Origin of the sequence: Pseudoalteromonas byunsanensis (assembly GCF_001854475.1) — a bacterium.
GTDB classification, from domain to species: domain Bacteria; phylum Pseudomonadota; class Gammaproteobacteria; order Enterobacterales; family Alteromonadaceae; genus Pseudoalteromonas; species Pseudoalteromonas byunsanensis.
Window position 1 is genome coordinate 373,459 of the sequence record NZ_MNAN01000032.1, and the last position, 50,659, is coordinate 424,117.

At 42.4% G+C, this 50,659-nt stretch carries 47 protein-coding genes (1 of these 47 cut by a window edge); 19 read left to right on the top strand and 28 right to left on the bottom strand.

The window, feature by feature from the left end; translation table 11 throughout:
- The 7 genes from BIW53_RS13685 to murJ all read right to left on the bottom strand — a co-directional run.
- Window positions 1-103 carry the 5' portion of a sensor histidine kinase gene (locus BIW53_RS13685; RefSeq protein ID WP_070992569.1) on the bottom strand. 923 nt of this gene lie to the left of the window's left edge, so 103 of the gene's 1,026 nt are visible here — the first part of the coding sequence; its start codon is at window positions 101-103; the stop codon falls past the left edge of the window.
- 18 nt (window positions 104-121) lie between these two features.
- A complete protein-coding gene (gene ispH / locus BIW53_RS13690; RefSeq protein ID WP_070992570.1) occupies window positions 122-1,051 on the bottom strand; it encodes a 4-hydroxy-3-methylbut-2-enyl diphosphate reductase in 930 nt (309 codons plus the stop codon).
- Window positions 1,051-1,491: an FKBP-type peptidyl-prolyl cis-trans isomerase gene (fkpB, locus tag BIW53_RS13695; RefSeq protein WP_070992571.1), complete on the bottom strand. Its 441-nt coding sequence runs from the start codon at window positions 1,489-1,491 to the stop codon at window positions 1,051-1,053. Before fkpB ends, ispH begins: the two co-directional genes overlap by 1 nt.
- Entirely contained in the window at window positions 1,488-1,988 is a 501-nt protein-coding gene (gene lspA / locus BIW53_RS13700) for a signal peptidase II (RefSeq protein ID WP_070992572.1), read from the bottom strand. The genes fkpB and lspA overlap by 4 nt, the downstream gene beginning before the upstream one ends.
- A 9-nt stretch (window positions 1,989-1,997) precedes the next feature.
- A complete protein-coding gene (ileS, locus tag BIW53_RS13705) occupies window positions 1,998-4,823 on the bottom strand; it encodes an isoleucine--tRNA ligase (RefSeq protein WP_070992573.1) in 2,826 nt (941 codons plus the stop codon).
- A 21-nt stretch (window positions 4,824-4,844) separates the two neighbouring features.
- Window positions 4,845-5,771 carry a bifunctional riboflavin kinase/FAD synthetase gene (ribF, locus tag BIW53_RS13710; protein ID WP_070992574.1) on the bottom strand — a complete coding sequence of 309 codons (927 nt, stop codon included), beginning with the start codon at window positions 5,769-5,771 and terminating at the stop codon, window positions 4,845-4,847.
- Window positions 5,772-5,898: 127 nt separating this feature from the next.
- Window positions 5,899-7,467 carry a murein biosynthesis integral membrane protein MurJ gene (gene murJ, locus BIW53_RS13715; protein ID WP_281179882.1) on the bottom strand — a complete coding sequence of 523 codons (1,569 nt, stop codon included), beginning with the start codon at window positions 7,465-7,467 and terminating at the stop codon, window positions 5,899-5,901.
- Between the two features lie 373 nt (window positions 7,468-7,840).
- Between murJ and rpsT the strand changes: the two genes are divergently transcribed.
- Complete coding sequence (rpsT, locus tag BIW53_RS13720; protein WP_070992575.1) at window positions 7,841-8,101, top strand: 30S ribosomal protein S20; 261 nt, start codon at window positions 7,841-7,843, stop codon at window positions 8,099-8,101.
- A 64-nt stretch (window positions 8,102-8,165) separates the two neighbouring features.
- On the opposite strand, the gene BIW53_RS13725 is transcribed toward rpsT, so the two are convergent.
- The gene (locus BIW53_RS13725) at window positions 8,166-8,549 is read right to left on the bottom strand and encodes a response regulator (RefSeq protein ID WP_070986620.1); all 384 of its coding nucleotides are present in this window, start codon (window positions 8,547-8,549) and stop codon (window positions 8,166-8,168) included.
- Between the two features lie 297 nt (window positions 8,550-8,846).
- On the opposite strand from BIW53_RS13725, the gene BIW53_RS21085 reads away from it, so the two are divergent.
- The 3 genes from BIW53_RS21085 to smrA all read left to right on the top strand — a co-directional run bounded on the left by BIW53_RS21085 (window position 8,847) and on the right by smrA (window position 10,095).
- Window positions 8,847-9,107 (top strand): hypothetical protein, encoded by a 261-nt coding sequence (locus tag BIW53_RS21085; RefSeq protein ID WP_245699417.1) that lies wholly within the window; start codon window positions 8,847-8,849, stop codon window positions 9,105-9,107.
- 100 nt (window positions 9,108-9,207) lie between these two features.
- Window positions 9,208-9,447, top strand: a complete 240-nt coding sequence (locus BIW53_RS21090) for a hypothetical protein (protein ID WP_070992577.1) — start codon at window positions 9,208-9,210, stop codon at window positions 9,445-9,447.
- 66 nt (window positions 9,448-9,513) lie between these two features.
- Window positions 9,514-10,095: a DNA endonuclease SmrA gene (gene smrA / locus BIW53_RS13740; protein ID WP_070992578.1), complete on the top strand. Its 582-nt coding sequence runs from the start codon at window positions 9,514-9,516 to the stop codon at window positions 10,093-10,095.
- Here the strand turns inward: smrA and BIW53_RS20945 are convergent.
- Window positions 10,085-10,225 (bottom strand): hypothetical protein, encoded by a 141-nt coding sequence (locus tag BIW53_RS20945; RefSeq protein WP_175442144.1) that lies wholly within the window; start codon window positions 10,223-10,225, stop codon window positions 10,085-10,087. The two genes, smrA and BIW53_RS20945, sit on opposite strands and share 11 nt — an antisense overlap.
- Before the next feature lie 201 nt (window positions 10,226-10,426).
- Window positions 10,427-11,347: a 2-hydroxyacid dehydrogenase gene (locus tag BIW53_RS13745; RefSeq protein ID WP_070992579.1), complete on the bottom strand. Its 921-nt coding sequence runs from the start codon at window positions 11,345-11,347 to the stop codon at window positions 10,427-10,429.
- A gap of 175 nt (window positions 11,348-11,522) precedes the next feature.
- Here BIW53_RS13745 and olsF point away from each other — a divergent pair, with 175 nt between their 5' ends.
- The 4 genes from olsF (at window position 11,523) to BIW53_RS13765 (ending at window position 16,469) form a co-directional block, all read left to right on the top strand.
- Complete coding sequence (olsF, locus tag BIW53_RS13750; protein WP_070992580.1) at window positions 11,523-13,229, top strand: bifunctional ornithine lipid synthase OlsF; 1,707 nt, start codon at window positions 11,523-11,525, stop codon at window positions 13,227-13,229.
- A 110-nt stretch (window positions 13,230-13,339) separates the two neighbouring features.
- Entirely contained in the window at window positions 13,340-13,822 is a 483-nt protein-coding gene (locus BIW53_RS13755) for a TlpA family protein disulfide reductase (protein WP_070992581.1), read from the top strand.
- A 108-nt stretch (window positions 13,823-13,930) separates the two neighbouring features.
- A complete protein-coding gene (locus BIW53_RS13760) occupies window positions 13,931-16,006 on the top strand; it encodes a TonB-dependent receptor plug domain-containing protein (protein ID WP_070992582.1) in 2,076 nt (691 codons plus the stop codon).
- A gap of 184 nt (window positions 16,007-16,190) precedes the next feature.
- Complete coding sequence (locus BIW53_RS13765; RefSeq protein WP_070992583.1) at window positions 16,191-16,469, top strand: peptidylprolyl isomerase; 279 nt, start codon at window positions 16,191-16,193, stop codon at window positions 16,467-16,469.
- A 43-nt stretch (window positions 16,470-16,512) separates the two neighbouring features.
- On the opposite strand, the gene BIW53_RS13770 is transcribed toward BIW53_RS13765, so the two are convergent.
- Together BIW53_RS13770 and BIW53_RS13775 are read right to left on the bottom strand one after the other, a co-directional pair.
- Complete coding sequence (locus BIW53_RS13770) at window positions 16,513-17,040, bottom strand: hypothetical protein (RefSeq protein WP_070992584.1); 528 nt, start codon at window positions 17,038-17,040, stop codon at window positions 16,513-16,515.
- A gap of 13 nt (window positions 17,041-17,053) precedes the next feature.
- A complete protein-coding gene (locus tag BIW53_RS13775; RefSeq protein ID WP_084228163.1) occupies window positions 17,054-18,247 on the bottom strand; it encodes a S1 family peptidase in 1,194 nt (397 codons plus the stop codon).
- A gap of 266 nt (window positions 18,248-18,513) precedes the next feature.
- On the opposite strand from BIW53_RS13775, the gene BIW53_RS13780 reads away from it, so the two are divergent.
- The 3 genes from BIW53_RS13780 (at window position 18,514) to BIW53_RS13790 (ending at window position 22,231) form a co-directional block, all read left to right on the top strand.
- Complete coding sequence (locus BIW53_RS13780; protein WP_070992585.1) at window positions 18,514-18,777, top strand: GrxA family glutaredoxin; 264 nt, start codon at window positions 18,514-18,516, stop codon at window positions 18,775-18,777.
- Between the two features lie 214 nt (window positions 18,778-18,991).
- Window positions 18,992-20,833, top strand: coding sequence for a DEAD/DEAH box helicase (locus BIW53_RS13785; protein WP_070992586.1), 1,842 nt, complete (start codon window positions 18,992-18,994; stop codon window positions 20,831-20,833).
- A gap of 195 nt (window positions 20,834-21,028) precedes the next feature.
- Complete coding sequence (locus BIW53_RS13790) at window positions 21,029-22,231, top strand: iron-containing alcohol dehydrogenase (protein ID WP_070992587.1); 1,203 nt, start codon at window positions 21,029-21,031, stop codon at window positions 22,229-22,231.
- Here the strand turns inward: BIW53_RS13790 and BIW53_RS13795 are convergent.
- Complete coding sequence (locus BIW53_RS13795; protein WP_070992588.1) at window positions 22,221-24,245, bottom strand: methyl-accepting chemotaxis protein; 2,025 nt, start codon at window positions 24,243-24,245, stop codon at window positions 22,221-22,223. The two genes, BIW53_RS13790 and BIW53_RS13795, sit on opposite strands and share 11 nt — an antisense overlap.
- A gap of 233 nt (window positions 24,246-24,478) precedes the next feature.
- On the opposite strand from BIW53_RS13795, the gene BIW53_RS13800 reads away from it, so the two are divergent.
- Window positions 24,479-24,949, top strand: a complete 471-nt coding sequence (locus BIW53_RS13800) for a HugZ family pyridoxamine 5'-phosphate oxidase (protein WP_070992589.1) — start codon at window positions 24,479-24,481, stop codon at window positions 24,947-24,949.
- A gap of 153 nt (window positions 24,950-25,102) precedes the next feature.
- Window positions 25,103-26,719, top strand: a complete 1,617-nt coding sequence (locus BIW53_RS13805) for a diacylglycerol kinase family protein (RefSeq protein WP_070992626.1) — start codon at window positions 25,103-25,105, stop codon at window positions 26,717-26,719.
- 54 nt (window positions 26,720-26,773) lie between these two features.
- Here BIW53_RS13805 and BIW53_RS13810 read toward each other — a convergent pair whose 3' ends face one another.
- The 3 genes from BIW53_RS13810 to BIW53_RS13820 all read right to left on the bottom strand — a co-directional run bounded on the left by BIW53_RS13810 (window position 26,774) and on the right by BIW53_RS13820 (window position 30,555).
- Window positions 26,774-29,035: a TonB-dependent receptor plug domain-containing protein gene (locus tag BIW53_RS13810; protein ID WP_175442145.1), complete on the bottom strand. Its 2,262-nt coding sequence runs from the start codon at window positions 29,033-29,035 to the stop codon at window positions 26,774-26,776.
- 160 nt (window positions 29,036-29,195) lie between these two features.
- A complete protein-coding gene (locus tag BIW53_RS13815) occupies window positions 29,196-29,888 on the bottom strand; it encodes an aspartate/glutamate racemase family protein (RefSeq protein ID WP_070992591.1) in 693 nt (230 codons plus the stop codon).
- Window positions 29,889-29,898: 10 nt separating this feature from the next.
- The gene (locus tag BIW53_RS13820) at window positions 29,899-30,555 is read right to left on the bottom strand and encodes a glutathione S-transferase family protein (protein ID WP_070992592.1); all 657 of its coding nucleotides are present in this window, start codon (window positions 30,553-30,555) and stop codon (window positions 29,899-29,901) included.
- A 113-nt stretch (window positions 30,556-30,668) separates the two neighbouring features.
- On the opposite strand from BIW53_RS13820, the gene BIW53_RS13825 reads away from it, so the two are divergent.
- Window positions 30,669-31,541, top strand: a complete 873-nt coding sequence (locus BIW53_RS13825; protein ID WP_070992593.1) for a LysR family transcriptional regulator — start codon at window positions 30,669-30,671, stop codon at window positions 31,539-31,541.
- A 55-nt stretch (window positions 31,542-31,596) separates the two neighbouring features.
- On the opposite strand, the gene BIW53_RS13830 is transcribed toward BIW53_RS13825, so the two are convergent.
- From BIW53_RS13830 to BIW53_RS20950, 4 genes are all read right to left on the bottom strand, one after another.
- Entirely contained in the window at window positions 31,597-32,289 is a 693-nt protein-coding gene (locus BIW53_RS13830) for a response regulator (RefSeq protein WP_070992594.1), read from the bottom strand.
- A gap of 13 nt (window positions 32,290-32,302) precedes the next feature.
- On the bottom strand, window positions 32,303-33,850 hold the full coding sequence (locus tag BIW53_RS13835; protein ID WP_070992595.1) for an ATP-binding protein: 1,548 nt from the start codon (window positions 33,848-33,850) through the stop codon (window positions 32,303-32,305).
- A gap of 9 nt (window positions 33,851-33,859) precedes the next feature.
- On the bottom strand, window positions 33,860-35,371 hold the full coding sequence (locus tag BIW53_RS13840; RefSeq protein WP_070992596.1) for a cytochrome-c peroxidase: 1,512 nt from the start codon (window positions 35,369-35,371) through the stop codon (window positions 33,860-33,862).
- A gap of 142 nt (window positions 35,372-35,513) precedes the next feature.
- A complete protein-coding gene (locus BIW53_RS20950; RefSeq protein WP_175442146.1) occupies window positions 35,514-35,657 on the bottom strand; it encodes a hypothetical protein in 144 nt (47 codons plus the stop codon).
- A gap of 99 nt (window positions 35,658-35,756) precedes the next feature.
- On the opposite strand from BIW53_RS20950, the gene BIW53_RS13845 reads away from it, so the two are divergent.
- Complete coding sequence (locus tag BIW53_RS13845; RefSeq protein WP_070992597.1) at window positions 35,757-36,644, top strand: LysR substrate-binding domain-containing protein; 888 nt, start codon at window positions 35,757-35,759, stop codon at window positions 36,642-36,644.
- Between the two features lie 13 nt (window positions 36,645-36,657).
- Here the strand turns inward: BIW53_RS13845 and BIW53_RS13850 are convergent, their stop codons facing one another.
- Entirely contained in the window at window positions 36,658-37,494 is an 837-nt protein-coding gene (locus tag BIW53_RS13850) for an SDR family NAD(P)-dependent oxidoreductase (RefSeq protein ID WP_070992598.1), read from the bottom strand.
- A gap of 48 nt (window positions 37,495-37,542) precedes the next feature.
- Between BIW53_RS13850 and BIW53_RS13855 the strand changes: the two genes are divergently transcribed.
- On the top strand, window positions 37,543-38,037 hold the full coding sequence (locus BIW53_RS13855) for a hypothetical protein (protein ID WP_084228166.1): 495 nt from the start codon (window positions 37,543-37,545) through the stop codon (window positions 38,035-38,037).
- On the opposite strand, the gene BIW53_RS13860 is transcribed toward BIW53_RS13855, so the two are convergent.
- The 4 genes from BIW53_RS13860 to BIW53_RS13875 form a co-directional block, all read right to left on the bottom strand.
- A complete protein-coding gene (locus BIW53_RS13860) occupies window positions 38,008-39,111 on the bottom strand; it encodes a GNAT family N-acetyltransferase/peptidase C39 family protein (protein WP_070992599.1) in 1,104 nt (367 codons plus the stop codon). The genes BIW53_RS13855 and BIW53_RS13860 overlap by 30 nt on opposite strands.
- Complete coding sequence (locus BIW53_RS13865) at window positions 39,104-40,534, bottom strand: RimK family protein (protein WP_070992600.1); 1,431 nt, start codon at window positions 40,532-40,534, stop codon at window positions 39,104-39,106. Before BIW53_RS13865 ends, BIW53_RS13860 begins: the two co-directional genes overlap by 8 nt.
- A 346-nt stretch (window positions 40,535-40,880) precedes the next feature.
- Window positions 40,881-42,125, bottom strand: a complete 1,245-nt coding sequence (locus BIW53_RS13870) for a sensor histidine kinase (protein ID WP_070992601.1) — start codon at window positions 42,123-42,125, stop codon at window positions 40,881-40,883.
- A complete protein-coding gene (locus BIW53_RS13875; RefSeq protein WP_070992602.1) occupies window positions 42,118-44,517 on the bottom strand; it encodes a response regulator in 2,400 nt (799 codons plus the stop codon). The genes BIW53_RS13870 and BIW53_RS13875 overlap by 8 nt, the downstream gene beginning before the upstream one ends.
- A gap of 271 nt (window positions 44,518-44,788) precedes the next feature.
- Between BIW53_RS13875 and BIW53_RS13880 the strand changes: the two genes are divergently transcribed.
- Window positions 44,789-45,484, top strand: a complete 696-nt coding sequence (locus BIW53_RS13880) for a hypothetical protein (protein WP_070992603.1) — start codon at window positions 44,789-44,791, stop codon at window positions 45,482-45,484.
- A 14-nt stretch (window positions 45,485-45,498) separates the two neighbouring features.
- Here the strand turns inward: BIW53_RS13880 and BIW53_RS13885 are convergent, their stop codons facing one another.
- Together BIW53_RS13885 and BIW53_RS13890 are read right to left on the bottom strand one after the other, a co-directional pair.
- Window positions 45,499-46,212, bottom strand: coding sequence for an SIR2 family NAD-dependent protein deacylase (locus BIW53_RS13885; protein ID WP_070992628.1), 714 nt, complete (start codon window positions 46,210-46,212; stop codon window positions 45,499-45,501).
- Window positions 46,213-46,221: 9 nt separating this feature from the next.
- A complete protein-coding gene (locus BIW53_RS13890; protein ID WP_070992604.1) occupies window positions 46,222-47,130 on the bottom strand; it encodes a DMT family transporter in 909 nt (302 codons plus the stop codon).
- Between the two features lie 343 nt (window positions 47,131-47,473).
- Between BIW53_RS13890 and BIW53_RS13895 the strand changes: the two genes are divergently transcribed.
- Both BIW53_RS13895 and BIW53_RS13900 read left to right on the top strand, forming a co-directional pair.
- On the top strand, window positions 47,474-47,770 hold the full coding sequence (locus BIW53_RS13895) for a hypothetical protein (RefSeq protein WP_070992605.1): 297 nt from the start codon (window positions 47,474-47,476) through the stop codon (window positions 47,768-47,770).
- 115 nt (window positions 47,771-47,885) lie between these two features.
- Window positions 47,886-48,482 carry an outer membrane beta-barrel protein gene (locus BIW53_RS13900; protein WP_070992606.1) on the top strand — a complete coding sequence of 199 codons (597 nt, stop codon included), beginning with the start codon at window positions 47,886-47,888 and terminating at the stop codon, window positions 48,480-48,482.
- A 357-nt stretch (window positions 48,483-48,839) separates the two neighbouring features.
- Here the strand turns inward: BIW53_RS13900 and BIW53_RS13905 are convergent.
- A partial coding sequence (locus BIW53_RS13905) for a TonB-dependent receptor domain-containing protein (RefSeq protein WP_139158770.1) occupies window positions 48,840-50,659 on the bottom strand: 1,820 nt, incomplete at its 5' end.

The window sequence follows — 50,659 nt, forward strand, 5'->3', positions numbered from 1 at the left end:
GCACACAGGCGAGGATTTGAGAGGTGATCAGCATCGCCAATACACCTCTGGCGGTAATAATGGTAGGTAGCAGCTGTGAAGTTAAATCGTTCGACTTAAGCATGACACGCCGCTTAGTAAATTATCTAAGCTCAACTGGCACAGCAAAGACCACGTTTTCTTCTTCGCCCGGGTTTTCCACAACCGTCTTTCCACCAAGTTCTTTTAAGCGCGTAATAACTTGCTGTACTAACACCTCCGGTGCCGACGCTCCAGCCGTTACACCGACGCTCTGAACATCTGTAAACCAGTCAGGTTCAACACTGTTTGAATCGTCGATAAGATAAGCACACGTGCCCATCTTATCAGCCAACTCTCGTAAACGGTTTGAGTTAGAACTGTTTTTAGCACCGACCACTAATAGCACGTCAACTTTATCGGCTAAATCCCTTACTGCATCTTGACGGTTTTGTGTGGCATAGCAAATATCATCTTTGCGTGGACCATGGATCTGCGGAAACTTTACGCGTAGGGCATCTATCACGTCAGCCGTATCATCTACTGATAAAGTGGTTTGGCTGCAATAGAACAAGTTAGTATCGTCTTTAACTTGCAACTTAGCGACATCCTCTGGCGTCTCTACCAAATAGATCCCCCCGTTAGGGTTATCATACTGCCCCATTGTGCCTTCAACCTCAGGGTGACCGTGGTGTCCAATCAAAACACACTCAATTCCCTTGCGGCTTGCTCGGGTCACTTCCATATGTACCTTAGTAACCAATGGACAGGTGGCATCAAACACTTTTAGCTCACGGCGTTTAGCTTCTTGGCGCACCTGTTGTGATACACCATGCGCACTAAAAATAACAATGCTATCGTCTGGTACTTGATGCAGTTCTTCAACAAACACCGCACCCCTTTTGCGCAAGCCATCGACCACATACTTGTTGTGTACCACTTCATGGCGCACATAAATGGGCTTTTCGAAGATATCCAGCGCTCTTTCCACAATGCTGATCGCTCGGTCTACGCCTGCACAAAATCCTCTTGGGTTCGCCAGCAAAATGTCCATTAGTTTCTTACCTCTAAAATATCGACTTCAAAGGTCACAGGTTGGCCCGCTAGTGGATGGTTAAAGTCAACCGTCACAGAGTCACCCGCCACTTCGCGAATAAGTCCAGGTAACTCGGTGCCATCAGGCTGAGTAAATGCGATAATATTACCTACCTTTGCAGGCGCATCAGCACCGAATTTGCTACGATCAAGGTAATAAATATTGTCTGGATTTGGTTGCCCAAATGCGTCCTCAGGTTGCAAATCAAACGACTTACTATCTCCCGCTTTTAAGCCTAGTAAACATTTTTCAAAGTTTTCCGTCAGACTTCCATCACCCATAAACAGCTTTGCAGGTTTATTGTGGACCTTAGTAGAGTCCGCCGCAGAACCATCTTCTAGCTTAATAGAAAAGTGAAACACAACTTCAGATTGTGGGCCAATCACTTGCTCACTCATACTTTTTTCTCCTGCGCTTTGTCACCTTTAAAGGCGTCAAAAATTAACAGTGCAGCGCCACCTACAATCGCCATATCTGCGATGTTAAACGCTGGGTAATGCCAGGTTTGGTAATAAAAGTGAAGAAAGTCAATCACATAGCCATGGATTAATCTATCTACCAAATTACCTAATGCGCCCGCTAATACCATTGAGTAAGCACAGCACAACACCCAACTTCGCGCAGGCAGCTTTTTAAGCCAATATAACAATAAGACACTAATACCTATTGCGATAGCACTCAAGAAATAACGTTGCCATCCCCCAGCATCACTCAAAAAACTAAAGGCAGCTCCATAGTTGTGCATATAGGTAAAATTAAAAAATGGTAACAGCTTTATAGACTCATAAAGCTCCATATTAGCAACCACTACAGCCTTGGTTACGTAGTCTACTGCAAAAAGCAGTAGACTCAGCCATAACCAGACTAAACCACTTCTTTGGGTTGTGTTAGTCACTTAATGCTCCTATGCAAATTGACGCTGTTCGCCATCACCTTCTACGTTGCTCACACAACGTCCACATAAGTCGTCATGTTCATCATGTTGACCTACATCATCACAATAATGCCAACAGCGCTCACATTTAGCCGCTTCTGTCGCATTAATCGAGATGTATAAACCATCAATTTCCGTTGAAATAGCATGTTCTGGCTTGCTATTAACCACTTCGACTTTGGCTTTTGAAGTCAATAATACAAAACGTAGCTCATCACCAATTTGCTGTAACGATTGTGCTAAATCACCACCCGTATACAAAGTCACTTCAGCTTGCAATGTCGCGCCTATAAGCTCTTCTTTACGCGCATTTTCAAGCACGCGATTTACTTCATCACGTACCGCAAGCAGATTCTGCCAGTACTCATTGTTCAACGCGCCTTCCGTTACATTCTCAAGGCCTGAGTACCATACATCAGTGAACACAAACTGACCGCGTTCACCAGGTAATACTTCCCAGATTTCTTGAGCTGTGAAACTCATTATAGGTGCCATCCAACGTGTCATAGCTTCAGCGATATGGTAAAGCGCAGACTGACATGAGCGACGAGCATGGCTATCTTTCTTTGCCGTATACTGGCGGTCTTTAATCACATCTAAATAGAATGAACCTAACTCACCGGTACAGAAATTCATCAGCTTCTGTGTAACAACCAACATATGGTAGTGGTCATAAGCATGAATTATTTCTTTCTGTAACGCAGCCGCTCGTGCCACAATCCAACGGTCCAACTCAACCATATCTTCTACTGCAACTAAGTCAGTTGCGGGGTTGAAACCGCTTAAGTTAGCCAACAAGTAACGGCTTGTGTTACGGATGCGGCGGTAACGATCAGCAGAGCGCTTGAAAATCTCATCCGATACCGTCATTTCTGCGGTGTAATCTGTTGAAGCCACCCATAAACGCAGAATATCAGCGCCCAGCTTATTCATTACATTTTGCGGCGATATCACATTACCTAACGACTTTGACATCTTGCGACCGTTTTCATCCACGGTGAAGCCATGAGTGAGCACTTGGCGATAAGGCGCATGGCCATTGATCGCTACTGACGTCATCATAGATGACATAAACCAGCCTCGGTGTTGATCTGAACCTTCTAGGTATAAATCCGCAGGTCCAGTTAGCTCTTCTCGTGCATCAACCACACAAGCGTGTGTCACACCTGAGTCAAACCATACATCTAATGTGTCTTGTACTTTAACAAACTGTTCTGCATCGTCACCCAGTAAACTAGCAGGTTCTAAGTCATACCAAGCTTGAATACCCTTTTGCTCAACCAATTTAGCAACTTGCTCAATCAGTTCATTGGTATTTGGATGTAATGCTCCCGTGTCTTTATCAACGAATAGAGCAATAGGCACGCCCCAAGTACGCTGGCGAGAAATACACCAGTCTGGGCGACCTTCAACCATGTTCGCAATACGGTTTTCGCCCCACTCTGGGATCCACTGCGTCTTTGCAATTTCAGCAAGTGAGTCTTGACGTAAGTTTGCTTGGTCCATGCTAACGAACCATTGAGGTGTCGCTCGGAAAATAATTGGAGTTTTGTGACGCCAACAATGCGGGTAGCTATGCTGCAAAGCATGGTGATGCATTAACGTGCCATTCTCTGCAAGCAATTCTACGATGCTCGCATTGGCTTTAAACACATGTTGACCCGCGAAAATTGGTGTCTCTGGCAAGAACACACCATTTGCACCAACTGGGTTCGCAACTTCTAAGCCATATGCAAGACCCGCTGAGAAGTCTTCCGGGCCGTGACCAGGTGCAGTGTGAACGATACCAGTACCAGAATCAGTGGTAACATGGTCACCTAAAATAACCGGTACATCTATCTCAAGGAAAGGGTGAGCTACACGCAGGTTTTCTAGTGCCTGACCATTTACATATCCCAATACATGAAAATGCTTAAAGCCAAAGCGGTCCATTGCATCCTTGACCAGCTCTGAGCCTAAGATGATACGCTGCTCTTTACCTTCATCTTCAACTTGTACCAATGCATATTCAAGCTTAGCGTGAACAGCAACTGCACGGTTCGCTGGTAATGTCCATGGTGTAGTAGTCCAGATCACTGTGCTTACGGTGCCTTGTCCTTCATGCCCTTCAGCTAGATTAAATGCACTGACTACCGCTTGCTGATCAACAAAATCAAAACGCACATCAATCGCAGGTGACTGCTTGTCTTGATATTCAACTTCTGCCTCAGCTAGTGCTGAACCACAATCTGTACACCAATGAACTGGCTTAGCACCTTTGTGCAAATGTCCATTATTAATAATACGACCAAGCACTCTGATAGCATTCGCTTCGAAATCAAAGTTCATGGTTAGATAAGGCTTATCCCAATCACCAAGTACACCTAGGCGTTTAAAGTCTGTTTTTTGACCTTCTACTTGCTTAGCGGCATATTCACGACACTTCTGACGAAACTCAGCAGCCGTCACTTTTTGACCCGGCTTGCCAACTTTCTTTTCAACTTGTAGCTCAATAGGTAATCCGTGGCAGTCCCAACCAGGAACATACGGCGCATCAAAATCAGATAGCGTCTTGGATTTTACGATGATGTCTTTTAGGATTTTGTTAACTGAGTGACCCAAATGAATATCACCATTGGCGTACGGAGGGCCATCGTGCAAAATAAATGGCTTCTTACCTTTTTTCGCGTTACGAATTTGACCGTATAAGTCTTGTTCATACCAAGCATTAAGCATTTTTGGCTCGCGTTGCGCTAAGTTACCGCGCATTGGAAACTCAGTTTCCGGTAGATTTAAAGTATGTTTGTAGTCGCTCATTTATCCTAGTTTCCGTATCGGCTACTTAAAATTAAAACATTGTTTAGCAGCAGCAACATCTTCGCTGATTTGCGCCGTTAATTGTTCCAATGTATCGAATTTTTGCTCATTGCGAAGCTTCTTGATCAGCTCCACCTGCATAAAATGTCCATAGACATCTTGGTTAAAATCAAATAAATGCACCTCTAAAAGTGCTTTGGTACCATTTAGCGTAGGTTTGTTTCCTACGTTAGCAACACCGTTGTATTGCACTGCGGCAACGGTTGCTCGCACGGCAAATACTCCTCGTACGGGATTTACCTGCCTCTTTAACGCGATATTCGCGGTTCGAAATCCAAGCTCCCGTCCTTTCTTCCAGCCATGTATCACACGCCCGGAAATTGAATAGGTATGTCCCAGCATTTGATGAGCTTTATCGAGCTCACCTTCACTAAGTGCCTGCCTGATTAACGTGCTACTTACTCGGTGATCGTCTCTTCGAAAGCTCTCAGTGCTTTTAACATGCATACCATGCACTTTGCCAAGGCGCTGCAACATCGTAAAGTCACCCTGTCTAGCTCGGCCAAAGCGAAAATCATCACCGACCGTTAACGCTTTAACACCCAACTTATTTATCAGCACCTGTTCAATAAAGCTTTCGGCTTGCTGACTGGCAAACTTAGCATTAAAACTGACACAAATAACGCGGTCTATGCCCAGCTTAGACAGCAAAACAAGTTTATCTCTAAGGCGAGTGAGTCTCGCAGGCGCTTTCTCCTTCGCAAAAAACTCTTGCGGCTGAGGTTCAAACAGCATCACCGTACTAGGTAAGCCATATAGCTGTGCGTCTTGCTTCAGCCCCTTTAGAACCTCAACATGGCCCAGATGCACTCCATCAAAGTTACCAATGGTCAACACACAGCCAAAATGATGTGGCCGGATGTTATGGATACCTCTGATCAGTTGCATAGTTTCAATGCCTTATTTAAGCAATAGTTGAAAGTGAGCGATTATACCCAAGTTACCTAAAAATGCGAACATCTAGATATCTTAAGACAAGCTCAACTTCGAGATAGGCTCAGCTGTACATTCGCAATCAATCACGCAGGTCTTTGATTGTTGTTGGCCTAACACCAAATAACAGCATCAAACCAAAATAAACCACCATCGCCATCACCAACAGCATTGCGAGTAAAGCTATCTGCTCCATCAATAACCAGCTTTGCCATGGATATAATGTAGCCACATATCCAACACTCACAGCCATCACAACAGCTGCAACCATGCATTTAACCGCAAAACCCCATGTAAAACCAGACACGCGATAAACCCCATCACTATTGAGACGGCGATACAGCAACAAAGCATTACATGTAGCAGAAAGAGAGGTTGCTAACGCAAGTCCCAAGTAGCCGATAAACGGCGCCAGTATAATATTAAACACCATGTTTAGTACTAAAGTTACAATACCTATTCGAACCGGTGTTCTCGTATCTTGACGCGCATAAAACCCTGGAGCTAGCACCTTTATCATCATGAAACTAACCAGTCCCACCGAATAGGCGGCTACACCGTAGCTTACTGCTTGAACATGATCTACCTCAGCGGATGAAAAGGCTCCGTGATCAAACAAAACAGTAATGATAAGCGGACTTATTGCCATCAATCCGAACATCGCAGGAAACCCGAGGAACAAAATAAAACGTACTCCCCAGTCCAGAGTTTTTTGAAAGTCTTCTAACTTGTCTCCTGCATGTAGTTTGGATAATGCAGGTAAGATCACGGTGGCAATACCAATACCAAATAATCCGAGTGGAAACTCAATCAATCTATCTGAATAATAAAGCCAAGATATCGACCCCGTTACCAACAAAGATGCTATTACGGTATCGAGTAGCAAGTTAATTTGGCTAATAGATACACCAAACATGGCTGGAAGCATCAGCTTACGCACCTTACTCACTTGAGGCGCATGCCAAGCAAACGTAGGGCGACTTAACACCCCAAGGCGTAACAAAAAAGGTAACTGAAACGCTAGTTGCACCACTCCACCAACAAATACACCCACAGCAAGGGCATAGGCATTTACAGAAAATGCATCATGCAAAAATATGGCACAGCTTATGATGGAAATGTTTAGCAACACAGGTGTAAACGCAGCAACCGCAAATCGGTTATAAACATTCAGTATTGCACCACTGAGCGCCACTAGGCTGATAAAAAATAAATAGGGAAAGGTCAATTTTAGTAAACTGCTAGCTAGTACGAATTTCTCAGCATTTGGTCCACCTTGCCACCAATCAACAAACCAACCCGTACCAAAAAGAGCCGCTATAACTGGAGAGCCAACCACACCTAGAATTGTGACACACATCAAAATCGTGCCCAAAGTACCCACTGCTTGAGCGACAAATAAGCGCACCTCATCATCACCATGCTTCTCTTTGATTTCTGAAAGCACTGGCACAAACGCTTGAGCAAAAGCCCCCTCAGCAAATAGGCGACGTAAAAAGTTGGGGATCCGATTGGCAAATAAAAAAACATCCGCAGCTAATCCCGCACCTAGCAAGTTTGCCACCACGGCATCACGTACTAACCCCATTACACGCGATATCATGGTCATCGCACTGACTATCATGCCAGACCTAAATAACCCTTTGGCCACCCTTTCCCCCAAATTAAAACCACCCGTAAAACCTACCAATTATGCCATAGGATCATGATTCTATGACAATCTAATTGCATGCAAACAGCCGTAGAGTAAAATTTCTTAGCCTAACACTATGTGAACGAAGTAAGGTTTGCTACAATGCGCTCCATTAATCGCAACAGCCGAGGAATTTCTTTGGCATTGATGTGATTCAATGGTCTGAGAGTGCTTGATAGAGAGCTTTTTGCTTGCTGTTTTGCAAGGTCAGGCCACCAATGTGAAAGAAACAAAGGCCGCAGTTGTCAAAATTTATTGACTTTTGCGATTAAAACAGGCATATTCCTCGGCCTTTAAATTAAGCTTATTTTAAGATTGTTAGGAGCAAACCTTGGCTAACATCAAGTCTGCAAAAAAACGCGCTATTACTAGCGAAAAACGCCGCCAGCACAACGCAAGCCGTCGTTCAATGATGCGCACTTACTTCAAAAAAGTAGTAGCTGCTATTGAAGCTGGTGACAAAGAAGCTGCAACTCAAGCATTTGCTGTTGCAACACCTATCCTAGACCGTTACGCAACTAAGGGTCTAATCCACAAAAACAAAGCTGCTCGTCATAAGAGCCGTTTAGCTGCTAAAATCAAAGCACTATAATTTGTTTTTGATTAAAAAAACCGACGAAAGTCGGTTTTTTTATGTCTAAAATACACTCCATGGCCTAACTTATCTCTAACTCCGGATAGAATTTTTTCAACATTGCTGCAATCTTCTTTGGTGAAAACGGTTTTACCACAAATCCCTTAGCACCTAATTCAATTGCATCTTTTACATTTTCTACCGTTGAATGAGCTGACACCATTACTACATTAAGATCTGGATTGATGTCATTAAGCTGTGCGATGATCTCTTTGCCATCTCCATCTGGTAATTCTATATCTAGAAACACGATATCAAAATGTTGCTCCTCACATGCGTTAATGCATTGTCGAACAGTTGATGCTTCTTTAACATGCTCAATTCCTAGGTGCATTAAGGTTTGGTGTAAAAAGCTACGTACCGTTCCCACATCATCGACGATTAATATTGAGATTTGCTGATCCATAATCCTTTCCCATAGGCTGCGACATAAAAATACGCTATTATTAAGATGATAGAACTATTATAGAGTGCTGCAACTAAAAGGCTACATCTAAGCATGGCAAACAATTTAAATAAGCAAAAAAAACAAAAAAAAGCTCAGCTACTTGGACAAGTAAAGGGACAGCACAAGGCCCGCATTAAAAGAACACCTCATAAAGGTAATTTGACGTTTGAAAAGTCACCTTCCGAGTCAGTGCCCCAGATTTCTCAACCAAAAGCGAGAAAAAGCCCAACAAAATGGATTGTGTTAGGGGTAATTATGCTAATCGTACTACTCTTCCCAAAGCCCAAGCTCATAACTTATGAAAAATTAGGACTCGTTTCGCAAAGTGTTTACTGGGGAGGGCTGCCTGGCATTGACCCTGTATTATTTGACTCTCACTTGCACCCTCGCCCAGCCCTAGACAGGGATACACTGTATCTGTGTGCAGATCTTAACAATCCTGATAGCTGTCAAAAATATCAAATAATTGAGCAAAACGGTTTTATTTCAGCTTTGAAAAAACTGCTTTTAGATTAAAAAAACTAATCTGAAAATTACAAAAATACTCGCTTGAAGCATGGTCAAATGATCACCATAATGGCGCTCCTTTAATCAACGACGGAAGACCAAACAGACCATGCTCAACGAGTTCAACTGGCTCATTAATATTGTATTGTTAGCGCTAGGCTTAGGCGCATTTTTTATCAATCAGATCACGCTGTTGCGTGCTGCTGCTATAGCGGCTTGTAGTCTGTTGTTTCTATCGTTCAGTTTGGACTTTGTAAATACCACGGTTGTTTCCAATCTAAGTTTGATTTTAATTAATACTTTTTATTTATTTAAAGTCTACACATTCGGGCAAATCGAACTTAGCTAGTAGTCATCTACGTCTGACTAAGCTAAAATCTCAGCCATACTCTACAGTGGTTTTTACAGGTGCAGTATGGCTATGACAGACGAAGAATTATTTTTAGCATCAATGGGGGATGTCACTCCATTAGCTCAATCCAATCAAGTAGAGCTTAGCCGTCTTAAGCACTCTCCTACCCTAGCACAGCTTGAGAAACGACGAGCTGCACAGCAAGAAATAGATTTTGACGCTAATTTCCTATCCACAGAATATGTTGATTTACTCGACCCTCATGATCTTTTGCATTACAAAAAATCAGGTGTTCAAGAAGGGGTTTATAAAAACTTACGTTTAGGTAAGTATCAAATTGACGCAACGCTGGATCTACACGGTAGAACTTTTCATGAGGCTCGAAGGGCCCTGTTTGACTTCGTTATGGATTGTCAGCAAAGGAACATACGTGTGCAATTGATCAGGCACGGTATTGGACTCAAAAGCAAACCATTCCCAGCGATACTAAAAAGCTACGTCAACAAATGGCTGCAAGAAATGCCACAAGTATTAGCCTTTCATAGCGCGCTAAGTTGCCACGGTGGTAGCGCCGCAACTTATGTTCTACTTAAAAAAAGTGAAGAAAAGAAATTAGAAAATAGAGAGTTACACGCTAGGCGTTAGCATGTACCACGCTTTTATCATGCTTAGGCAATTCATTAGCCTGAGCCTTGGTAAACCAAGCGGACACCCCCAAAATGATGACAGAAAAAAGGATAATTGAGAATTTAACACCACTTTGTTTACTTTTCATCTTAGCCTCCTGTTTTTATTATTTTTTATTAATCTACTGAATAATCCCTTAACGAACAAGATGTTTTTATATACAGCAACATGAACGATAAGTGAACTTTTTGTAACACATGAGGTACAAGGTTCAAATATTTCAGATTGTTAGTTAATACTTATATTTAGATGACTTAGTGATTTTTTTCAAAATTTTATACATATTTAATCAATAACCTAGCTCTCTATCTACCTGATTGCAAATTCGCTCATTGTTTATCAAGGCAATATAATTTGCAGCTATTTGCTCGCAAGCGGTATCAATACTAGTTAACGCTGCACAATGAGGTGTTACTGTGATAGTTGGATGTAACCAAAACGGATGTCCTTCTTCTAAGGGCTCTTGCGCAAACACATCTAAGCACGCTCCAGCCAGTTCACCATTATCCAAAGCCCAAAGTAAGTCCGCCTCATTAATATGCTGGCCTCTGGCTACATTTATCAATACGCAATGATTGGGCAGCTGTGCAAACAAGGTGCGATTTAGTATACCTTTTGTGTGCTCGGTAAGTGGTAACAGACAGACCAGGTAATCCAATTCTGATAAAAATGCTGATAAATGTGCTTCACCCGCATAGCAACTAACGTCTGACAAGCTTTTTTGTGTCGCTGACCAACCGCTTACTTTAAAGTTATTATCAATAAGACGTTTGGCAACTACCTTACCAAGTTCTCCTAGCCCCAAAATACCGACATGTGTTCCTTGATGCGCCCGTTTAGGCTTCCAGATATGTTGTGATTGCTGAGTGAAATATTGTCGCAGTCGTAGTTTGTGAGCAAGGACATGAGTCAAAACATATTCCGCCATATCTGCGGCTAGCTGCTTATCAACAATGCGTGTAACGGCGACGTGCTCAGGCAATAATTGCATTGCAATACCGTCAACTCCCGCGCCATATGATTGAACCACTTCTAGGTTCGGTAACTGAGACCACAGCTCATCTGGAGCCCCCCATGCTAGAACAAAACGAACTTGATGAGGCGCAGAGCAGTGCGGCCACTCATTGATTTCGATATCAGGTAACAAAGACCTTAGCTTCGCAAGTAGCTTTGTGTTATCTCTTCGTGTTACGCATACCAATAAAGACATTCTTCACCTCATCACAATATAGTGTCGCCATGCTAACCAATTCGATGTAAAAAACCCAGCACCACTTTATATTACGCTGCCATCAAGTAATGTCATACAACTGCCAGATATTTGCAACATGGCTGTCACGAGAGATTCCTAATCTAGTGCTAATCGTATCCGATAGGACAGTCATATGATCAGTGTCGATAAAGTGATCGAAGCTAATTTGCCACAGTTAGAACAGTCTCCAAAAGTCAAAGGACTAGTCAAAAAAGGTTTAGGCTATTTATTGCATGAGCAAGAATTTGTTGCGTTTGCTGACACCTACCCACATCTACAAGGCATAGAATTTGTCGAGCAAGTACTTGATGAGCTAGACTTTGATGCACGCTATAAACCAAAACAAATCGAGCATATTCCCAGTGAGGGAGGTTTGGTGATCGTTGCCAATCATCCAATAGGCTCACTGGATGCATTGGCTTTAATCCGCGTGATCACAAAAGTTCGTCCAGATTTAAAAGTTGTGGCGAATAGAATGTTGATGTCAATCACCCCAATGCATTCGCTGCTGTTGCCCGTAGACAACCTATCTGGCACCAGCCAAAAGCAAGAGCTAGCCAACATTCAAGAGCACCTTAAACAAGAAGGTGCTTTACTGATATTTCCGGCCGGCGAAGTATCTCGTCTAAGCCCAACTGGGATAAAGGATTGTAAGTGGAACTCTGGCTTTTTGAGAATGGCCAAAAAAGCAAACTGCCCCATTTTACCTGTCTATATCAAGGCAAAAAACAGTCCGTTGTTTTATGGTACTTCAATGATTTATAAACCTTTGGCAAGTTTGCTGTTAGTCAAAGAGATGTTTAAGCAACGACAAAAGTCACTGGAGTTCGAAATCGGAGCATCAATTCCTCCTGAGTCATATTTAATTGAGAACCTAAAGGACAAAGAAATTGTTGGCCTTATCCGCAAACAGTTATACCGCCTTAGTAGCAAAAAAACGCTACCATTAAAGACTCGAACACCGATCGCCGTTTCTGAATGTCGAAAAGAGCTAAAGAAAGCACTCGAAACTTGCGAACTTCTCGGCCAAACGCACGACGGTATGCAAATTTACCTCTATCAATACCAAGGTAGCTCAGTCATATTCAGAGAACTTGGCAGATTAAGAGAAATCGCCTTTCGCGCTGTTGGAGAAGGCAGTGGTAAACGCCGCGATATAGATAAGTATGACATGCACTATCAGCACTTAGTACTTTGGGACCCTAGTCAATTGGAGTTGGTCGGTGCATATCGCCTTGCAAGCGCAAAACAGGTACTCAAAGACTATGGCCAGCAAGGCCTGTACACTGACAGTCTATTCAACTACAGCGATAAAATGCAGCCATATTTTCAACACGGTCTGGAACTTGGCCGCAGTTTTGTACAACCCAAGTATTGGGGAAGAAAAAGCCTAGATTATCTTTGGTACGGCATTGGTGCATTTATTAAACGCTACCCAGAACACCGCTACTTGTTCGGCGCGGTAAGTTTATCAAACAGTTTGCCCGACGAAGCAAAAGCCATGTTGGTTTATCATTATTCACATTACTTCTCATCGTTACCAAGTCACGCCGAACCAAAAAACGAATACAAACTAACTAGCCAACAAATTAGTCAGTATCAAGAGCTATTTGATGGCGAAGACATGAAGGAAGATTTTGCTGAACTAAAACATGTATTAGCTAATATGGGAGCTCAAGTTCCAACTCTATTTAAGCAGTACACGGAGCTTTGCGAAAACGATGGCGCTAACTTTTTATGCTTTAGCATCGACCCTGATTTTAATAACTGTATTGATGGTTTAGTCCTAGTTGATTTAACTAAAATCAAACCTCAAAAAGCAAAACGCTACCTAGGATAAGGATGTTCAGCGGCGTGTATACCATACTTAATACACGCCTGCTGCATCTTCGTTATCACGCAAAACCATAGTACACTTTGATTTATGTATGATTTAAAAGTTGCTCAGCCATGGTTAAGTTTTTGGCACAGTGTATTGTTGTGGTGTGCGTATTTTTGCTTATCACCGCATATCAAGAAAAAGACATGCTCAGTGAAGACGGTGCTCAACAAGCCCCTTATTTCTCTCTTGCAACTATCACGGACGATCAACGCATAGACCTAGCATCGCTACAGGGACAAAAAACCATACTGTATTTTTTTGCGCCTTGGTGCCATGTTTGCAAACTCAGTATGCCAAATTTGAACAACGTATATAAACAGCAAAATATTAATGTTGTTGCTATTGCTCTAGATTATGAAAATAAAGAACAAGTTCAACACTTTACTGATGAGCTTGAATTATCAATGCCAGTACTTTTAGGTAATCACAATATCAGGGCCAACTACAAAGTAAGTGCCTATCCAAGCTATTATGTACTCGATGAAAAAAGTAACATCATCGAGCGCTCCACTGGCTACTCAAGCGAATTAGGTTTGCGCATGAGAATGTAAATTTATGTGGTAAAGGCCAACAATTCATTACGTAAACCTAAAAGTCTTAAACATTACATATAGATACACTGTCTCCTGTCATTAAGGACTAATTTCAGGAAACGAATCATGCTCAATCTCGCTCAAAGGTTAACTTTTCAACTTAGCCCCATCATGTTGTGTTTAACTATAAATGCACAAGCTCAAGACGCGCCTAAAGAAATGGAACATATAGAAGTACACTATAAGCGCAGCAGTATTACCAGCACCATCACAGAAAACACCGAGAAGCTGGTCGAAATGCCAGGAGCTATGGGTGACCCACTGCGGGCCGTCTATGCTTTACCTGGTGTTGTTGCCGCTGGAGGCTCTATGGGTGAACCTGCGGTTAGAGGTTCATCTCCAAGTGATAATATTTTCGAAGTCGATTTTATGCCCGCAGGCTACATCTTTCATGACTTTGGTAGTTCCATTTTCAACCGTCATATCATCCAAGATTTTCAGTTATATTCGGCAGGCTACGGCGCGGCATATAGCAATGCGACCGGTGCCGTGTTTGATGTCAATTTGCGTAACCCTAAGTATCAACCGCTGACAACCACTCTAGATTTCACTATGTTCAACGCGGGTATATTTTTAGAGGGTCAAACTACTGAAAACACTGCATTCTATGTTTCTGCTCGCAAAAGTACATTGCCCTTGTTTTTCTCAGCAGGCGAAGAGTTGGAAGATGATGAGGGCAACCCTAATGGCGTAGTAATTAATGATGCTCCTGATGATCACGACTATCAAGGAAAGTGGCTATGGGACATAGATAACAACAACACCCTAACCTTTAATTTTACAGGCGCTGAAGATTCGGCTGCCGCCGGATTCAATGAACGCGCAGATCTTGCCAAAAAAACCCCCGAGTTTCAGGGCGACGCAAGGTTTATTCGTGAATTTAACAGTCAAAGCCTGCTTTGGGATCACTACCATAAAGACTTTCACCTAAGAGTGGGTGTCGGTGCGCTCGATCATTCAGGTCGCCTTGAGTATGGTAAACAAACTACCCTCAGTGCAGGTTATTTTGAGCAGGAGAGTGAGCAGCAATATAGCTACAAAGCACAGCTTAATTATCGCATTAATCAAAAGCATAGACTCATTACCGATTTCGCTTATTTTGACAATGAAACCACCTATAGCTACGACACATTCCAATACCTATGTACTGAACTTGACCCTGATTGCGACCTAAAAAAAGGCAGCCCTATTCAAGGGAATCAGCAAGTTGACATCGATTCTGCATTTATTGGCTTTACCCATGTGTGGCAGCTATCAGACAAGTTGCACTCAGAGCTTGGTATTCAACTACAGCATAATGACTACACCAAAGAGCACTTCACTATGCCTCGCTTGGCGTTAAATTATTATGTCACTGATGACAGCACTATCACCGCCAAATTCGGGCGATACAATCGTATGCAGGATATTGACTACATCATTCCAAAAGTGGGTAACCCAGCACTAAAATCTCAAACATCCAATCACTTTACGCTGGGGTTTGAGCAACAGCTTCAGAACGAGTGGTCTTGGTCTATTGAGGGTTATTATAAAACTATGGATAACCTGCCGCTGGCGATTGAACCAAACGCGCCTGATGCACATATGCTCTATAGTAATCAGGTTGAGGGAAAAGCTTATGGTGTCGACTTGTTACTAAGCAAAAATAAGACTGACAACTGGTATGGCTGGGTAGCCCTTAGCTATGCCAAGAGTGAACGCACAGACACAAGACACCAGGTTACCCAAGATTATTTTGCCGACACACCTTTGGTGTTTAATGCGGTTTTCCACTATGAGATCAATGAACTATGGGAAGGAGGTTTCAACTTTACTGCTCGCAGTGGACAAGCCTATACCCCTATTGTTGGTGTACGAGAAAACCCAGGCTACGAGAACCACTTCTTACCCATTTATGGTGAACCTTTCTCAGAGCGTCATGACCTGTACCATAGGCTAGACATACGTTTTGAGAGAAAAACCCAATTATTCGGACTCAACGGCAAGCTTATCCTTGAATTAATGAATGCCTATGGACAAAAAAATGTGAGCTATATCGACCTAGACTATAAAAAAATGAACACTGTCGATGACTTACATATAAAAGAGGAAGAAGACGACTTCGAAATGCGTCCTTCTATTGGTTTCAGTGTCACCTTCTAAGGAAACTTTGGGTGCCTCTAAGGGCTTGCGTTTAACAGCCAAGTCCTTATTTCAATACAGCGATGATTGCCCACGCCCTTTCTCTAAGGGTAACTGACAATGCCCGCATAGCTCCTTGCAAAAGGCTTGTGTTTTATTCCCTAGCCCTGCATGATCTCAGCGTTATTTGAATTTAGGAGCTATCATGCCAAAAGCCTGTGCCTACCATATCCTGGTAAAAACCGAAAAAGAATGTCTAGCAATCAAAGACAAGCTCGCCAAAGGTGGAGATTTCAACAAACTAGCCAAACAATATTCGATTTGCCCGTCAAAAAAGCGCGGAGGCGACTTAGGTGAATTTAACAAAGGTGACATGGTTAAAGCATTTGATGATGTGGTGTTTAAAAAACCTCTTTTCGAAGTACACGGTCCGGTAAAAACCAAATTTGGCTATCACTTAATCAAAACAGTTTATAGAACATAAAATGGGGCCCTAAGGCCCCACTCAAACTTCATACCTGACAAAATTATTCAAAATAGAAGTTATATTCATCGAGTAAGGCTTTAACTTTGGCGTCGTTACTAAGCTTACTGACCACTTCAGGAATAGTCGACTTAACCCAAGTCACAATGTCTTTATCTAACTTTCTATCATACTGAGCCAACCAAATATTATCCGATTCGGTGACATTTTTAATGAAACTATACTCAGTAAGTAGCTGTCCATTAACCAGTATTCTATAAGATAGCTTTAAGTCTTTGTTACTAACCACTGGCAATATGCCTAAAGTGCTCGCAGATAAAAGAATGGATGTAGCTTCAGCAGCCGCTCCACCTGAAGTCGTATCCTGCTCTAAATAAGCGACAACTTTTATTGGACTACCTGGTAACTCGGCTGAAATATCAGCAAACATTGGATAGGCTTTAAGCTCATCCATAAGGAAGTCATCTACGATATTTATGAATTGCGCTGGTGGCAACACTAGAGAAGCTTTTACGTGCAGGCTTGTAACCATTAGAAACGCGATAACTGATAAAATAAGTACTTTTTTCACAATTTAGTTCCTGTTATTGATAACACGCAATTGATGTTGTTGACTCTAGAGTAAGTTTTGTGGAGACAATGTCGTTTCTTTTTCCTTGCTTAAACGGGATATTGTGTTTATTCAGAAACTTCTTAATCATTTCTGGCGTTGTTGCAAAGTTCACATTTTGCGGTATTACACCCTGCTCAATTAGACTTTTTGTATTAAGTGAACTTGTCGTTACTCCCAATAATTCGTTATTGTCTGAAACCAAAGGTCCACCGCTTGAACCTGGTTGCACAGGTGCACTAAATTGATAAGTAGACTTTGAACCTGATAAGCCCTTTACTGATGTAATGTTACCGAATGTCATATTTGGCGATGATTCCAGTAACCCTTCTAATGGGTAGCTAACTGATGTAAGTTTTTCACCTAACTCTAGTGAATTTTCTGAAGGCAACTGTAGGTAACTAGAACTCTCTTTACCCGATTTAATTACGGCTAAATCTAGTAGAGTACTACTTGCATCTGCTTGAACTGCCTTATATTCATCACCTACTTTTACTTTTGTAACTAAACAACTTCTCAAAACATGCGCCGCAGTAAGTAAGTCACCGTCTTGATTGATGTAAAAACCAGTACCTGTACTAATCGGTTTTTCATTAATTAGTTTGTCTAAGTCAAAACCAGCTAAAGACACTAAGGGTATATTTGACACTTGGCTAGCGTGCTTATTCACAAATCGTGATAGAACAGCTAACATTGCCTTATAAGAAGAATTATAAAAGCCTGCATCACTATTTAGGTAGTTATACCCACTTGTCTCTACAACTTCATCTTTAAACAAAGAGTTACCGTCTGACGTAAACACTTCATAATTTAAAGTTATTTTTAGGTCACCAGCTTCCAAGTCCCAAGTTGGGTCAAGCTTAAATACGTACTGAGCATCTTGCTTGCTTTCAAACCAACTAAATTCGTTAAAATAGTTATTGAAAATAGAGTGAGTCGCTTCTGTTAACGCCTTACCTGGTTTATGGATGCGACCCACAGCAAAAAACTCACTCTTGAGTTTACTATTAGGTACATACACAGCTACCTTTGTTTGCAAAGGTAAAACAATATCTTTATTTACCTTGTATTTTTTATTTGAAACCGTGTTTGGTTTCACTCGGGTTGTGCTATTACACCCTGCAAGTAAGCTACTACAAATTGCAATAAGCATTAATAATCTGAGCATTTTTATGCCTTTCAAAATTTCAAAGGGCGGTACAATACGCTTTTCTCCTCAAAATATAAAGCTCAAATAATGCACGACTGTGAAAATTTATGACAAGCACCGCCCCCTCTCATTGCCAAGTAAAGTTTATCTTTTGACTGTATACAGCAAAGATCGACTATTTAAATAAGCATTCTAAATTTTCGATTAGTACAATAGCTTTTAATCACTTTTTTTTACGTTCATTTCTTCTACACTGTACTTAGTTCAATTCAAGAGGATTTTTTATGTTTACAGTAATTTTTGGCCGTGAAGGTTGTCCCTATTGCGTACGTGCAAAAGAAGTTGCTGAACGTTTAAGTGTACAACGTGACGATTTTAAGTTCCGTTATGTAGATATTATCAAAGAGGGCGTGAGCAAAGCCGACTTAGAAAAATCGGCGGGCAAACCGTGTCCAACAGTGCCACAAATATTTATCGACGAAAACCATATTGGTGGTTTTACTGAATTTGAAGCCTACGCCAAAGAAAATTTAGACCTTTACAATTAAACTCAACAAACTCTCATAAAAAAACCGAGCCATGAGCTCGGTTAAAAAACGTTCGACAATAGCAACTTAGTAAACACATTGTTAATTACCTAATTCAAAAACGATTAAAAAACGTACAACTTCAACCACATATAAAATAGTTCCAATTAGTACAAGCATTTGATGCGCTTTTCCTATACAATGCGCGCCTCTTTAAATTCGTTGAGGCGCATTAATGTCAGAACCAGTCACGTTTAAATCTTTAGATCTTTCTCCTGCAATTTTAAAAGCAGTCGAAGAGCAAGGATACAAGACACCATCTGAGATCCAAGCTCAATGTATACCGTTATTGCTAGAAAGAAAGGACGTACTGGGACTAGCGCAGACGGGTACAGGTAAAACAGCAGCATTTGCATTACCATTATTGAACAATATTGACCCGGCTACTAAGCAGCCACAAATTTTGGTGTTAACACCAACTCGTGAACTTGCCATTCAGGTGGCAGAAGCATTTGAACAATATGCTAAATACACTAAAGGTGTTGAAGTACTCGCACTGTATGGTGGACAGAGCTATGGCATTCAGTTGAGCGCATTGCGCCGCGGTGCACAAATCATTGTTGCTACTCCGGGCCGCTTAATTGACCATATCAACCGCAAGACAATAGATTTGTCTGACTTACGTGCACTTGTGCTAGATGAAGCAGATGAAATGTTACGCATGGGATTCATCGATGATGTTGAAAGCATCATGGAAAAAACGCCGAAAAATAAGCAAACTTGTTTATTCTCTGCAACCATGCCTAAGCAGATCCAATCTATTTGTGCGAAGTACTTAGATAACCCAGAGCAGGTTCATATCTCTGCACGTAACTCTACCGTTTCTACTGTAGAGCAGGTATTTTGGCGTGCAAGCGTACACAAAAACAAGGCCATCGTTCGCTTTTTAGAAGCGGAAGAATATGACGGCGCTATTGTGTTCGTACGTACACGAAATGATACCGTACAGCTTGCAGAATTACTTGAACATGAAGGTTTTTCAGCAGCTCCGCTTAATGGTGATATGAACCAGCAAGCGCGTGAGCGTACTGTCGAGCGTTTGAAAAATGGTTTACTAGATATCGTTATCGCAACAGATGTTGCTGCACGAGGTCTAGACGTTGACCGTTTAAGTTTAGTTATCAACTACGATATTCCACAAGACAGCGAAGCATACGTTCACCGTATCGGTCGTACAGGTCGTGCGGGGCGTAGTGGTAAAGCGATATTGTTCGTAAAGCATAACGAGCGTTATTTACTACGCAATATTGTGCGTCATACTAAATCTGAAATTGCTGAAGTTGAGCTTCCTACCGCTAAAGTGGTTGAAGCTAAGCGCATCGCAAGCTTACAAACTAAGCTTTCTACCGCTCTTGAGCACAAAGACATCACGTTCTTTAATGATGTAGCGAAAGATTTAGCGCAAAAGCTTGAGTTAAGTGCTGAAGATTTAGCAGGTGCATTACTTTGTTTAGCTCAGCAGCAATCACCACTGAAAGTGGAAGAGATCAAGTTCCAACGCGAACGTCGCGAACGTGATGACCGTCGTGATGACCGTCGTGAAGGTCGTGGTCGTGATGCTGCTCGCGGTGAGCGTAAAGGCCGTGAACGTGCTCCTGAACGTTCTGGTGAGCGTTCAGATCGTGGTCCACGTAACAGCTCACAAGGCCCTATGGATACATATCGTATCGAAGTAGGTCGTGATCATGGTGTTCAAGTTAAGAACATTGTAGGTGCAATTGCGAACGAAGCTGATATTTCAAGCAAGTTTATCGGTGACATCCGTCTGTTCAATGAACACAGTACGGTTCAGTTACCACAAAACATGCCTGCTGATGTCGTATCACACTTCCAGAATGTGTTTATCTGTAAGCGTCCGATGAAGCTAACTAAGAGCTCACACCCAGCTGATCAGGCTGGTAGTTCTGAGCCTCGTGGTGAAAGAAAGCGTAGCTTTAAAGACCCACGCAGTGAAGGCAAACGTCCACCTCGTCGTGATGGTGAACGCAAAGAGCGTAGAGCTGTAAGCTTCAGCTAATCTCATAAAGTAGCAACTTGATTGCTCATTAAAAAAAGCCGCTTTTTGAAGCGGCTTTTTTGTTTTCCAAATTGAAAGTGCTTTACGTAACTCGATGAGCATCAATGCATTAAATACCCCTACCCACCTTCAGAGATAGATGAATAAACAGCTTTATGCTACATTTTTGAACATATTTAAAAACCGAGCATTCATATGGCCCTGCTTTATCGTTGTTACCACTTTATCCTCAAATGCATCGTTATTTTAGTTGGTGTACCTAACCCCAAATTACATCGCGGCAATAACGCACTCCAAAGCGCTTTACAGGCGCTCAAACTCAAAAAACAGTCTCATGTGCTGGTAGTCACTGACCGTACTCTCGTTAAGCTTCCCGAGACAGTAAAACTACTCGATATCATCAAGCAACAACAACTTGAAGCAGTCGTTTTTTGTGACGTTAGTCCAAACCCTACGATAGAAAATGTTGAGCAAGGCTATGACAGTTACTGCCATAGCCACTGTTGCGCCATCATTGCCATCGGAGGAGGCTCAGTCATCGACTGTGCCAAGCTAATTGGAGCCAAAACTGTCAAGCCAAATAAAGCGATAACAGACTTCAAAGGCCTGTTTAAAATACTCAAGCGCCTGCCACCTAATATTGCCATCCCGACTACCGCTGGTACCGGCGCAGAAACAACCGTTGCAGCGGTTGTTAACGACTCAAAAGAGCAACAAAAATACGCAGCTACGGATTTCTCGTTGGTACCGCAACACGCCGTACTGCTACCTGAACTGACCACCAGTTTGCCAAAACACTTAACAGCCACAACGGCGATAGATGCCCTGACTCATGCAATAGAGGCACTGCTAAGCATCAACTGCTTACGCTATAGTAAAGAGCGGGCCCTTCAGGCTTGTGATTTAATTTTTAGCTATTTACCAAGTGCCTACCAAAATGGTAAAGACTTGTACGCAAGAGAACAGCTTTTATTAGCCTCATTTTATGCGGGACAGGCGTTTACTCGTACTTCAGTGGGGTACGTACATGCTATTTCGCACCAGCTCAGTGCCAACTATGGCACAGCTCATGGATTATCAAATGCAGTGTTATTGTTACCGGTGTTACGCTGGTATGGCACGCGTATTGATAATACGCTGGCTTTAATTGCGCGTGAATGCCGACTAACGTCTTTAGATTACCCCATAGCGCGTCAGGCAGAAGATTTGCTCACTCATATTGAACAACTTCTGAGTGACATGCATATTCAAACTACTTTTAGTGAGCTGCGCGATGAGGATATTGATGCCCTTGCTAAGTCGGCGCTAAAAGAAGCCCACCCTGACTACCCAGTGCCACATTTTATGAACCTGCAAGAGTGTAGAGGTATTTTAACATCCGTCAGCGTTACAGCTTAAAGCGACTAACTAATTCGGTCAGTGAATTTGCAAAGCGACTGAGCGATTCACTGGCCTGTGCCATGTGCTGCATTTCGCTGGCGTTATCTTTAGCGGTTTTCTGAGCGTTTTCCATCACACTCTCGATTTGTTGACAATGAGATACCTGTTCATTGGCCGCTCCGCTGGCGCGGCTACTCAATTCATTAACTTGAACCAATACTTGCTCAATCTGGCCAATCGCCTCAGATAAAGACTCACTGCGTGCTGCACATTCCTGCGTACCTGATTGCCCCTCTAAAATAGCACTGTTAGCCAATTTTGTATCCTGTTGTAACGACTCGATCATAGTGTTGATCTCGCTGGTTGATGACTGCGTGCGTGCAGCCAGCGTTCTGACTTCATCAGCAACAACCGCAAAGCCGCGGCCTTGTTCACCCGCTCGAGCCGCTTCAATTGCAGCGTTCAGTGCAAGTAAATTGGTTTGCTCTGCAATTGAGATAATTGTGTCTAAAATAGACTCTATGTTTTGGCTACGTTGTGTTAATTTCTCCATAACCTCAACTGTGTCTGCCATTTTACTATTGAGCGACAACATATGTTGTTTGTTATCATTGGCTATCTCATTGACGCTCAAACTTTGCTGTTCTGCTTCTTTGATGCTACTAAGCGTCGTAGCTGACTCATCGCTAACTTGTTGAGCACTAAGTGCTATTTGTGAGGCCAATCCTGCCGCGCTATCGATGCGCTGCAATTGCTGTTGGGCATTTTTCGCAAGTGTTTGACTACGTTGCTGGGTCGAGTCTGACATATGCTCCAATTCATGGACCTTTTTATTAATGTCTTCCAATAGCACTCGAAGACTATCTTTTACACGATTAATATTATCGATCAACATGCCAAACTCATCATCGCTACGTTTTTTCATGTCTCTTGAAAAGTCGCCTTGAGCCAGATACCCAAGCATTTTGTTCACGGCAGCCAACGGCCCTAGCATCGCACGACTTGTTGAAGTAGCGATAAAGATAGCAAGGACAATAAACACCACAGCCATAATCAACGCGGCTTTTTGTGCTTGCTGAATTTTTTGTTCCGCAATGTTTTCATAATAATTAAATTGATCATCAGCGGCTTTTTGTAAGCCCTCTAGCGTATTTTGAATTCGCTCCGTTGCCTGCTCGGCTTGCTGGTAAGCTTTCTCTGATTGTGCCAATGCTGATAACTTCATCGCCACACTTTGATACAGGCTTCCAGGCTCATCTACCAGAGCCGTAATTAAAGCTAATTGCTCACTAAACTCTGATAGTAATTCCTCTGCATCTAACCCCTGTGACTGGCGCTTTAAAAATTGCAGATTGTCGCGAATGTTACCTAATAAAAATCGTACATCGTCTTGTTGAGCCTGCCAGTTCTGCCCTTCAAACTGATTCACCACCTTCACATTATCACTTAGGGTATACATCATGTCATCAATGCGAATACCCGTGCCCGCTACTTCCGCAAGCTGACGTGCATTGGTTGTCTCTATCAACTCTAGATTAAGCATGGCATCGCTAGCGAGGCTACGGTACTGTTCAAATTGCTGGATCTGGTTACTAATAAGCTGCCTTTGCTCTATCGCTGTAAGCTTTGCTGATAATAAGGACTTTGCTTCGCGCTCGATACCTTTACTCACTGAGACTATCGTATTCAAAAGTGCGGTAAATTGTTGTTTGTCTTGAGTGATATTTTGAAGTGTAGACAATTGCTTTTGATACATTTGCTGTTGTTCAATAAAACGCTGCTCTATAACTCTCAACCGATCCCTATCATTTTCACTGTAAGCTTTTGAGATTAATTTGCTCAGCGTACTTTGTTGTAATTGCAGGGTGTTGGCAGTTTTTAAAATAGGTAACGCAACACTTTTTACTTCAGTGTTGGCATGGTTGATTTGCTTTAAAGCAGTATAGGCAAGGCCACTTGATATCAAAAGTAAAATACCCAAGCTGGTAAAGCCTAAAATAATTTTTTGCTTGATGGTAAGTTGTTTAAACATTTGGGCCACAGTGCAAAGAGCACACTCCTAATACAAATCAAAAGGTTAATATTTCACACATCTTCAGAAATTAGAATAAAAACTTTAAAATATATTGTTATATCAAACCTCTAAATTGCAAAAAACACAAAAAACCTAATTAAACATGGCACAACAGAGCTAACTCAACAACTTTATGTGCTAACTTTTGCTCTATCAATATATGAAATTCAAACTTTTGGATAAATTCATCTATGCAACAGCAGACCTTATTAGCAGCAAAACAGTTACTAAGCCAGTCAAGTCTAGCAGTTTTATCTACCTTATCTAAGGCTATGCCTGGCTACCCTTTTGGCTCAACCGTCCATTTTATCTCTGATGCCTCTGGAGGGGTTTACCTCTTTATCAGTGATTTAGCACAGCATACAAAGAACCTGAGTCTGTCTCCAAAGCTGTCTCTCACCGTTTTTGCTTCTGACCTTACGCAAACTGCCGATGCATCAAGGTTAACCTTACTCGCAGACGCGAAAAAACTAGCAAAAGCAGACAGCCAGTCACTCATCGAGCAATTTGTACAGCAGATCCCAAGCGCCTCACAGTATGCTCAACTAGCAGATTTTTATATTTGGCAACTAGATATCGTTCGAGTGAGGTTTATATCTGGATTTGGCGAAATATTCTGGCTGGAAAAAGACCAATGGCATATACCGAACGAACTCGAATAGGAAAATGTCGCGTATTCTGCTAGGGTGTTAATAACAGGCATCAAAATGCTTTTGACTTAATAAATAATAAAATCAATGCTTTTTGCGACTGCATTCACAAAAAGCATTCGCAAAATGCATGTGCAAACTTGCGTTCATAGAGGCCATAAGCCAATGAAAATGATCAAATACTATTTGTTAATGTTTACTCTCTGTCTAACCCTTGCGTGGTTCAGTATTGATAGCTGGTTTTTATTTCCTATACTTTGGTTGTCCATCTCTTTAGCCTGCGTCTGCTTCGCCTATACGACTAACTATCCTAGTTTATTTAGAAAGTCCGCAACTGGTGCTATCCCCCTTTGGATAAAGATTGCGCTCCTCCCCTATTTATTGGGAACTCAGTTATATAACGCATTTGTACGTCACAATGATAAGGTACCTGCTATTCAAGAGATCACTCCCAACCTCTTTTTGGCATGTCGCTTATTTCCTACTGATATAGAAGCACTTGAAGCGCAGGGTATAAATGCGATTCTCGACGTAACCGCGGAGTTTGATGGCCTAAACTGGTCAGCCGAACAAGAGCATTTGTACTATCTGAACTTACCTGTGCTTGATCACTTCTCACCAAGCGAAGCGCAGCTAGTACACGCCATTAACTGGATCAAAGCACAGCATCAATTGGGCCATAAAGTAGTGATACATTGTGCGCTTGGCCGTGGCCGTTCATTTTTTATGTTATGCGCGTATTTGCTTGCCACAGAGCCCACGTTAACTGAGAGGCAGGTTATCGAAAACGTTCAATCTATTCGCAGTACAGCGAGACTAAACAAGAAACAACTTAAAAGATTGTTAACACTTAGTAAGTATATCAAAGAGCATCAGGCACCTGACATTTCTTTAATCATTAACCCTGTATCGGGAGGCGGGAAATGGAAGGAGTATGCAAATCAAATTTTGGGATTACTTACACAAAAATACAAACTGAACTGTCACCTCACAGAAGCGGATACAGATGTTACACAATTAGTGAAGTCCCTATTACCAAATAAGGAGCATACTTTCGTTGCCTGTGGCGGTGACGGCACTGTCGCCCAAGTGGCTTCAGCACTAAAAAACACCAACCATACGCTAGGAATTTTGCCCATCGGCACAGCAAACGCTCTCGCTCATGTGCTATTTGGCATAAGTAGCAAAATAGACCCAATTCACAGCGCCTGCGATGCGCTGTTAACTCATCACACACTGCAGATGGACACTATGCTGTGTAACGACAAAACTGCGTTACTGGTTGTAGCATTAGGTATTGAAGAAAAAATGATAGACCATGCTAATCGCGAACAAAAAAATCAACATGGACAATTCGCTTACCTACAAGGTTTTCTGGATGCTCTGCTGGATAATAAACCTCTAAATGTAGACATCGTTATTGACGATAAACCTAAGCAAAATGTCACAGGCAGCAGCTTAGCAATTGCCAATGCAGCCCCAATGACGACTTTACTCGCCCAAGGTGGGGGAGAACCAAACTGGCAAGATGGGTTATTAGACATTACACAACTTGAATATCATCAAGATACCAAGGATAAACTCCTCAGCCTGACACAGTTACTTGGCAACAGTCCCACAAAGCAAGAGTCAAACATGCACGTTCAACACCAAAGAGCAACTAAAGTCACGGTTAGCTCATCGCAACCATTTCAATATTGTATCGATGGCGAACTTGATAACACCACCGAATTAAGCATCAAAATTCTACCCGCTAGTTTGTCTATTGTGACACCCAGTTAAGGTGAATATACGCGCACAGAGTATCTCTTTATTAATAAGTTGACTGATTGCCGCTCAAAATGAAGCGGTGATTGCCAACTCCCAGTTCCGCCCCACCTGAGGTAGGATGGAGTTATAAAACCCCCCTGTTCTTAGTAAATCTGCGTTTTCATCAGTAAATGTACTACCTGAATTTGCTTGAGCAACTCCTGAGTGGTAAAGCTGACTATCAAACAAATTATTGATTTTAAAATGCACACTCCAAGACTTAGTGTTCCACACTAGAGCCATATTAGTCGTAAGCGAATCAGCAAGCTTAACGCCTGCATCTCGCAGCGGATTACTAAGATAAAACTCTTTGCTAGAAATATAATTAAAGCGCGTATTAATACTGAACCTCTGGGTCACAGGCAGATTGATACCCAAATTAATCTTATGGGGGGCAATATCTCCCAGTTGTACTTGATGCTCTTCACACAATGTATTATCCGTCTGGCAAGCCTGAGTGTCTTTACCTACCCAGACATTTAGTTGATGGTCGTAATTGATGTAGCTGGTCACGTAAGTATAGCTATAGTTCAGGTAACTACTTATCTGTGGTGCGTCAAACCAAGGGTTATCAAGTTCATATTTCACCCGCCATTCAATCCCAGTTATGTCTCTTTTACCCGCATTTTCAGACTCTTCTTTAATGACATTTTTGTAGCGGCTATGATAAAGCGAAAAATCACTGAACCAAGGGCCGTTTTGGTAATACCAAATAAAGGAAAGGTCCTGCACTTCTTCAGGTAGGAGATCAGGGTTTGAATTGCGGCCATTCCAGCCTCCATATAATTGAATAGGCGCAGGTTCTTGAAAAGCAGTTGCATAAATTAACTTGAATGTATTGCGCTCATTGTAGTCGTACGTTGCTGCAACACGGGGTTTAATAAAAGTTCCGTAAGTCGAGTTATTATCCCAACGAATTGCACCGCTTAATGACCAACTAGACTTTTTCAAACTGGCTCTGAGATAAGCACCACGATCGGTAGTTTTTATTAAGTTTACAGCATCCATATCTCCCAATGCACCGAGTAATACAGGCATGGTATTGTCTGTTGAATAGTACACACCTTTACCCAAACCATAGGGTCCTAAATCATCGTCATCTTCAAAAGAACAGTACGCTGAAGCCCAGTAACCACAAATTTCATAGGCTTTGGTCAATTCTTTTCGCTCATACTTAATACCAGCGGCCAAATGTAAAGAGTCTGAATATTGATACTCATAGTCCTGACGAAACTTGTTAGAGGTGCTCGCAGAATTCCAATCTGAAATTGTGACAAATGAATACCGAGATTGTTCGCTTTGTGCGTCAGGGCTTGCTTCTGCCCAATTACCATATCGCTGCTCTATACGATAACGATAGAAGCTCTTTATTTTTATATCCAAAGAGAATGTATGCTCATGTTCAAGGTAGTATAAACTGGTTTTTCTACTCCAGGTTGCATTTGGTTGACCTCGGTCAAAACTAAACTGCACACCGTAGCCGTTATGCGTCATCCAGTGGTTAATGCCTGCAGTCAGCCCGTCATAGCTTATCTCGCCAAATACCCCATGCTCTTGATTTTTAGAAACATACTTCCCGTACGGTACGCCGTTGTAACTGTAATTAAGCACAGGCCCCCAAAATCTCTCATCAGATAAATACTTCTCATCCACAAACCCCCAACGAGACATATCTTCAAGCCCAGGGCCATCACTTTCATACGCTTTTGCCGATAACCAATAACTCAAACTTTGCTGCTTACCCAGTATAGTGAAGTCCAAACCTTTAGAGTCATAAGCAGCCATTTGCGCTTGCATCTTAAGATCGTGCCCATCCTCGTCTAGGTTTTTGCCTTTTTGAGTAATGATATTTACCACGCCTAAAAAAGCATTCGGCCCATACACCGCACCAGCAGGGCCCGAGAGCACCTCTATGCGCTCAATACCTGTTAGAGGGATCTGCTGATTAGCAGGAAAATCATGGCTCCACAATTGATTATTAATTATGCCGTTGATCATAACTAATGTTCGCTGAGTGCTAGGTGTGCGATAACCTCTTTGAAAAAACGTTGTGTAATCTGAGCCATAAGAAGTACTCAAGTCAAAACCTGATAAGTCGGCTATAACTTCTGTTAAGTGGGTATAACCGCGCTGCTTGATTTGCTCTTTGGTTAAAACTTGGATTGAGGCAGGTGTATGTCGCAACTTTTCGGCTCTGTCTGAGCCTGAAGTGACCGAGAGCTCCAATAAATCATCCAAAGTGAGAGAAAAGATTTCTTTTTCAGTGCTTTGTGCCTGCAACATTCCCATGAATAAACTCGACACCCATGCACAACATAAAGCCAACCACCTATTCACTGTCATATCACTATAAAAAATAAACGCATCATACAGTTATAGATGCGCTTGTGAGACTTAGCAATATTCGAAACCGATGAAGATAAGACTTATTGTATAAAGTGCCTCTTATTTATGTGTCACATGCAAAATTTACAGCTGCCTGAGCATGTATTAGAGTTGTGTCAAATAGCATCAGCTCACTGTCTTGTTGATTGATAAGTAAACCAATCTCTGTACAACCCAATATAACTGCTTGGGCTCCTCTATCACGTAATGCATTTACCAACGCTAGGTATTGCTGCTTTGAACTAGGATTAATTTGACCAATACACAATTCCTGATAAATAACATTATCCACCATGGTTTGCTCATCTTGGTTTGGTACTATCACCTCTAGTCCATAACTGCTCAAACGCTCGGCGTAAAATGGTTCAGACATCGTAAAACGCGTACCAAGTAGTGCAGCTCGCTCAATACCCCGCGCTTGAAGCGCCTGCGCAGTCACATCTGCAACATGAATAATGGGCAACGACACATACTTGATGATATGTGGCACCACTTTATGCATCGTATTGGTACAAATCACTATGCATTGGGCTCCAGCACGTTCCAACCCCCTCGCTGCTTGCCCTAAGATGTTAGCGCAGGTTTGCCAATCCCCAGCACGTTGCAATGCCTCAATTTCTGCAAAATTGACACTATGAAGCACTATCTTAGCGCTATTTAGCCCACCAAGCCTTTCCTTTACTCCTTCATTGATTAGTCGATAATAGCTTTGTGTTGACTCCCAACTCATACCACCTAGCAACCCAATAGTTTTCATGATTTACTCCTTATTCTCGCGCCTCTCCAGCTTCATCAACCTCAACGATATCGGTTTCTTGCAAGGCCTCATTGACCCACTTAACCAATGAAGGGCAGCTGAGCACCTTATCCATATACAACTGAGCTTGTGAATTTAAAACTGTGCCATACGTTTGAAAGCGCATCACAACGGGTGCGAACATCGCGTCCGCAATTGACCAGCGACCAAATAACCAACCACCTTTGTCAGCATATTGCATCATTTGCTCAGCCCAAATTTGCTCAACTCTCACTATGTCCTCTTTGCAAGAGTCGCTAATAATAAGACTGCGTTTCGCACGAATATTCATTGGCATTTCATTACGCAAAGCAGTGAAACCAGAGTGCATTTCACAGGCTATGGCTCGGGCCTTTGCCTTTTGGCAAATTAATTCAGGCCATGCGCGACCAGACAAATAAACATCATTGATATATTCACAAATTGCTAATGAGTCCCAAACATGAATATCACGGTCAATGATACTGGGCACTTTGAGGCTTGGTGTCACCTCTTTCAGCGCTTCGTAAAATGCTGGCGTATCGAGTAAAAGTTTAACTTCATCAAATTTTATCTCATTTTTTTCAAGCATTAACCATGCTCTTAATGACCATGACGAATAATTTTTGTTGCCTATGTATAACTGCATTTTTATGTTTCCTTAGCGTTTGATATGTTCCTATTAAAACCAATAAAAACACTTCTGACTAACGGATAATTTTGATATAACCTATCAGTGTTTCTTATAGATCGGGGCGACTTATGGATATTGATGCGTTGAGGAGTTTTTTGGCCTTTGTTGAAACTGGCAGTTTTACCCGTGCTGCCAAGCAAGTGAACCGCACGCAGTCAGCAATCAGTATGCAAATGAAAAAGCTAGAGCAGGATTTAAGTAAGTCTTTATTTCAAAAACAAGGCCGCTTACTTAATCTCTCATATGATGGACAAATATTTGCTCGCTATGCCAAGCAACTGGTGCAATTACACGATGATACATTGGCACAAATGAACGCAGCGCAACCTAGTACTTTATTACGCCTTGGTTGCCCAGATGACTATGCCGAGTCCGTTTTGCCTAAAATCGTAGAATTACTTCATCAGCAATGGTCAAATCTAGATTTACAGATCACTTGCACACCTAGCAACCGAGTGAAGATCATGATTGACAGTGGTCACCTTGATTTGGCAATTATCACTCGCTCATCAGACTCTGAAGAAGGGTACTTGCTTGAGTCAACGCAAGGCGTATGGGTATACAACCCAAAGCACAATGCGCAAAACAAACACCCATTACCCATTGCAATTTTCCAACGTGATTGCCGCTTTCATCAAGGGGCGATTGAAGGGCTGCATAAGCTCAACCGAGCATTTAAAATTTTTGCATGTAGTGGCAGCGCCATAGCGCAGCGAGGGTTGGTACGTAATGGATTTGCTATAGGTGCCATGTCACCGCTAAGCAAAGGTGATTTAACAGAGCTACACTGTAGCAGCCTACCCACTTTGCCCATCGCAGATGTGGTTTTAATTCGAGCCAATAGCCAACAAAACCCAGTATCGGACAATTTTTGTTCACGCATAGCCAATTGCTATGCCAACAATGAAGTTTTAGATAACATTGCAAAGTGCGCTTCCTAATTGCATCGCAAATCACCGTGTGGCATGGCGATGCAAGGTTACTAACTAAGCATTGCTAGCTACTATGTGCTTCGAACTTGTAACCTGCACCATAGATAGAGTGAATAAACTCATGCTCTGGAGCAATACTGTGTAACTTTTTACGAATTTTTTTGATGTGACTGTCTATCGTTCTGTCACTCACAATATGACTATCGTCATAGATTTGATCCATTAATGCATCCCGACTATAAATACGGCTTGGGTGGCCATACATCGCTTTGAGCAACATAAACTCAACATGAGTTAGTGCGACTTTAGCACTTAGAAATGACGCAAAAAGAGTTTCTTCATCCAATTTCAACTTACTTTCTAATTCCGATATTTGCCCCTTTTGATTCAATGCTACACGACGCAATATCGCTTTAACTCGGGCTACCACTTCTTTAGGACTGTAAGGTTTACAAATATAATCATCTGCGCCAATCTCTAAACCCAGTAGTCTGTCGACTTCTTCAACTCGAGCTGTAATCATCACGATAGGCACATTGGAGTAGGCTCGAATACGTTTACAAATCTCGATTCCATCCACATTCGGCAACATTAAATCGAGTAAGATCAACGCAGGTTGTTGCTGTTTAAATGCTTCTTCTGCCAAAGCGCCATCAAGTACACAATGACTAGTAAATTCTGCCTGCGCCAAGTACTTGGCTAGAATATCGGCCAGTTTTGGCTCATCTTCTACGATTAAAATATGTTTGTTTGCCACACATAAGGTCCACTTAATGTCTTAGTGTGATCATAATAGCGAGCCCGCCCAGTTCACTCAACCCTGCACTGATTTCACCATTATGTGCAAGCACAATACTTTGACAAATCGCCAACCCCAACCCCGAGCCACCAGCTTCACGACTACGAGCTCCTTCGACACGGTATAACCTGTCAAATAGCTTATCAATTTGGCTAATGGATACTCCCGGCGCACTGTCTTGCCAGCATATTTTGGTTTCACCATCATGCTGGCTTACTTTAACATCCAATACCCCTGGCTGGTGTAATGAAGAGTCTGTATAACGTAAGGTATTTTGCAACAAGTTATCAAACAGTTGACCTAAACGCTGTTCATCACAATCAAGTTCTAAGTTTTCACTGCATTGCAGTGAAAAAGTTAAATGCTTGGTGTCTATCTGGTGGCGGTTTTTCGCAAATGTACGCGATAAGATATCGTATAAATTATGCGTATCCATATGATAAGTTAACGCACCACGGTCAGATAACGACAATTGATGTAAGTCTTCCACCAACCTAGTTAGACGTTGGATCTCTTCATGTAACGACATTAATTGTTCGGGCGTACTGTCAATAATGCCGTCGATCATTGCTTCAAGTTCGGCACGAATAACTGCTATTGGTGTACGTAACTCATGTGATATATCGGCTATCCATTGTTGTCTGGCAATTTGGTTTTGTGCCAAGGTATCCGCCAAACGATTCATATCTCGTGCCAAAAGACCAAGTTCATCTTTACTGCTAATGTCAACTTGAGCGCTATAGTCACCTTGTGTCAACACCTTAGCATTGCGCCTTAACTGTACGATAGGTTTAACCATATATTTACTAAACGGTACTGCCAACAACACAGTAACCAACAAAGCAATCAAAGCGATTAATATAAATTGTTGCTGCTGCTGTTTTGCAAACAGCTGGTCAAATTCATTACGGATCAAACCACTGCCTTCTATCCCTAAATAAGCTATCACCTGTTCATATTTTGGCTCACTCAGGTGGTCACTTTGGTAAATCGGAAACCAAAATGTATTTTTAGTATTTTGCGCGTTTCCCATCAACAACTGGCCATCTGCATCTTTAAGCAGCAAACGACGATTTGTCGGCCTTGGTGGAGGCTGACGGCGCTCTTCTGGCCTCCTAAACTCTTCACCTGCGCGACGCGGTTTAGGTGGCCGAGTATTAGCCTCATCGTAACGGCGCGGTCTAGGAGGTCGAGAATCATCCCGTGGAGGCGGAGGTCGGTTACCTTCATAACCCTCAAAACCACCTCGACCAGAGTCACGTGCTAGTTCATAGTATAAATGTACAAGGCTTTCCCAATCATCAGAACCTTTGTAAACCCACGCAAGTGAACCTTGCGTTTCATAGGTTTGTGAAACTTTGGCTATCACATCTTGTAACTGTACTCTGGAGGTATTTTCTATATATTTAGAAAAGCTTTTTTCAAATGCTAGTTTGTTTGCCACATAAATAGCTAATACCAAAGCGGTATTAGCTATCAAAATAATTAACAACAGTTTGACACGAATGGTCAGTTTCATAATGTTTGGTTATCCGCCCGTTCTGCGCGGCGCACGCAAGCGTAAATTATCAGGGTCTGGTGTATTACGATTTGGGATCCAACGTCTTACACACTCCCTGTCTTTGGCACACTTGTCAGTTAGCGCATGTAAAAATGCGACTAAGTCCTGCTGCTGTTGTGGCGCTAAATTTGCCGCCACAAATGGCGAAGCGCGCAGCAAGCTTAAGGCCGCATCGGTATTCTCTCTTGCTTGTTGATTGAGTGTCTCACACTGCGCGCTCAAGGCAAACTGCTTTAATCCACATGCTCCACCACTTTGGAAAAATTGCTCCACGGTTTGCTCAGGATCAGAATAATGACTAACAACTTGCTCCAAACTTTCATAAGCTCCAGCGTGGCTATACGGTGCGGTCAAGGCAACATTAATCAAACTAGGTACTCTAAATGCAAATTGGTTACGAGGCTCTGGATCGATAGCCCCACGACCAATATCTGCATGATTCTCATCAGTACCGACACCATATTGAGGAAACGCCAAATTGAAAAAGCCATCGTTGGTAAATCGATCACCACTATGACAATTTACGCAACCGGCTCCTCCATCAGATATTTGCGTGAAGAATAATTTAGCTCCTTGTTTTTGTTGTTCAGTCAATGCACTCAAATCCCCTCGTACATAACGATGCCAATCTGTGTTCACCATAACAAATGAAGACTGGTACTGCCCAAGCGCAAAAGTAATATTATCGAATGTGATCAATGACTGTGCATCACCCTGTGAGTTAAACGCCTCACGAAATGCTTGTAACCAATCGTTAGTAGGCAAACTGCCCTGCTCAGCACCATAATCACCAATACGCTGCGCAAGATGTTCACGCACTTGATCGTTGCTCGTAGCCGTCTCAAAAGCTTCACCTCGCATCTCTTCTTTTGAAGTAACTGGAAAACGTGCCAAGGTGCTAACCAAAGAGTCGCCTGCTTGTTCATCCGGTTGATTAAAGCCTGAATCTGGCGTACTAATAAAACTAATTTCGTTACCTTGCTCATCCGTCGTAACAACACGCTCCACACGACCGTCCCAAAATAACGAGTGTAAGGCAAACCCAGTGTTAAAAATGGTCGGCGAGTTCCGTGGAATATTAATTTCATCATTGATGGCTTGTCGGCCAGGTCCAACCACATCACTATCAACCGCATTAGTACCGATAGGCAGTGATAGTCCGTCTGCACCACCAAGTCGTGGGTCATGGCAACTTGCACATGCCACTGACTTTTCTCCCCCTAACGCTTTAGTGAAGAATAACTGCATCCCCAATTGCGCAATGGGGTCAGAAATTTTCGGCAACAGATTTGCCCCCGCAACACGTCCACTTAAATCGTGTTGCGTGATCAAGGCTGAAAGTTCTTGATCTAATGGCGTTGCAATTTGTTCTTGCCTGGGTGGATGCTTAGGCTTTGGTTTCGCTTCCAATGCCGATACTTGCAATGCGCTTAAGACGGCTGTCAGCGCTATTGCTTGCACAAACTTTGCGTTGTTCATAGTGTCACTCCAAACCTTATTTTGATTCGCAGTAAAACATTGGCAAGTAAAAGTGCACGAAATGTGAAAGCCTGAATTTAATTTAATCAAGCCACACAAATGCTGATCTCTTAGAGCATGAATAAAAAATATCACCTAATGGTTATTTTACCTTGACCGCCTGCCCTAACTGTAGCTTCTGCGCAATTATGGTGAACCACATCATTAATCGATGATGTTTAACTTGCTCTGCTTTGCTAGGTGTATATGCTTTATTTTCTGGTTCGTTACTTGATTGATGAGTCATAATGCTATTTCCTGTGATAATTAAACTATGTCATTATTATTGACAAAAAGGAGCATTCCCTCGAACGATGATTTTTAACATCAACTATAAGATTAGCTTATGTATAAAGAATTGAATCATTTTACTGCTTTGCGTTATTTAGAAGCTGCGGCGCGCCATAAAAGTTACAGTCTAGCCGCGCAAGAGTTGTATGTGACACAGGCTGCTGTGAGCCAGCAAATCAGACTACTCGAATCAAACCTTGGTTGTAAGCTGTTTTATCGCCAAGGGCGTACCATGCAGCCGACCTCTCAAGGCAAACAGCTTGCGCTGTCATTATCAAGGAGCTTTGCAGATATAGCCGCCAGCGTGAGACAAGTCAGCTGCGAGCCATTGGAGGGGATACTAACTGTCACTACCACTCAATCATTTGCCTCGATGATCTTGATCCCAAACATGTGGCGCTTTGCTGAGGCCTATCCCGAGATTGCCGTTCGTGTACTTGTCTCCCCCGCAGTTGAAGATATTCGCCACACAGAGGTAGATGTGGCAATTCGCTACGGCCATTCTCTCTTTGCTGATTTAGAGCAAGAGGTTATCTTGGAAGATCAATTGGTCCCACTTTGCTCTCCAGCTTTTGCCGAACAAGCCCAATTAAACGACATCGCCAATATGGCGCATTGTAAGTTAGTGTATTATGCCTACAGTGACTATTGGCAAAACTGGTTTGATAAAGCAGGTATCTCTCGTTGTAGTAACAATAGTCAGTGGCTGGAAGTAAGTAACATGGATTTTGCGCTAGGTGCGGTCATAACAGGACACGGGGTGTGCTTAGGTTCGCCAAGACAAGCCAAACACTATCTCGAGCAAGGCTTGTTGGTACAACCTTTCAATATCAGTTGCGAACCCAGCGTGCGTTACAGCTTCCTATACAACCCAGACTCCCCCCGTAAGGCTAGAATATTAGAGTTCAAAAACTGGCTTATGGAGTTGATGAGAAAGCTATGAGTTCACAGGCGGCCTACTTTCGGTGAGCTTGGCGGTACTTAGCTTTATTTTTTGCACCAATACGATAAAGCAATCCTCTGACACTGCGACGAAAACGAGGAAACAAATAACTCAAGGTAGCCAGTTTACCACTGGCTTTTGGCATCGCAGTCTCGGTTTTGCTCGAGTGGCTCAATTGTACTACGGCATCGGCAACTTGATCGGCACTACTCATAGGCTGTGAGTAAACAATATCCTCAACTTGATCTATTTCATCCATAATAAAGCCAGTATCGATAGGCCCTGGAGACACAACAGCAATATTTACATTCTTGTTTGCAAGTTCATCATGCAAGGCATAAGTAAACGCCCGCAACCCTGCTTTGGTGCCACTGTATGTAGCCGCGCCCTGTAGCGGTGTTAGTCCAGCCAAAGAGCCCACCATTACCACAGCATTTGATGCATTCTGTGGCATATGTTTAAGCGCCAGCGACGTTAACACTAAAGGCGCTCGTAAGTTAACATCCACCATTGCAGCCACATGTTGGGCATGTAATTTACTGAACTCGCCGCGATGATGCACGCCAGCGTTATTGACCAACACGTTAATAGCATTAAACCGCTCAACTGCTTGCGCAATAATCCGTTCACAGTCACTTAATAGAGCAACATCAGCCTGAATGATTAAGGTTTGGCAATTTGTAAAACTGGCCAATTGAGCTTTTATTTGCTCAAGAGGGGCTAAGTTTCTTGCCACCAGCACCAAGTTCAATCCGTTCGGATAAGCTTTAGCGTAAGCAAGAGCACAAGCAGCACCGACCCCTTTTGAAGCACCTGTTATGATAATAGTTGGGCGTAAATATTCAGTCATTGTGATTATTCTTTGATATCCGTACTATGCGTACTATACGTACTATACATGTACAAGTTACAACCAAAAAGGATCTATGGTTTGCCTAAGTTAGTTAAGTACAGTCTGCTATTTTGTGCAATGATAGCAATCCTCACGGCCATTGCTCATCTCAGTTGTATTTATTTTGGTGCGCAATGTTATCGAGCACAACTCGCTCCTACCGCCATTATTAACTCGGCAATACAAGGAACTTGGCTTGCTCCCGTGACGACCGTTATTTTGTCTTTGATATTTTTAATGTGTGCCATGTACGCACTTGCTGGTGCCAACATCATTCGCGTATTGCCACTACAAAGTCTGGCTTTGATTTCCTTAGCCGTAATATGTACGTTAAGAGGATTAGTCGCTATCCCATTGAGTATCATGTATTGGCAACAAGTCACGGAATTTTCAATGCTGGCAAGTTTACTTTGGTTTTTATGTGGGTGCGGCTATGCAATAGGCTGGTACTTTTCACTACCAGCCACACAGTTAAAGCGAAATCGCGATAGACGCCCGTAAGCGGTTTTTACCAAACGTCGCCATTTTGTTGAACTCTTCAAGACCTATTGGAACGTGTTGGCAGTCAATCGACTGCTGAGATGGGTCCAGTTCAGGGTCATGTACATACACACAATGGTCATCTATTGCAGTCACACACACCCAATGAGGTGCCTTTTTCCCATCTAAACGATAAGTACTTATTAGCATCAGCACTCTGTGATTACTTTTCAACAGCTTATGTAACTGCTCTAGCTCCAAAGGTTTGTCATGAAGCAAACAGCCTTGAGTATTTGCCTGAGTCACAAATTCTTCATGTACTGTACGCATAACTTGTTTTTTATCCTCGCTTCTCACCCCTTCTAAAAACAGCGGTGTTAACTGAGTCAAAAACACTTGTGCACTAAAGCCTCGACTAATCGCAGATAATGCCAAACCAATCGGATGACAACCGCCGTGCCCGCTGGTCATAAAAATTGTTGTTGCTTCGCGCCAAATAGCCAGCTCTTGAATTTGTGTTAACGACTTTGTATCGTCCAGACTGTTCATGGCCATTAGCAAAGCGGCAGGTCCACAGGTAAAGTCCGTGGTTTGCCTATACCAAGATACCTGTAGCTGCGTACCCTTGCCACCAAACCTAGCGACACGTTTTTGCATACGTAACGCCTCGCTGCCATCACCATAGTAGTCACTGTAAGCACCAAACACCTGATAACCAATACTTTTATAAAGAGAGATCGCCGCCTGATTTAATGTTGACACTTCTAAGCGCAAATAAGCCCGTCCACGGCGCTGAGTTAACAACTCAAGCTCATTGAGCAACAGCTGCGCTATCCCTCGTCCGCGATAAGCAGGCAAAACCGCCAATGAATACAAACGGGCCAACCGGGTGCCTTTTAAGCACCACACGAGTCCGTACGCAACAACCACACCATCACTACTTGCAACCAAAAATAGGCCATGTTTAGCGCTTAGCCAGTGCTTTAAGCTACGAACACTGAGCCTGTCGCTACTAAAACAGCTTTGTTCAATTGTAGTCAGCTGCGCTAAATCTTCTGAATTGGCAAAACGCAAGGTAACCGCGTTGCTATTCATATTTTCCTCTTGCCTCTAAACGTCTGACAAACTCAGCCATAATTAGCATGTACAACTCATTGCCTAAATAAGCATCTTCTACCTTATGATCTATACTCGGGTTGTCGTTAACCTCAATCACATACGCCTTACCATTCACCTCTTTAATATCAACACCATACAAACCATTTCCTATCACTTTACAGGCCTTTAACGCAGCAGAAAGTACCGCCCTTGGAACCTCGAAAGTGGGCAGAGTCTCAAATCCACCGGAGCTAAAGCGCTTCGAATCATGGTTATATATTTGCCAATGATTTCTCGCCATATGATAACGACAGGCATAAATTGCACGCCCATTAAGTACCCCTATACGCCAGTCAAAATCGGTATATAAATACTCTTGTACAAGTACCAATGCGCTCTCCGCCAATAGCTCCTCTAGTCGCTCAATGAGCTGTTGGCGATCTTTTACCTTGTACACTCCACGAGAAAACGAGCCTTCAGGCATTTTGAGCACCATAGGGTAGCTAAATAGCAGCTCTAATTGCTCAAGTGTATGTCCACAAGCATCACTCACGACTTGAGTTTTTAAAGTCGGCACTTTGTTGTAACTAAAAGCATCATGTAAATACACTTTGTTGCAGCAGCGCAGAATAGAAGTTGCATCATCCATCACAACCACTCCAGCACCTTCCGCTTTGGTCGCTAAACGGTAAGTCACATGGTCAATTGCTGTCGTTTGGCGAATAAACAGCGCATCATACTGGTTGATGTCGTCCAGCGTTTGGATAGTTTTAACCTGTGCATGGATACCATTTTTACGTGCAGCTTTAACAAATTTAGCGATGGCATCTTCATCGCTTGGCGGCGAAGGTTCTTGTGGGTCAACCAAAATTGCCATTTCCCAACGTGCAAGATGCTGCTTATTGCCCAATCTCCAAACGGATTCACTTAGCTTAGTCATTGCACTAAACAGATGTGACTTTTGTACTTCATCCAACTGTGTGATTGAACCTTGCTCTACGATTAGGCGGTTTTCGCTCAATAAACGTATACACAATAATGGCGCGGCAAAACGCTTGTACAAAGTCGATGCAACGGCCTCCAATGCCGCCTCGTCGGTTTGACCAAAAAACACCCATTGTGGCTTTTGCTCAAGCGCTTTGCGTTGAATATTGGTTAAAGCAAATTCAAGGTGCTCGGTACGCAGTGCATTAATGGTTTTAACTGTAGGCAATACAACGTGTTTACGAGCTTCCGCCAACAGCGAACAATAATAGCCTTTACTTAAATACTGACCCGTATCACAGAGGTTGATAATGCGTGTTTTCGGTTCATCACGCTTTGGGTAATCTTGCAGATATTGTTCAAAACTTAGCACATTGGCTAAACCAAACTCAGCTGCGGTTTGTTCAGATTCAACCACAATCAAAGTTTTTAACATGATAATTCCTAATCATTAGAGTCATTAATCGTGATATATCAATTACTTTTCTTTGATACATCACAGCAGCGTGCATTTGAGCACTGCGCGATTTATAAAGCTAAAACCCATCACTGACTAGTGAGTTATTTTTATCCACACGATGAGATTCTTTAGATACGGGGTGCTGTGGGGTGTACGTGACTCAGCTATTGGCTAGCTGAGTTTGCATGTCTCGTAACGACACTGATAATTTGTGGGCCAGCCATAACGCCAAATAACATGATGTGTAATCTATCCCACTTCATAAATATCAAAACAGCACTGTGTATAACCCAAATACAGCACTCAGTCACACGCCTTTACACTAGTTTTTGGCGCTAACATTTATGTGTTGAGGCAAGGTTAGACAAAAATGCGTACCTTTACCCACTTGACTACTTACCTCTATATGGCCTTGTAAGCCCTTTTCCACCAGATTTTTTACTATATACAAGCCAAGTCCACTGCCACCTTGACCAATACGAGTTGAGTAATACTTCTCAAATACCTTATTAAGAGTTTCACTATCCATACCACGTCCATCATCTTTAACACCTAATGTGACTTGTCCGTTTTGATGACTGACGTCAATGACTATATGGCCAGATGTGTTTTGCTCAAATGCATGTATGAGCGCATTATTGATCAGGTTGATCAATATTTGTGACAATACACCGGCGTCAGATGTGATCTGCAAGCCATCCGGACAATGAATTTGCACCTTATGTGGAGAGCGCTTAAGTTTAGGGTGGAGAACACGTTGAATATCATGCAAATAATCTAACAAATTAAACTCTGTAATAGCATTACTAAATTCCCCCACCACAATATGCTTGAAACTATTTATGAGATGCATCGCATTATTTAAATTTGAAAGAACGATGTCATAACTCTGCGCTGCATTATCGATAAATGCTTGGAGATCACTTTTTGCCAAAGTTTGCTGCTGAACTTGTTGATTCAGCTCCTTCTGCTTGTCATCTAAATGTGTAATAGCAGTACTGATCACACTAAGCGGAGTACCAAGCTCATGGGTTAGTTCCCCTACCAGCTCACCAAGATGACTAAATTGCTGAGACGCTTCTAGTTGCTGTTCTTTGAGTTTCGATAATTTCTCGAGCTCAAGCGTTTTATCACGTAGCGTGGAGATCAGCTCATCACGTAAGTTTATTAACGCTTGCAACTGCAAATGAGTTGACACTCTTGCCAATAATTCTTCCTGACGAATAGGCTTGGTAACATAATCAACAGCACCCACACTAAATGCTTCAACAATATCGCTAAGCTCAGCTTTACCTGTGACAAAGATCACAGGCACATCTTTAACCCTGTCCAGAGATTTTAGCCGCCGACACGTTTCAAACCCATCTATCCCAGGCATCATAACGTCCAGCAATATAAGGTGGGGTAAAAAGATAGTTGCGATGTTAATAGCCTCTTTACCAGAGGTGGCAAAGGCAACTTCATACCCCTCAGCCTCTAGAAAGCTTGTGAGCAACTCTAAATTTTCAGCCTTATCATCAACTATCAATATTTTGCAATTGCTGAGTGACACCATATCATCATTCATGTTGCACCTCGTCCAGCGCGGTAATAAACCCTGCCATATCAAACTTACTTATAAAGTTAGCTAAATATTGAGTAAGTTGCTTGTTATTTGGTTGTTGCTGCTCTATTTCCTGCAAAATTTGCTTGATTTTAGAGGTTCCATTGATTTGTGCGCATTGCCGTAATTGCTCAAGCTGTACTTTTGGTAAGGTAAAAGCGGATAACTCTATATTCTCTGTCTGATCACTAACCGATGCTTGCTCGCTGTCGAGTTCACATGATTCAAAATGTTCAGGAAAGAAGCGTGCGAGTGAATCAAAAATTTGCTCGATGGTATAAGGTTTGCCGATAAATTCGTCGAAGCCAATACTCAAATAATGTTGCACTTCGTGATGTAAGCTAAACGCAGAAATTGCAACACACTTTAATTCACTTAACTTGAGATCATTTCGAATGATCTGCACAGCTTCATCACCTCGCATTACTGGCATGAGCAAATCGAGATAAACTATGTCAAATTGCTGTTGTTTAACCTTATCAATTGCCTGACTCCCATCTTCAGCATATTCAACTTCTATACCACAGGATTGTAACGTTTGACCTAAGATTTCTCGATTATAAGCAACATCATCCACACACAAAGCTCGCAACTTTTTGCCTGCCCGTAATGACAATTGAGTGAGTTCTAATGCCTTCGTTTGGTTAATATCCATCTTAGCTGGCAGCAATTTGATACTAAAAGAAAAGCAACTTCCTTTTCCTTGTTCAGACGATACGTTGAGTTTTCCCCCCATCAGCTCTACCTGCTTGCTCGAAATACAGAGCCCAAGTCCAGTTCCACCCTTCTCTACACCCGCACTGCCCTGTGTAAAGCTGGTGAATAAGCTATTAAGCTCCCGCTGTGATATACCGGGTCCTGTGTCGTATACTTCGAAATGATAGGTATCTTCATCACTTTGCGAGTGTACTAACTTCACTTCACCGCTATCTGTAAATTTAACAGCATTACCCAATAAGTTAATCAGTATTTGGCGCAGCTTACCCTGATCACCATGTACGGCTATTTTTCCATGTACATTATTCTCTAAACACCATGACAACTGCTTTTGTTCACATTTGAGCTTGAACATGCTACTAAGATCTTCAAGTAAACTGCTCAATTCAAAATCACTGAGGTTAAGCTGAACGGAGCCGGCCTCTATCTTTGAAATATCCAGTACATCATTAATAATATCAAGAAGGTGGTGCCCTGCTCTGATAATTTTATTCATGGTCTGTTTGTGACTTTGAGAGAGGTCTTTGGCTCTTTCCATAAGTTGAGCAAACCCTAAAATAGCATTCAGTGGCGTGCGTATTTCGTGACTCATGTTGGATAAAAACATAGATTTTGCCAAATTTGCTTGCTCTGCGCGCTCTCTCGCTTTGGTTAGCTCAGTCGTGCGTTCAGCTACTTGGTTTTCTAAATCTACATTGCTGTCGCTCAATCTCATTTGCAATTTGGCGTTGCGCCAAGCAATCTCTATATTTTGACCTAGATTTAGCAGTAGTAACTCTTCTTGCTCATCAATAGCATTGAGATACTGAGCGATAACAAAAACAGGACAGTCTCCCAGCCTTTCTCCCACATATAAAATCGCAAAATTCTCCATAACAGCACTGTGGTATGACTGTGTGTCAAAGTTGCTAATAAATGTATCTAGTAGCTCTTTGGGGATCTCCAGCGTCTCCCCTTGTGGCAAAATCACATCTAGTTCACTTGTTTGAACATTTAATTGTGCAATAAATGCGGTGACGGGACTAGGTTCGAACTGCTGGCTTAAAGGCAGTGTTTCAACGATAGACTGGAATGCTTTGATTTCAAACTCAACAAGTTCAGAATCTCCAAGCAGCGAGTTAGTACATTGAATTATTTTGTTCAGCCCCGATTGCACATATTCAGTTTTCTCTAAATGCTGATAGGTCCGAAGGGCAACTATCACCGCAGCCTTAAGCTTGCTACTGGTTAGCTCTGTTTTAGTTTTATAATCATTTATGTCGTAATCTCTAGTAATTTCAGACTCTGGTGCCATACCTGGCTGGCCAGTGCGTAAAATGATTCTTACCTTAGCATTTTGGGCTCGCTCACGTACGTACTTGGCAAAATCTAAGCCAGCTTCAGCAGTTTCCATTACAACATCAAGTAAGATCAGGGCAATATCATTGTGCTCACTCAGTACCTCTTTGGCTTGCTCACCGCTGTATGCATGTAAGAAGGTAATGCCTCGACTATCAAACTGCATTTGTGCCAAAACAAGTTTAGATATTTGGTGAATATCTTCCTCATCATCTACTAACAACACTTTCCATGGTGGTTTGGCTACGACTTCTTCAGGTTCTTCGTCGGAACTAAATAAGATTGAATCATCATCAAACATAAGATTACTCTTTCGGCGATCCAAGTTTTAAGTGTAGTGAAAAAATGAGAAAAGCTGGTAGTTTCATTACAAAAAATCAAACGTTCTGAAGATGCTAAAAGCTGCCAGATAGAAAGACTTTCATGCCTGTTTAAGATCCAATTCAGATTACTCCGTAACACTTGTTATAACTCGATCAGAACATAAACCGCTTTTGAAACCATAAGTCTCCCTTTTTAAAGCGTTTTATTCTACACTGAAACTAACTAATCATAGCGATGATGGCAACAAGATGGGTCAACAAGAATCAGTTATTAAGTTGGTAGAACTAATAAAACATCAAGATGCACAAGCACTCATTGAGTTTTATCAGCAAAGCAATAGCAATGATAATATCGCCCAACTCAAATATTTGTATCAACAGGCCCAAAGCGACCAAGCGCTTTATCTGTTTTTTCAAGACTTGGTCAGCACGCTATTTGAGAAAAAACCTATACCTGAACCGCTGATCGCTGGTATCAACGACATTGATAAACTAACGTTTTTTACACCCGCACTAAGTGCCTGTGAAGGTTTTGACCAACAAAATGAGCAAGGCAATACCGTATTGCATGCACTTTTAGGGCGCTTACACCCCGCACCGCCGCCTTTTAACTATATTCGCTCACTCATGCTATTTGAACGTAACGAGTCCCTAGCTAAAGCTCTGGCGAGCAAAAACAACCAGCAACTTATGCCAATGGAGTGTTACCTTGCCTTTAACCCTTGCTTTGATACTTTGCCAGCACATGAACTGACCGCGGCACTGGCTTTGCTTGAAGCACAAGTTAAGCAACAAGCCAGTCAGGCAAGTACCTTAATGTTGATCTGTAAACACTTGAAAAAAAGCGCCGATTTCTCAAAATTAAACGGTAATAACCACCGTATTTTGCTACTTGGAGCGGCGTTTGAATGCGCCAATGAAGAAGTACTCACCCTACTCAACTAGCCATGCGAAAATATTTATCGTTCAATATACCGTGATGCTGGCATCGCAAAATAGGTGACCTTATCGTACATAATATGTGTCGGGTCAGGGTCAACTACTTCAACTTCTATGTGATTATGGCGGGCTATTTCAAGTGCAATCTGAGTAATATTGACACTAAAAGACGTCCCTATAAAAACCATTTTATCTGCAGCCATCATCATCTCTTGCGCGCGACCGATGTCATATAAATCAGTGTAATACTCATCAAAGAGCAATACATAGGGTTTCAGTGACTTGTTAAGCTCAGGCCCAAATTGACCAATCTTAAAAATGTCCAGTAAACTTGCTTTAAGGTTATTTTCATCGACTTCATGCCAAGGTGCAGATCCTATTGCTACCTTATCACCTTGGTCATGAAACAATGTCACTTTATCAATGCGCCCGTGTATTGAGATGTAATCTTTATTTCCGGCTTTTCCGTCCAAGCCATCGATATTTTGTGTTATCAGTTTCTTGTCAGCCAGCCATGTATGAACCTTATTAGGGCCATGTTCGCGATAGGTTACAAAACGTTTGTAGTACCAACTCAAAAACTCCCCGGGGTTATGTTCATACATAGCTCGGGTCGCCATTTGCTGTGGGGTATAGTTACGGCTACCTATGGTCCAAAACCCATCTTCTCCCCTAAATGTGGGAATGCCACTTTGAGCACTGACACCCGCCCCAGTAATATATAAGGTGTTTATTAGTTTCATCTACCTATCGCTTTTCACTTGATTGTGTTCTGGCACAAACCATTTAAGTTGCTCACCAAATTGAAACAACGCTAAACTCAAAATTATAATTGCCGCTCCAAGTAGCAAACTGCCTGTAATCGCTTCATTATTGAGCCATGCACCCAATGCAATAGCAAACCCTGGCGTGATCAACGTGGTCAACGCAACCGTGCTGGCAGGTAGTTTTTGTAAAACATGAAAGTACGCTAAAAACCCCAGTAATGAACCAATAACGCCTAAATAGACCGTGGACCAAACCGATTTCATCTGCCATTGTTCCAGCGCCATAGTGCCATCCACCAACCACCATGCGAGTGCAAACATTGGAGTTACAAATAATAATGCCCCAAAAGTTGTCGCCATGGGGTGAATTGCCACTTTCACGCGTTTGATAAGAACCCCACTAAGACTAAAGCAGCACACGGCCAAGAAAACATAACATAGGCCAATTGGTGCCAAGTCTAACTGCTGAATTTGCGTGGCACAAATCAAGTACAAACCACACAAGGCGAGTACTAATGCAAACACTTTAACGGGTGTAAACCTAGCCTCACCAAGCAGCTTTTGAGCAAGTAACCCAGAAAGTATGGGGGCTATACCAAATATCAAAGAGATCACACCTGATGGTACGGTTTGTGCGGCCAGATAACTCAATAACATTCCGCCTAGAATTCCTAAAGCAGAGTACATATAGAGCTTACAAGCACGGCGATGCCACGGCACACGAATATTCGCGACGGCAATAACCAGTCCCGCGAGAACCAGTGCTATCGACATACGCATTAAAACACTAAACGTCGGCGGAATTGTTTCACTGCTCCAAACGATTCCCAAGGGTGTCGTGGACCACACTAAGATCACAAACAAATAGGATGCCTGAACGGGCATAGTACGTATCCTTGCCAGTTTGGACGATAAAAGGGAGAAAAACTTTGAGGCTAACCGCTTTTATCATCGCGGTTAGAAAAAGCAATTAACCGCAGCGCACAAACGAGCACATCACAACGTTATTTCGTTGCCATGTTGTCAGGTTTGTCAGTTGCGTTAATTGAGTCATAAGAGTATAAGAATTCAAAAGTTTATTGAATTACATTTGTACCAAATTCGAGATATAAGTCAATTGAAAAAGCCCACTAATTAACTTTTATTTTCTGCACTGCTCGAAATGAACTGCTAAACAAAAAAACTTCATTCTTTAGAACTGATATTGAATCCATAAGGTAACTTATTCATGCAAATATTCGCGTATCTTTTACTCGCTATCACTGTTAAAACATCGCTATTGGGGTTCAGTGCTATCAGCCTGTTTGTTTCGCTCACAGCGCTGTTGTTCATCAGACTGGTCGCTCATGGTGTGCCTACATACCAAAAAAAGCAATTTGCTCGCGCATTTAAAATAACCGCCATCGCTCACTTGATAACGCACCATATCCTTTGTGCTGTTATAGCTGGTGGTTTAACCTTATACGGGATTAGAATATTTCTGCACACCAAAACAGGGGCTCTAGGCCAAAAATCCCCCAGTTAATACAGCTCCTTACATTTTCTGACATACTCCCACACCCCCTAACAAACCCACAACAGACTCTCACATCGCTTCTAGATAGACTGCTCGCAAGTTAAATAAACAGGAAGTGTACACTATGAATACGCGCTCAATTATCCCTCTTACGTTACTGGCTATAGCAAGTTTTACAAGTCAGGCAGAACAGAACAATGAAACCCATCGCATCGGTGCACAATTGCAAGGCGGAGATGCTGAATATAGAAATTCAAGTCAAGATGGTGATGGTGTCGGTTCGGTTTATCTATACTATAACTACCAGTTTGATTCCACATGGGCTTTAGAGTTGGGTATCAATGGTGGTAGCGAGGCTGATGACTGGGATTGTAAAGACATCACTACTGATAAGTATGTTTGCAACCGAAATGACAATCTACTGTTTGAACTTGATGCCAATAAGTTGGACTACAGCAACTTTGTCGTCGCTGCCAAAGGTCAATATAAAGTGACCGACAATAGCTACTTTTACGGTAAGTTAGGTGCACAACTGTACGACTATGAAATCGCACAAAATAGTAAAAAACTCAAACAAGACGATGGTGTAGGCTTATTTGCCGAAGCTGGTTGGCAATATGATTGGGACAATGGCATAGCATTGAACGTGGGGTGGCAGTATATGGATATGGGTGATTTAGATACCAGTTCACTGGCGTTAGGGATAAGTTATAGATTCTAATTAAGAACCAAGTTATATAAAACTTTTAAGTTTTGGTGTCTAAGATGTGGCGCTCAAATTGCCCATTGCTGAGGCCAAAACTTTATCAATATAACCAACCGATATACTCTTACAGACTCCCCTCCCACCAATGCTATATCAACTTATTCTACTTGTTTCTCTTTTTGCAACACCTTCAATTTTCTCTCAGCTTAAAACAACGCTTCATAATGTTGAGAGATTGCAATTTTCCAGCGCCGACATAGCCAAAAAAACAAAGTTTAATCAGTATTAATCGAATGATGGCAGATGAGATGTTCTCGAGAGCAAAAAAACCCCACTTAAAGTGGGGTTTAAATTCTATTACATCAAACTAACTTAGAAAGTGTAATCAGCTTGGATGTAGAAAGTACGACCGTACGGGTCTGCGTAACGTGGATCGTAACCTACCTGGTGACCCGCTGCCGCGTTTAGCGTGAACGGTGGCTCTTTGTCTAGTAAGTTCTTAATACCAAATGTTACGTTTGCATTGTCGCCGTAAGCGTATGACAAGCGGTAGTCAACAGTGAAGTATACCGGGATATGCTTCTGGATTAGGCTACCATCAACTTCTTCGCTCAAATCAGCTCTAAATACAGTGAAGTTTACATCTGCCGCTGCATCTGTGTAACCACTGCGCGCCTTGATATTCAAGTCATGCGTGAAGTTACCATGAGTGAATGAGTTGTTGATGTTTACGATGTTACGGAATGCAACCGCTTCATCAGTACCAACTTTACCTAAGCTTGAATCCCAAACATCAGTTGTACCAACACGTAGGCTTTCAGACTCAATCAGGTAAGTACCCATGATACCAGTCTTTAACGTACCGAATGACAATTCGTTTGTTAAGTTGATGCTCCAGTCGATACCTGTAGTCGTTGACTGACCAACGTTATCAGCTGCCTGAACGATAGCCAGAACGTCTTTTTTCAAACTTTCATCATACTTCGTCGTGAATAGGTGGTTATATGTCGCTGGGTTGAAGAAGATTTGGTTCTGAGTTAAACGTTGAACCTCGTTCTCCATTTCAATGTTCCAGTAATCTACTGACACACTTGTACCTGTATCACCAGCCCATACGAAACCGAATGTGTACTGCTCAGATGTTTCTGGCTTCAAGTTAGCGTTACCTTCACGGTATACGTCATACTGAAGCTTGTCTGAGTGACACGCTGACTTAAGTGGGTGACCTGATGCTAGTGGACAGTCATATGGTGAAGCTGTTACACCAAACTCTACACGTGGCTCAGCGATTTGACGCATCGTTGCCATCTTAAAGCCAGTACCCATTGAAGCACGTAGTAATAGCTCGTCTGTAGGACGGTAAGATAAGCTTAACTTGTACGTTGTATCGTTTTCGCTGTCGTTTACAGTTTTGTTGCCTTCACGAAGTGAATCAGTGATTTCACCGATGCTGTCGTAACGGATTGAACCTGTTAACTCTAGGTTTTCCATAACTGGAACGATAACTTCAGCAAATGCACCGTAGTTGTCACGATCTAGGTCATACTCAGGAGATACTGACTCGTACAATACAACCTTGTTGTTATTGCCTTCGCCGTTTGAACGTGCGTACTCAGATGCACGGTAATCGAAACCAACACCTAGGTATACACTACCTGCGTCTAAATCTGCAATAGCACCTGACAGCTTACCTTCAATTGCTGTCATTGTAGTTTCAGTTTCTTCCCATAGACCGTTGAACATTGAAGCTGCAACAGCAGAGTTCTCTTCAGCAGTTAGGTCTTCAGGCGCAGCGAAGATGTCGATAGCACCAGAGTTAAGTAGTGCTAGGAACTCGTCTTGCTTAGGATAACCAGTTAAACGGTTTTGCTCACGCTCTGAATCACCACGAGTTACCGCTAGGTCATAAGACCATTCAGAGATTTCACCACGGATACCCGCTGTGATTTGGCTAGTTGTTGTGTTCCACTCGTCTGTACGGTTACCGCCAGGAAGTACACGCCAGCGAGCGCTGATACCAACCATATCATCTAAAACAGCCTGAGGTGTGTGAGGAATTATGTATTTTTTAGCTAGCTCTGAATCTGCACTTAGTGGAATACCTGTTGGGTATGGCGCGATACGAGTGATCATTTCGAATTTTGACCAAGAAGCATTTGCATATACTTCAGTCGTATCATTTACTGTTGCAA

What these genes read in the sequence shown, in the direction of transcription:
- ispH (WP_070992570.1), bottom strand. Translation starts at nt 1,051, where the DNA reads ATGGACATTTTGCTGGCGAACCCAAGAGGATTTTGTGCAGGCGTAGAC.
- fkpB (WP_070992571.1), bottom strand. Translation starts at nt 1,491, where the DNA reads ATGAGTGAGCAAGTGATTGGCCCACAATCTGAAGTTGTGTTTCACTTT.
- ileS (WP_070992573.1), bottom strand. Translation starts at nt 4,823, where the DNA reads ATGAGCGACTACAAACATACTTTAAATCTACCGGAAACTGAGTTTCCA.
- ribF (WP_070992574.1), bottom strand. Translation starts at nt 5,771, where the DNA reads ATGCAACTGATCAGAGGTATCCATAACATCCGGCCACATCATTTTGGC.
- BIW53_RS13725 (WP_070986620.1), bottom strand. Translation starts at nt 8,549, where the DNA reads ATGGATCAGCAAATCTCAATATTAATCGTCGATGATGTGGGAACGGTA.
- BIW53_RS21085 (WP_245699417.1), top strand. Translation starts at nt 8,847, where the DNA reads ATGCTAATCGTACTACTCTTCCCAAAGCCCAAGCTCATAACTTATGAA.
- BIW53_RS21090 (WP_070992577.1), top strand. Translation starts at nt 9,208, where the DNA reads ATGCTCAACGAGTTCAACTGGCTCATTAATATTGTATTGTTAGCGCTA.
- smrA (WP_070992578.1), top strand. Translation starts at nt 9,514, where the DNA reads ATGGCTATGACAGACGAAGAATTATTTTTAGCATCAATGGGGGATGTC.
- BIW53_RS20945 (WP_175442144.1), bottom strand. Translation starts at nt 10,225, where the DNA reads ATGAAAAGTAAACAAAGTGGTGTTAAATTCTCAATTATCCTTTTTTCT.
- BIW53_RS13745 (WP_070992579.1), bottom strand. Translation starts at nt 11,347, where the DNA reads ATGTCTTTATTGGTATGCGTAACACGAAGAGATAACACAAAGCTACTT.
- olsF (WP_070992580.1), top strand. Translation starts at nt 11,523, where the DNA reads ATGATCAGTGTCGATAAAGTGATCGAAGCTAATTTGCCACAGTTAGAA.
- BIW53_RS13755 (WP_070992581.1), top strand. Translation starts at nt 13,340, where the DNA reads ATGGTTAAGTTTTTGGCACAGTGTATTGTTGTGGTGTGCGTATTTTTG.
- BIW53_RS13760 (WP_070992582.1), top strand. Translation starts at nt 13,931, where the DNA reads ATGCTCAATCTCGCTCAAAGGTTAACTTTTCAACTTAGCCCCATCATG.
- BIW53_RS13765 (WP_070992583.1), top strand. Translation starts at nt 16,191, where the DNA reads ATGCCAAAAGCCTGTGCCTACCATATCCTGGTAAAAACCGAAAAAGAA.
- BIW53_RS13775 (WP_084228163.1), bottom strand. Translation starts at nt 18,247, where the DNA reads ATGCTCAGATTATTAATGCTTATTGCAATTTGTAGTAGCTTACTTGCA.
- BIW53_RS13780 (WP_070992585.1), top strand. Translation starts at nt 18,514, where the DNA reads ATGTTTACAGTAATTTTTGGCCGTGAAGGTTGTCCCTATTGCGTACGT.
- BIW53_RS13785 (WP_070992586.1), top strand. Translation starts at nt 18,992, where the DNA reads ATGTCAGAACCAGTCACGTTTAAATCTTTAGATCTTTCTCCTGCAATT.
- BIW53_RS13790 (WP_070992587.1), top strand. Translation starts at nt 21,029, where the DNA reads ATGGCCCTGCTTTATCGTTGTTACCACTTTATCCTCAAATGCATCGTT.
- BIW53_RS13795 (WP_070992588.1), bottom strand. Translation starts at nt 24,245, where the DNA reads ATGTTTAAACAACTTACCATCAAGCAAAAAATTATTTTAGGCTTTACC.
- BIW53_RS13800 (WP_070992589.1), top strand. Translation starts at nt 24,479, where the DNA reads ATGCAACAGCAGACCTTATTAGCAGCAAAACAGTTACTAAGCCAGTCA.
- BIW53_RS13805 (WP_070992626.1), top strand. Translation starts at nt 25,103, where the DNA reads ATGAAAATGATCAAATACTATTTGTTAATGTTTACTCTCTGTCTAACC.
- BIW53_RS13810 (WP_175442145.1), bottom strand. Translation starts at nt 29,035, where the DNA reads ATGGGAATGTTGCAGGCACAAAGCACTGAAAAAGAAATCTTTTCTCTC.
- BIW53_RS13815 (WP_070992591.1), bottom strand. Translation starts at nt 29,888, where the DNA reads ATGAAAACTATTGGGTTGCTAGGTGGTATGAGTTGGGAGTCAACACAA.
- BIW53_RS13820 (WP_070992592.1), bottom strand. Translation starts at nt 30,555, where the DNA reads ATGCAGTTATACATAGGCAACAAAAATTATTCGTCATGGTCATTAAGA.
- BIW53_RS13825 (WP_070992593.1), top strand. Translation starts at nt 30,669, where the DNA reads ATGGATATTGATGCGTTGAGGAGTTTTTTGGCCTTTGTTGAAACTGGC.
- BIW53_RS13835 (WP_070992595.1), bottom strand. Translation starts at nt 33,850, where the DNA reads ATGAAACTGACCATTCGTGTCAAACTGTTGTTAATTATTTTGATAGCT.
- BIW53_RS13840 (WP_070992596.1), bottom strand. Translation starts at nt 35,371, where the DNA reads ATGAACAACGCAAAGTTTGTGCAAGCAATAGCGCTGACAGCCGTCTTA.
- BIW53_RS20950 (WP_175442146.1), bottom strand. Translation starts at nt 35,657, where the DNA reads ATGACTCATCAATCAAGTAACGAACCAGAAAATAAAGCATATACACCT.
- BIW53_RS13845 (WP_070992597.1), top strand. Translation starts at nt 35,757, where the DNA reads ATGTATAAAGAATTGAATCATTTTACTGCTTTGCGTTATTTAGAAGCT.
- BIW53_RS13850 (WP_070992598.1), bottom strand. Translation starts at nt 37,494, where the DNA reads ATGACTGAATATTTACGCCCAACTATTATCATAACAGGTGCTTCAAAA.
- BIW53_RS13855 (WP_084228166.1), top strand. Translation starts at nt 37,543, where the DNA reads ATGTACAAGTTACAACCAAAAAGGATCTATGGTTTGCCTAAGTTAGTT.
- BIW53_RS13860 (WP_070992599.1), bottom strand. Translation starts at nt 39,111, where the DNA reads ATGAATAGCAACGCGGTTACCTTGCGTTTTGCCAATTCAGAAGATTTA.
- BIW53_RS13865 (WP_070992600.1), bottom strand. Translation starts at nt 40,534, where the DNA reads ATGTTAAAAACTTTGATTGTGGTTGAATCTGAACAAACCGCAGCTGAG.
- BIW53_RS13870 (WP_070992601.1), bottom strand. Translation starts at nt 42,125, where the DNA reads ATGAATGATGATATGGTGTCACTCAGCAATTGCAAAATATTGATAGTT.
- BIW53_RS13875 (WP_070992602.1), bottom strand. Translation starts at nt 44,517, where the DNA reads ATGTTTGATGATGATTCAATCTTATTTAGTTCCGACGAAGAACCTGAA.
- BIW53_RS13880 (WP_070992603.1), top strand. Translation starts at nt 44,789, where the DNA reads ATGGGTCAACAAGAATCAGTTATTAAGTTGGTAGAACTAATAAAACAT.
- BIW53_RS13890 (WP_070992604.1), bottom strand. Translation starts at nt 47,130, where the DNA reads ATGCCCGTTCAGGCATCCTATTTGTTTGTGATCTTAGTGTGGTCCACG.
- BIW53_RS13895 (WP_070992605.1), top strand. Translation starts at nt 47,474, where the DNA reads ATGCAAATATTCGCGTATCTTTTACTCGCTATCACTGTTAAAACATCG.
- BIW53_RS13900 (WP_070992606.1), top strand. Translation starts at nt 47,886, where the DNA reads ATGAATACGCGCTCAATTATCCCTCTTACGTTACTGGCTATAGCAAGT.